Annotated in this window: 55 protein-coding genes; 37 read left to right on the top strand and 18 right to left on the bottom strand. The window is 67.3% G+C overall.

What is annotated here, in order from left to right; translation table 11 throughout:
• Positions 1-501: 501 nt before the first annotated feature.
• From mnmA to FPV16_RS18965, 4 genes are all read left to right on the top strand, one after another.
• Positions 502-1,659, top strand: coding sequence for a tRNA 2-thiouridine(34) synthase MnmA (gene mnmA, locus FPV16_RS18980; protein ID WP_227439934.1), 1,158 nt, complete (start codon positions 502-504; stop codon positions 1,657-1,659).
• Positions 1,660-1,723: 64 nt separating this feature from the next.
• On the top strand, positions 1,724-2,374 hold the full coding sequence (locus FPV16_RS18975; protein ID WP_018044448.1) for a class I SAM-dependent methyltransferase: 651 nt from the start codon (positions 1,724-1,726) through the stop codon (positions 2,372-2,374).
• A 37-nt stretch (positions 2,375-2,411) separates the two neighbouring features.
• On the top strand, positions 2,412-3,263 hold the full coding sequence (locus FPV16_RS18970; RefSeq protein WP_227439933.1) for a TVP38/TMEM64 family protein: 852 nt from the start codon (positions 2,412-2,414) through the stop codon (positions 3,261-3,263).
• Between the two features lie 110 nt (positions 3,264-3,373).
• Positions 3,374-4,858 carry a sensor histidine kinase gene (locus FPV16_RS18965; RefSeq protein ID WP_413629319.1) on the top strand — a complete coding sequence of 495 codons (1,485 nt, stop codon included), beginning with the start codon at positions 3,374-3,376 and terminating at the stop codon, positions 4,856-4,858.
• A gap of 2 nt (positions 4,859-4,860) precedes the next feature.
• On the opposite strand, the gene bioB is transcribed toward FPV16_RS18965, so the two are convergent.
• From bioB to FPV16_RS18950, 3 genes are all read right to left on the bottom strand, one after another.
• Positions 4,861-5,880, bottom strand: coding sequence for a biotin synthase BioB (gene bioB, locus FPV16_RS18960; protein WP_227439932.1), 1,020 nt, complete (start codon positions 5,878-5,880; stop codon positions 4,861-4,863).
• 91 nt (positions 5,881-5,971) lie between these two features.
• Positions 5,972-6,964, bottom strand: a complete 993-nt coding sequence (locus tag FPV16_RS18955) for a DUF808 domain-containing protein (protein ID WP_227439931.1) — start codon at positions 6,962-6,964, stop codon at positions 5,972-5,974.
• A 110-nt stretch (positions 6,965-7,074) separates the two neighbouring features.
• Positions 7,075-7,959, bottom strand: a complete 885-nt coding sequence (locus FPV16_RS18950; RefSeq protein ID WP_227439930.1) for a fumarylacetoacetate hydrolase family protein — start codon at positions 7,957-7,959, stop codon at positions 7,075-7,077.
• A 390-nt stretch (positions 7,960-8,349) separates the two neighbouring features.
• Here FPV16_RS18950 and FPV16_RS18945 point away from each other — a divergent pair, with 390 nt between their 5' ends.
• Positions 8,350-9,672 (top strand): OmpP1/FadL family transporter, encoded by a 1,323-nt coding sequence (locus FPV16_RS18945; protein ID WP_227439929.1) that lies wholly within the window; start codon positions 8,350-8,352, stop codon positions 9,670-9,672.
• A gap of 20 nt (positions 9,673-9,692) precedes the next feature.
• Here the strand turns inward: FPV16_RS18945 and FPV16_RS18940 are convergent, their stop codons facing one another.
• Both FPV16_RS18940 and FPV16_RS18935 read right to left on the bottom strand, forming a co-directional pair.
• Entirely contained in the window at positions 9,693-10,151 is a 459-nt protein-coding gene (locus tag FPV16_RS18940; RefSeq protein ID WP_227439928.1) for a GNAT family N-acetyltransferase, read from the bottom strand.
• Entirely contained in the window at positions 10,151-11,953 is a 1,803-nt protein-coding gene (locus tag FPV16_RS18935) for a PHA/PHB synthase family protein (RefSeq protein WP_227439927.1), read from the bottom strand. The genes FPV16_RS18940 and FPV16_RS18935 overlap by 1 nt, the downstream gene beginning before the upstream one ends.
• A 114-nt stretch (positions 11,954-12,067) precedes the next feature.
• On the opposite strand from FPV16_RS18935, the gene FPV16_RS18930 reads away from it, so the two are divergent.
• The 3 genes from FPV16_RS18930 to FPV16_RS18920 all read left to right on the top strand — a co-directional run bounded on the left by FPV16_RS18930 (position 12,068) and on the right by FPV16_RS18920 (position 14,117).
• Entirely contained in the window at positions 12,068-12,439 is a 372-nt protein-coding gene (locus FPV16_RS18930; RefSeq protein WP_227439926.1) for a hypothetical protein, read from the top strand.
• Positions 12,440-12,546: 107 nt separating this feature from the next.
• The gene (locus tag FPV16_RS18925) at positions 12,547-13,764 is read left to right on the top strand and encodes an LL-diaminopimelate aminotransferase (RefSeq protein WP_227439925.1); all 1,218 of its coding nucleotides are present in this window, start codon (positions 12,547-12,549) and stop codon (positions 13,762-13,764) included.
• A gap of 140 nt (positions 13,765-13,904) precedes the next feature.
• The gene (locus FPV16_RS18920) at positions 13,905-14,117 is read left to right on the top strand and encodes a hypothetical protein (protein WP_227439936.1); all 213 of its coding nucleotides are present in this window, start codon (positions 13,905-13,907) and stop codon (positions 14,115-14,117) included.
• Positions 14,118-14,203: 86 nt separating this feature from the next.
• Here FPV16_RS18920 and FPV16_RS18915 read toward each other — a convergent pair whose 3' ends face one another.
• Positions 14,204-14,497: a hypothetical protein gene (locus FPV16_RS18915; protein ID WP_227439924.1), complete on the bottom strand. Its 294-nt coding sequence runs from the start codon at positions 14,495-14,497 to the stop codon at positions 14,204-14,206.
• Between the two features lie 227 nt (positions 14,498-14,724).
• On the opposite strand from FPV16_RS18915, the gene FPV16_RS18910 reads away from it, so the two are divergent.
• Complete coding sequence (locus FPV16_RS18910; RefSeq protein WP_227439923.1) at positions 14,725-15,045, top strand: hypothetical protein; 321 nt, start codon at positions 14,725-14,727, stop codon at positions 15,043-15,045.
• 3 nt (positions 15,046-15,048) lie between these two features.
• On the opposite strand, the gene FPV16_RS18905 is transcribed toward FPV16_RS18910, so the two are convergent.
• Positions 15,049-15,474, bottom strand: coding sequence for a DUF2809 domain-containing protein (locus FPV16_RS18905; RefSeq protein ID WP_227439922.1), 426 nt, complete (start codon positions 15,472-15,474; stop codon positions 15,049-15,051).
• A gap of 127 nt (positions 15,475-15,601) precedes the next feature.
• Between FPV16_RS18905 and prfB the strand changes: the two genes are divergently transcribed.
• A protein-coding gene (gene prfB / locus FPV16_RS18900) for a peptide chain release factor 2 (protein WP_227439921.1) occupies positions 15,602-16,730 on the top strand; the annotation gives its coding sequence in 2 pieces (ribosomal slippage) (positions 15,602-15,670 and positions 15,672-16,730; 1,128 coding nt in all).
• A gap of 39 nt (positions 16,731-16,769) precedes the next feature.
• On the opposite strand, the gene FPV16_RS18895 is transcribed toward prfB, so the two are convergent.
• Both FPV16_RS18895 and FPV16_RS18890 read right to left on the bottom strand, forming a co-directional pair.
• Positions 16,770-18,005: a M23 family metallopeptidase gene (locus tag FPV16_RS18895; RefSeq protein WP_227439920.1), complete on the bottom strand. Its 1,236-nt coding sequence runs from the start codon at positions 18,003-18,005 to the stop codon at positions 16,770-16,772.
• A 135-nt stretch (positions 18,006-18,140) separates the two neighbouring features.
• Positions 18,141-18,608 (bottom strand): peroxiredoxin, encoded by a 468-nt coding sequence (locus FPV16_RS18890; protein WP_227439919.1) that lies wholly within the window; start codon positions 18,606-18,608, stop codon positions 18,141-18,143.
• Positions 18,609-18,777: 169 nt separating this feature from the next.
• On the opposite strand from FPV16_RS18890, the gene FPV16_RS18885 reads away from it, so the two are divergent.
• On the top strand, positions 18,778-22,233 hold the full coding sequence (locus FPV16_RS18885; protein WP_227439918.1) for a DUF3971 domain-containing protein: 3,456 nt from the start codon (positions 18,778-18,780) through the stop codon (positions 22,231-22,233).
• A 339-nt stretch (positions 22,234-22,572) separates the two neighbouring features.
• Here the strand turns inward: FPV16_RS18885 and tyrS are convergent, their stop codons facing one another.
• Positions 22,573-23,862, bottom strand: a complete 1,290-nt coding sequence (gene tyrS / locus FPV16_RS18880; RefSeq protein ID WP_227439917.1) for a tyrosine--tRNA ligase — start codon at positions 23,860-23,862, stop codon at positions 22,573-22,575.
• 123 nt (positions 23,863-23,985) lie between these two features.
• Between tyrS and FPV16_RS18875 the strand changes: the two genes are divergently transcribed.
• Genes FPV16_RS18875 through ribB form a run of 3 tightly spaced genes read left to right on the top strand, consistent with a single transcriptional unit; the run spans position 23,986 to position 27,403 of the window.
• Positions 23,986-25,125, top strand: a complete 1,140-nt coding sequence (locus FPV16_RS18875) for an anhydro-N-acetylmuramic acid kinase (protein WP_227439916.1) — start codon at positions 23,986-23,988, stop codon at positions 25,123-25,125.
• A 49-nt stretch (positions 25,126-25,174) separates the two neighbouring features.
• A complete protein-coding gene (gene aroC, locus FPV16_RS18870) occupies positions 25,175-26,278 on the top strand; it encodes a chorismate synthase (protein WP_227439915.1) in 1,104 nt (367 codons plus the stop codon).
• A 48-nt stretch (positions 26,279-26,326) separates the two neighbouring features.
• The gene (gene ribB / locus FPV16_RS18865) at positions 26,327-27,403 is read left to right on the top strand and encodes a 3,4-dihydroxy-2-butanone-4-phosphate synthase (protein ID WP_227439914.1); all 1,077 of its coding nucleotides are present in this window, start codon (positions 26,327-26,329) and stop codon (positions 27,401-27,403) included.
• Positions 27,404-27,410: 7 nt separating this feature from the next.
• Here the strand turns inward: ribB and FPV16_RS18860 are convergent, their stop codons facing one another.
• Complete coding sequence (locus FPV16_RS18860; protein WP_227439913.1) at positions 27,411-28,346, bottom strand: histone deacetylase family protein; 936 nt, start codon at positions 28,344-28,346, stop codon at positions 27,411-27,413.
• A gap of 184 nt (positions 28,347-28,530) precedes the next feature.
• Here FPV16_RS18860 and FPV16_RS18855 point away from each other — a divergent pair, with 184 nt between their 5' ends.
• The 4 genes from FPV16_RS18855 to FPV16_RS18840 all read left to right on the top strand — a co-directional run bounded on the left by FPV16_RS18855 (position 28,531) and on the right by FPV16_RS18840 (position 32,751).
• Entirely contained in the window at positions 28,531-29,229 is a 699-nt protein-coding gene (locus tag FPV16_RS18855) for a L,D-transpeptidase (RefSeq protein WP_227439912.1), read from the top strand.
• A gap of 205 nt (positions 29,230-29,434) precedes the next feature.
• Complete coding sequence (locus FPV16_RS18850; RefSeq protein WP_227439911.1) at positions 29,435-29,887, top strand: hypothetical protein; 453 nt, start codon at positions 29,435-29,437, stop codon at positions 29,885-29,887.
• A gap of 249 nt (positions 29,888-30,136) precedes the next feature.
• The gene (locus FPV16_RS18845) at positions 30,137-32,140 is read left to right on the top strand and encodes an acetyl/propionyl/methylcrotonyl-CoA carboxylase subunit alpha (protein ID WP_227439910.1); all 2,004 of its coding nucleotides are present in this window, start codon (positions 30,137-30,139) and stop codon (positions 32,138-32,140) included.
• Positions 32,141-32,319: 179 nt separating this feature from the next.
• Complete coding sequence (locus FPV16_RS18840; RefSeq protein WP_227439909.1) at positions 32,320-32,751, top strand: gamma-glutamylcyclotransferase family protein; 432 nt, start codon at positions 32,320-32,322, stop codon at positions 32,749-32,751.
• An 88-nt stretch (positions 32,752-32,839) separates the two neighbouring features.
• On the opposite strand, the gene FPV16_RS18835 is transcribed toward FPV16_RS18840, so the two are convergent.
• Positions 32,840-33,931 (bottom strand): DUF4272 domain-containing protein, encoded by a 1,092-nt coding sequence (locus FPV16_RS18835; protein WP_227439908.1) that lies wholly within the window; start codon positions 33,929-33,931, stop codon positions 32,840-32,842.
• 261 nt (positions 33,932-34,192) lie between these two features.
• Between FPV16_RS18835 and FPV16_RS18830 the strand changes: the two genes are divergently transcribed.
• The 3 genes from FPV16_RS18830 to FPV16_RS18820 all read left to right on the top strand — a co-directional run bounded on the left by FPV16_RS18830 (position 34,193) and on the right by FPV16_RS18820 (position 35,707).
• The gene (locus FPV16_RS18830; RefSeq protein ID WP_227439907.1) at positions 34,193-34,507 is read left to right on the top strand and encodes an acylphosphatase; all 315 of its coding nucleotides are present in this window, start codon (positions 34,193-34,195) and stop codon (positions 34,505-34,507) included.
• A 169-nt stretch (positions 34,508-34,676) separates the two neighbouring features.
• Positions 34,677-35,414, top strand: a complete 738-nt coding sequence (locus FPV16_RS18825) for a DUF599 domain-containing protein (protein ID WP_227439906.1) — start codon at positions 34,677-34,679, stop codon at positions 35,412-35,414.
• Positions 35,411-35,707 (top strand): DUF3253 domain-containing protein, encoded by a 297-nt coding sequence (locus FPV16_RS18820; RefSeq protein ID WP_227439905.1) that lies wholly within the window; start codon positions 35,411-35,413, stop codon positions 35,705-35,707. Before FPV16_RS18825 ends, FPV16_RS18820 begins: the two co-directional genes overlap by 4 nt.
• Before the next feature lie 21 nt (positions 35,708-35,728).
• On the opposite strand, the gene FPV16_RS18815 is transcribed toward FPV16_RS18820, so the two are convergent.
• The 3 genes from FPV16_RS18815 to epmA are packed head-to-tail and all read right to left on the bottom strand — an operon-like array spanning position 35,729 to position 38,746.
• Positions 35,729-36,541, bottom strand: coding sequence for a YdcF family protein (locus tag FPV16_RS18815; protein WP_227439904.1), 813 nt, complete (start codon positions 36,539-36,541; stop codon positions 35,729-35,731).
• Positions 36,542-36,590: 49 nt separating this feature from the next.
• The gene (locus FPV16_RS18810; RefSeq protein ID WP_227439903.1) at positions 36,591-37,676 is read right to left on the bottom strand and encodes a lysine-2,3-aminomutase-like protein; all 1,086 of its coding nucleotides are present in this window, start codon (positions 37,674-37,676) and stop codon (positions 36,591-36,593) included.
• Positions 37,673-38,746, bottom strand: a complete 1,074-nt coding sequence (gene epmA / locus FPV16_RS18805; protein ID WP_227439902.1) for an EF-P lysine aminoacylase EpmA — start codon at positions 38,744-38,746, stop codon at positions 37,673-37,675. Before epmA ends, FPV16_RS18810 begins: the two co-directional genes overlap by 4 nt.
• A 160-nt stretch (positions 38,747-38,906) precedes the next feature.
• Here epmA and efp point away from each other — a divergent pair, with 160 nt between their 5' ends.
• Positions 38,907-39,473: an elongation factor P gene (gene efp, locus FPV16_RS18800; protein ID WP_027172877.1), complete on the top strand. Its 567-nt coding sequence runs from the start codon at positions 38,907-38,909 to the stop codon at positions 39,471-39,473.
• 87 nt (positions 39,474-39,560) lie between these two features.
• Here the strand turns inward: efp and FPV16_RS18795 are convergent, their stop codons facing one another.
• Entirely contained in the window at positions 39,561-40,598 is a 1,038-nt protein-coding gene (locus FPV16_RS18795) for a heparan-alpha-glucosaminide N-acetyltransferase (RefSeq protein WP_227439901.1), read from the bottom strand.
• 443 nt (positions 40,599-41,041) lie between these two features.
• On the opposite strand from FPV16_RS18795, the gene FPV16_RS18790 reads away from it, so the two are divergent.
• The 9 genes from FPV16_RS18790 to FPV16_RS18750 all read left to right on the top strand — a co-directional run bounded on the left by FPV16_RS18790 (position 41,042) and on the right by FPV16_RS18750 (position 47,110).
• Positions 41,042-41,659, top strand: coding sequence for a cold-shock protein (locus tag FPV16_RS18790; RefSeq protein WP_227439900.1), 618 nt, complete (start codon positions 41,042-41,044; stop codon positions 41,657-41,659).
• A gap of 12 nt (positions 41,660-41,671) precedes the next feature.
• Entirely contained in the window at positions 41,672-42,157 is a 486-nt protein-coding gene (locus FPV16_RS18785) for a DUF192 domain-containing protein (protein WP_227439899.1), read from the top strand.
• 157 nt (positions 42,158-42,314) lie between these two features.
• The gene (locus FPV16_RS18780) at positions 42,315-42,776 is read left to right on the top strand and encodes a hypothetical protein (protein WP_227439898.1); all 462 of its coding nucleotides are present in this window, start codon (positions 42,315-42,317) and stop codon (positions 42,774-42,776) included.
• Between the two features lie 70 nt (positions 42,777-42,846).
• The gene (locus FPV16_RS18775; protein WP_227439897.1) at positions 42,847-43,746 is read left to right on the top strand and encodes a dienelactone hydrolase family protein; all 900 of its coding nucleotides are present in this window, start codon (positions 42,847-42,849) and stop codon (positions 43,744-43,746) included.
• Positions 43,747-43,982: 236 nt separating this feature from the next.
• A complete protein-coding gene (locus FPV16_RS18770) occupies positions 43,983-44,417 on the top strand; it encodes a response regulator (protein WP_026176030.1) in 435 nt (144 codons plus the stop codon).
• Positions 44,418-44,527: 110 nt separating this feature from the next.
• Positions 44,528-44,737, top strand: a complete 210-nt coding sequence (locus tag FPV16_RS18765; protein ID WP_227439896.1) for a hypothetical protein — start codon at positions 44,528-44,530, stop codon at positions 44,735-44,737.
• 158 nt (positions 44,738-44,895) lie between these two features.
• On the top strand, positions 44,896-46,077 hold the full coding sequence (locus FPV16_RS18760) for a chlorophyllase/cutinase-like alpha/beta fold protein (protein WP_227439895.1): 1,182 nt from the start codon (positions 44,896-44,898) through the stop codon (positions 46,075-46,077).
• 113 nt (positions 46,078-46,190) lie between these two features.
• Positions 46,191-46,802 (top strand): glutathione S-transferase family protein, encoded by a 612-nt coding sequence (locus FPV16_RS18755; RefSeq protein WP_227439894.1) that lies wholly within the window; start codon positions 46,191-46,193, stop codon positions 46,800-46,802.
• 74 nt (positions 46,803-46,876) lie between these two features.
• The gene (locus FPV16_RS18750; RefSeq protein ID WP_227439893.1) at positions 46,877-47,110 is read left to right on the top strand and encodes a hypothetical protein; all 234 of its coding nucleotides are present in this window, start codon (positions 46,877-46,879) and stop codon (positions 47,108-47,110) included.
• 37 nt (positions 47,111-47,147) lie between these two features.
• Here the strand turns inward: FPV16_RS18750 and FPV16_RS18745 are convergent, their stop codons facing one another.
• Together FPV16_RS18745 and FPV16_RS18740 are read right to left on the bottom strand one after the other, a co-directional pair.
• On the bottom strand, positions 47,148-48,026 hold the full coding sequence (locus FPV16_RS18745) for a MipA/OmpV family protein (RefSeq protein WP_413629320.1): 879 nt from the start codon (positions 48,024-48,026) through the stop codon (positions 47,148-47,150).
• A gap of 130 nt (positions 48,027-48,156) precedes the next feature.
• Complete coding sequence (locus tag FPV16_RS18740) at positions 48,157-49,338, bottom strand: amidinotransferase (RefSeq protein WP_227439891.1); 1,182 nt, start codon at positions 49,336-49,338, stop codon at positions 48,157-48,159.
• Positions 49,339-49,550: 212 nt separating this feature from the next.
• Here FPV16_RS18740 and FPV16_RS18735 point away from each other — a divergent pair, with 212 nt between their 5' ends.
• From FPV16_RS18735 to hpnK, 6 genes are all read left to right on the top strand, one after another.
• The gene (locus FPV16_RS18735; RefSeq protein WP_227439890.1) at positions 49,551-50,702 is read left to right on the top strand and encodes a lysylphosphatidylglycerol synthase domain-containing protein; all 1,152 of its coding nucleotides are present in this window, start codon (positions 49,551-49,553) and stop codon (positions 50,700-50,702) included.
• A complete protein-coding gene (locus tag FPV16_RS18730; RefSeq protein WP_227439889.1) occupies positions 50,693-51,316 on the top strand; it encodes a phospholipid-binding protein MlaC in 624 nt (207 codons plus the stop codon). The genes FPV16_RS18735 and FPV16_RS18730 overlap by 10 nt, the downstream gene beginning before the upstream one ends.
• 106 nt (positions 51,317-51,422) lie before the next feature.
• Entirely contained in the window at positions 51,423-52,637 is a 1,215-nt protein-coding gene (gene hpnI, locus FPV16_RS18725; RefSeq protein WP_227439888.1) for a bacteriohopanetetrol glucosamine biosynthesis glycosyltransferase HpnI, read from the top strand.
• Positions 52,638-52,695: 58 nt separating this feature from the next.
• Positions 52,696-54,129 (top strand): hopanoid biosynthesis associated radical SAM protein HpnJ, encoded by a 1,434-nt coding sequence (hpnJ, locus tag FPV16_RS18720; protein ID WP_027172891.1) that lies wholly within the window; start codon positions 52,696-52,698, stop codon positions 54,127-54,129.
• A gap of 116 nt (positions 54,130-54,245) precedes the next feature.
• Entirely contained in the window at positions 54,246-54,374 is a 129-nt protein-coding gene (locus FPV16_RS26145; protein WP_264483930.1) for a hypothetical protein, read from the top strand.
• A 2-nt stretch (positions 54,375-54,376) separates the two neighbouring features.
• Positions 54,377-55,225 carry a hopanoid biosynthesis-associated protein HpnK gene (gene hpnK, locus FPV16_RS18715; RefSeq protein ID WP_227439887.1) on the top strand — a complete coding sequence of 283 codons (849 nt, stop codon included), beginning with the start codon at positions 54,377-54,379 and terminating at the stop codon, positions 55,223-55,225.
• The last annotated feature ends 160 nt before the right edge of the window (positions 55,226-55,385 follow it).

Below are 55,385 nucleotides of genomic sequence, written 5' to 3'. Positions count from 1 at the left end.
CCGGCCCAGCGGTATCGCCTTTCGACGACGGCGACGATGGGATCGTCGTCGGGCCCAGGCGGATCGAATCCGAGATCGGCGAAGCCAGTGAGGCCGGCATTGGGGACGGCGCCGGGGCCGGCTCGCCCGCGGGGATGCTGAAACGTTCGAGGCCCGCCACATCGGTGGCGGGACGCGCGGCGACCGCGCTCGCGAACCGCACCGCCGGGTCTCCGTTGATCGACGTGGTGGCCATTCGGCGCAATCTCCTCGCCCCCCACCGCGCAAGCTCCGAGCCACGAAGCACGACCGGCAAACCGTTGTTTCGACAGGCAGAATTTTTTCCGCCCACAACTCGACCCGGTGCGACCCGGCGAAATCGTCCCTGGCCAGGCAGGATTTGCCGGGTCCGGGGCATCGGCATGCGAGACCTGCCCCCGGCCGGCCTGGAAGTTCCACCTCAGGATCGCTATAGACTCCGCATGTGCGGGCGCTGCTGCCTGCCCGCGAACCCGTGACGTGATGAATTCCCTCGACCTTCCCAAGGCCCCGCACGAGACCCGTGTCGTCGTCGCCATGTCCGGCGGCGTGGATTCCTCCGTGGTGGCCGGGCTGCTCAGCCAACAGGGCTACGACGTCGTCGGGATCACGCTGCAGCTCTACGATCATGGCGCGGCGGTGCACCGCAAGGGTGCCTGTTGCGCCGGCCAGGACATCCACGATGCGCGCCGCGTCGCCGAAACCCTCGGCATCCCGCATTATGTCCTCGATTACGAAGACCGCTTCCGAGAATCGGTGATCGACCGGTTCGCCGAGAGCTATCTGGCCGGCGAGACGCCGATCCCTTGCGTCGAGTGCAACCGCTCGATCAAGTTCCGGGACCTCCTCGCCACCGCCCGCGACCTCGATGCCGACGTGCTCGCCACCGGCCATTACGTGGCGAGCCGGCCCGTGGAGACCGGAGGCCGGGGCCTCTACCGCGCCCTCGATCCGGCCCGTGACCAGAGCTACTTCCTCTACGCCACCACGGCCGAGCAGCTCGATTTCCTGCGTTTCCCCTTGGGCGAACTGCCCAAGGACGAGACCCGTCGCCTCGCCCGCGAGCTCGGCCTCGCCATCGCCGAGAAGGCCGACAGCCAGGACATCTGCTTCGTGCCCCAGGGGCGCTACGCCGACGTCATCGCCAAGCTGCGGCCGGATGCGGCGCGTGCCGGCGAGATCGTCGCCCTCGACGGCCGTGTGCTCGGCCGGCATGAGGGCATCATCCATTACACGGTCGGGCAGCGGAAGGGCCTTCGCCTCGCCGCCGGTGAGCCGCTCTACGTGATCCGCCTGGAGCCGGCCACCGCCCGCGTGGTGGTCGGCCCGCGTTCCGCCCTGGCCACCAGCCGCATCCACCTCGACGATCTGAACTGGCTCGGGATCGTGCCGCCCGGCGGGGTCGTCGACATGCCGGTGGCCGTGCGCGTCCGCTCGACCCGCGAACCGCGTGCCGCGCATCTGACGCTCGATTCCGGTGGAGCAGCCGCCGAGATCGTGCTGGCCACACCGGAGGACGGCGTCTCCCCGGGCCAGGCCTGCGTCATCTACGCCGATGACGGCCCGCGTGCGCGCGTACTCGGCGGCGGCACCATTCGCCGCATCGACGCGTTGGCAGCGGGAGCGGCGCAAGCGGCCTGAAACCAGCCCCCGGCTCCACCGCCCGAGACGTCACCCCTTCCCATCCGCAGGACTTAGAGACGACATGCTGAGCGAGCCGCAGGCCGGTCCGAGCACGGCCCTGATGCGCAAGGCCTATGCCCGCTGGGCACCGGTCTACGATGTCGTCTACGACAAGCTCACCGAGCCTGCCGCGCGCGACGCGGTGATGGCCGCCACCGCATGCGGGCCGCGTATCCTGGAAGCCGGCGTCGGCACCGGGTTGTCCCTCGGCTATTATCCGGCGGGCAGCTTCGTCTGCGGCGTCGACCTGTCCGAGGACATGCTGAAGCGTGCCCGCGCCAAGGTGCTCCGCCGCCGGCTGACCCATGTCCGTGGCCTCCAGGTGATGGATGTGTGCCGGCTCGGCTATGCCGATGCCAGCTTCGACGCGGTGGTCGCGCAGTTCCTCATCACCCTGGTGCCCGACCCCGAAGCCGCGTTGTCGGAATTCCTCCGCGTGGTGCGGCCGGGCGGCGAGATCGTCCTCGCCAACCATTTCGGCCAGACCAAGGGCGCGGTCGCCAAGGTCGAAGAGATCGTGGCACCGCTCTGCACCAAGATCGGCTGGTCCTCGGCCTTCAAGTCGACGCGAATCGAGGCCTGGGCGCGGCGCAACGGCGTCGAGTTCATCGGCGTCTCGCCGACCTTCCCCGGTGGTTTCTTCAAGATCCTGAGGATGCGGAAGCCCGGCTGAACCCGGCGCGGCACACCGGCACCGGGGAACCGTCGCCATGACACGCCCGTCGAATGGCTCCCTGCGTCGTACACTGCGATGGCTGCCCATCCTCGCCCTGGTAGCCATCTCGCTCGGAATCCTCATCTCCGGCGCCTCGCATCTTCTCAGCCTCGACCGACTGCTCGCCTATCGCGCATGGCTGATCGAGGCGGTGGCCGAGGATCGCGTGCGCGCCATGGGCATCGCCTGCCTGGTCTATATCGGCTGCGTGATCGTCTCCGTGCCGGCCTCGCTGGTCCTGACGATCCTCTCGGGCTTCCTGTTCGGGGCCACCACCGGCGCGGGGATCGCCCTCGTCTCGGCGACGACGGGGGCGGCCATCGTCTTCTGCATCGGCCGCGGACCGGTGTCGGAGCTTCTCCTGAATCGCGCCGGGCCACGCCTCGGCCGCCTCGCAGCGGGGTTCCGCGACGATGCCTTCGGCTACATCCTCGTCCTGAGGCTCCTGCCGATCTTTCCGTTCTGGATGACGAACCTCGCCCCGGCGGCCTTCGGCGTTCCCCTGCGCACCTTCGTGCTGGCCACCTTTCTCGGTCTGGCCCCCGGCGCCTTCGCGTATGCGGCAGCCGGATCGGTGATCGAGGATGTCGTCGCGGCCAACGAGGCGGCCAAGGCAGCGTGTCTGGCGAGCGGCGGCGGCGCCTGTGACGAGGCCCTGTCCCTGCGGTCTCTCGTCACCGTCAAGACCCTCGCTGGCCTCGGCGGCCTCGCCGCCTTCGCGTTGCTCTCCATCGGACTGAGGCGCCGGTTCGCCCGCAAGCGGAGCATCACGCCGCAGATCCCTGTGGTCGAGCACTCGACGGCGCCGCGGCCGGAGCGTAACCGTGATGTAAAGTCATCGCATTAAGACGTATAATCGAACGCCGAGAGATCGGAATGACCGCCGCGGGAGGCACTGCGCCGGAGAAACCGGGACGAGCCAAGAAGCCCGGGATGAGGGATGATCGGGGACCCGTGATGGACGCGACGCCACGCGCCGGCATGGAACTACCTGTCCCCGTCGAGGCGGAGGCGCGGGCGGGAATCGGCCGTCATCTCGGCCTGTCGGGCCGGCTGTTCCTCGTGACCATCGCCTTCGTCGCCCTGGTCGAGATCCTGATCTACGTGCCGACCGTGGCGAACTACCGGCGCATGTGGCTGTCGGACCGTATCGCCGCCGCCCAGATCGCCGCCCTCGTCCTCGAAGCCTCGCCCGATCAGCACGTCTCGGAGGACCTCGCGCGGCATCTCCTCAAGGGGGTCGGCGCCAGCGCCATTGCGGTGCGCGGCGACGGAACACGCCGCCTCCTCGCCGTGGATACGATCCCCTCGGAGGTCGCCGGCCTCGTCGACCTGCGCTCCCATGACTGGATCGCCTCCATCGGGGGGGCATGGCGCACCGTCTTCTCCGAGAGCAGCGGCCCGATCCGGGTCATCGGCCATGGCCGGGACGGGTTCGACCTCGTGGAGATCCTCCTCGACGAGGCTCCCCTGCGCGAGGCGCTGATCGATTTCGCCGACCGGCTGCTGCTCTCGTCGCTGGCGATCGCCGCGGCGGTGGCCGGCCTCGTCTTCCTGATGCTGCAACGGATCATCGTGCGGCCGGTCCGGCGCCTGGCTCGCAACATCACGGAGTTCGCCGACGATCCCCAGGGCAGCGACCGCATCATCACGCCGTCGCGCCGGACCGACGAGATCGGTCACGCGGAGGTGGCGCTCGCCCGCATGGAGACGGCGCTGGCCGGCGAGCTGCGCCAGAAGCGCCGCCTCGCCGAACTCGGCCTGTCGGTGAGCAAGATCAACCACGAACTGCGCAACCTCCTGACCACGGCGCAGCTCCTCGGCGACCGGCTGGAATCCGTGGCCGACCCAGCGGTGGAGCGCATCGCCCCCCGCCTGCTCGCCACCCTTGGCCGGGCGATCCGCTTCTGCGAGGAGACGCTGGCGTATGGCCGGGCGAGCGAGGCCGTGCCGCAACGGCGGAAGGTCGAGCTCGGGCCGATCCTGGCCGAGCAATCCGACCTGTCCAGGCTCGACGGCGCGTCACGGGTGACGATTCGTGTCGCTTGCGACGAGGATATCGAAGTGGAGGTCGATCCCGACCAATTCTCGCGGGCGCTCACCAACATCGTGCGCAACGCCGTTCAGGCCATCGGCTCGGACAAGGCCCGCTTGCTCGATCCGGTGGTCGAGATCGAGGCCACGCGCCACGGCCGGCCCGGAGCGGGCGGGGTGACGATCCTGATCGCGGATAACGGGCCGGGGCTTCCCGAACGGGCGAGGGCGAACCTGTTCTCGCCGTTCGAGGGCTCGATGCGCGCGGGGGGAACGGGGCTCGGGCTTCCGATCGCCGCCGAATTGATCCAGCTTCAGGGCGGCTCTCTCACCCTCGATCCGACAGGGGAGGGGGAGGGCGCCCGCTTCCGGATCGTGATCCCGGATCGTGCGCCCTCCTCGCTCTGAATTTATTCGGCGGCCGCCAGGGTGAGCCCCGGCACGGTGATGCCGATGTCGCGGAGCAGCTCCGCATCAGCATCGGTCTCGTTGTTGGCCGTGGTGAGCAGGCGCTCGCCGTAGAAGATCGAGTTTGCACCGGCCATAAAGCACAGGATCTGCGCTTCGCGGGTGAGACCCTTGCGGCCGGCGCTGAGACGCACGCGCGCCTTCGGCATCACGATGCGGGCGGTGGCGCACATCCGGACGAGATCGAGCGGGTCCACGGGAGGCCGGTCCTCGAGGGGGGTACCCTCCACGGCCACCAATGCGTTGATTGGCACGCTCTCGGGATGGGGAGCGTGGTTGGCGAGCACCTGGAGCATCGCCGCCCGGTCCTTCACCCCCTCGCCCATCCCGACGATGCCGCCGCAGCAGACGCCGATCCCGGCATCGCGCACGTTCTGAAGCGTGTTGAGGCGATCCTCGTAGGTCCGCGTCGAGATGATGTCGCCGTAGAAATCCGGGCCGGTATCGAGGTTGTGGTTGTAGGAGGTCAGCCCAGCCTCGGCGAGGCGGCCCGCCTGGGACGGGGTAAGCATGCCGAGCGTGACGCAGGCCTCCATCCCGAGCCCGCGGACGCCGCGCACCATCGAGAGGACCGCGTCGAATTCCGGCCCGTCCTTGGGCTGGCGCCAAGCGGCGCCCATGCAGAAACGGTGGGCGCCCGCGGCTTTCGCGGCGGCGGCCTCCTTCAGCACCTTGTCCACGGGCATCAGGCGCTCACGCGGCAGGCCGGTGCCCTTGTGATGCGCCGATTGCGGGCAATAGGCACAATCCTCGGGACAGGCGCCGGTCTTGATCGACAGCAGGGCGGCGCGCTGGATGTCGGCCGGGTCGTTATGCGCGCGGTGAACCTGTGCCGCCCGGAACACGAGGTCGAGAAGCGGCAGGTCGTGGATCGCTTGGATCTCCGCCACGGTCCAATCGTGCCGGATCGCGGGGATTTCGGTGGCGGGGAAGGGGGCGAGGGAGGCCACGGTCTCAGTCATGGCCCCATGAGGCGAATCTTCGCCGGAAAATCAAGCCGGGCCGGCCGCATGCCCCGATGCTTTTCCCATCAGGCCGGCCAGGATCGACCCCTCACGCCGTCTTGCCGCGCAAGCCCGACAGGCCCGACCAGACGGGCGCGATGAGGTAGCTCGTGATCGGAATCAGCGCACCGCCGACCACGAGACCGACGAGCCCGGAGCCGATGGCGGTGACGATCCATTCGACGATGGCCCCGATCGGCGGAACCAGCTTCGCGCTGGCGGCCGCGGCTTCGTGGATCGCGTGGGCGATCTGGGGCAGGCCGTATCCTTCGAGGCCGTGGACGAGAATACCGCCGCCGACCCAGATCATCGCGGCGGTGCCGACCACGGCGAGAAGCTGCAGGAAGACCGGCATGCCCTTGACCAAAGCACGGCCGAAACCGCGGATCGCGCTGCCGAACACGGACGCCGAGGTGTTCTTCGCCATCGCGACCCCGGCATCGTCCGCCTTCACGATGAGCGCAACGCCGCCGTAGACGAAGACCGTGATGCCGATGGCGACGACCGCCAGCACGATCGCCTTGGTCCAGATGCTGCCTTCCGGAAGCGAGGCCAGGGAGATCGCCATGATCTCGGCCGACAGGATGAAGTCCGTCTTGATCGCGCTGGAAACCTTGCGCGCCTCCAGAGCCGCGCCGTCCCCGGCATCGGCATCGAGCTTGGCCTCGTGCGCATGGGCCTTGTGTGGGAACAGCGCCTCGTAGACCTTCTCGGTGCCCTCGTAACAGAGATAGGCCCCGCCGAGCATCAGCAGCGGAGTGATGGCCCAGGGGGCGAAGGCCTGCAGCAGCAGGGCCGCCGGCAGTAGGAACAGCATCTTGTTGCGCAGCGAACCGATGGCGATCTTGGCCACGATCGGCAATTCGCGCTCGGCCGCGAAGCCGACGACGTAGCGCGGCGTCACGGCGGCATCGTCGATGACGACGCCTGCCGCCTTCGCTCCGGCCTTGGCGGCTTGCCCGGCGACGTCGTCGAGGGACGCGGCCGCCACCTTGGCCAGTCCCGCGATGTCGTCGAGGAGGGCGATCAGTCCGATGCTCAAGGTTAGGTCCTTCCAACTGCCATGGGCCGAGCCGTGCGACGCAGTCTACCGGCCAAGCTGCCTCTAGCAGAGGAGACGAACGAGGGGGGATTTCGATCCCCCCTCGCGTTTCAATGAGTCGGTTCGCCGGCCGCCACCTTCGCGGTCCAGTCGTCGAAGGCGACGATCTCCTGCCGCTGCTCGCCGAGCCCGGTGATGCCGAGGGTCACCACGTCTCCGTTCTTGAGGAAGCGGGGGGGCTTCTTCGCCATCCCGACACCGGGGGGCGTGCCCGTGGTGATGATGTCACCTGGCTCCAGCATCATGAAATGCGAGAGATAAGCGACGATCTGCGCGACGTCGAAGATCATCGTCGATGTCGATCCCGACTGCATCCGCTCGCCATTCACGTCGAGCCACAGGTCGAGGGCCGACGGGTCGGGAATCTCGTCCAGGGTCACCAGCCACGGCCCGAGGGGACCGAAAGTCGGGCAGCCCTTGCCCTTGGTCCATGTCCCGCCGCGCTCCAACTGAAACTCGCGCTCGGAGACGTCGTTGCAGAGGCACAGGCCCGCCACATAGGACAGGGCCTCGTTGGCATGGACGTAGGATGCGCGCGCGCCGATGACGATGGCGAGTTCCACCTCCCAATCCGTCTTGGCCGACCCCTTCGGCAGAATGACGCGGTCGTTGGGGCCAGAGATGCAGGACGGCGCCTTGTTGAAGACGATGGGCTCGGACGGGATGTCGGCGCCGATCTCCGCCGCGTGATCGGAATAGTTCAATCCGATCGCGATGAAGTTGCGGGTGCCGCCGACGCACGGCCCGAGCCGCGTCTCGGCGGGCAGGAGCGGCAGCGTCTCGGGATCGATGGAGCGCAGGCGCTCCAATGACGTCGTGGCGAGGGCCGCGCCGGAAATATCGCGCAGGATGCCCGACAGATCGCGCAACCCGCCCTTCGCATCGATCAAGCCGGGCTTCTCGTCGCCCACATCTCCGTAACGCACCAGTTTCATCGGTTCTCGCTCCGTTTCGATCAGTTCGCTGGCGAAGACATCGGTCCCTCCACCGCCCCTGGCAAGGTGTCGAGGCCGGACGGAGGCATGTTGCATAATTCATACATGGCCCGAGGAATGCAGCGGAACACGCATTTTCGTGCCGATTATACCATATGTAAATCGGACAGTTTAGATGTGAACCACTCCCTCCGATGCCTTCCAGCGACTCAGCCCAACAAGATGATCCGATATATTACCAAAGTATGTCCCGGATTACGAAACGATTAAGACTTCACCACACATGGATTGCATAGACCGACCAAGAACGGCACTCTTCTGCTCAAGATGCGAGCCGGGGATCACGCCGCGGTAAATCCGAGCATCGCAAGCAAGGGTCGGGAACGGGACATGGCCATGACGATTCGCAACGCGGCTCTGGCGGGATTCTCCGCCGCTGTCCTGGCCCTGACGGCGGGTGACGCCTTCGCCGGCGCGTTCGGCATCCGCGAACAGAGCACCCTCGCGCAAGGTCAGGCTTTCGCGGGCGCCGCGTCCGGCTCCGGCGGCGTCTCGTCGATGTTCTGGAACCCGGCCACGATCACCATGAGCCCCGGCTGGGTCAGCGAGCAGAATCTCAGCTTCATCAACCTCTCCTCCAAGATCACCCCCACGGACGGCACCTCCCCGCTATTCGCGCCGCTGGGCGGCAGCGGCGACATCGGCCAGGGTGCCGTGATCCCGGCCGGCGCCACCTCCTACCAGCTCACCGACCGGCTCTGGATCGGCCTCCGGACCGGCGCACCGTTCGGCCTCGTGACCAAACCCCGCGATGACTGGGCCGGCGAAGTCTATGGACGGTCGAGCCGCATCTTCTCGCTCTCGTTCAACCCGACTATCGGCTTCAAGGTCAACGAGTGGCTCTCGATCGCCGCGGGGCCGAACATCGAGTATTTCCGGCTGACCCTCCGCCAGGCCTTCCCGCTCTCGTTCAGCCCGCTCATCGCCCCCAACGCGTCGCTCAAGGGAGAATCCTGGGGCATCGGATTCACGGCGGGCGTGCTCATCACCCCCTGGGCCGGCATGGCGTTGGGCGTCGGCTATCGCTCCTCCGTGCATCACGACATCGAAGGCGCCTTCATCTTGCCGGGACCGGCGGCCTTCCTGAGCCAGCAGGTCACCGCCAACCTCAACACCCCGGAGAAGCTGAGTGTCGGCCTGACCCAGGCCGTCAGTCCGGTCGCCCGTGTCCATCTCGGTTTCGAGTGGGACAACTGGTCGAGGCTCGGCGATGTCGGCATCGTCGGCCGCACCACCGGCGGCATCGCGACCACGCTGCCCCTGAACTACAAGGACGGCTACACCTATTCCGTCGGCGGCGAGTACGATTGGTCGCCCGTCCTGACCGTCCGGGCCGGCCTCGCCTACGAGCAATCTCCCATCGACTTCTCGAACCGCTCGGTTCGGCTGCCCGACAGCGACCGCTTCAACGTCTCGCTCGGCGGCAGCTATCGCTGGAGCGAGACGCTGACCTTGAACATCGCCTATTCCCACCTCTTCCTGGTGGGCGATTCGAAGCTTTTGGCCGGGCCGGGCCGCGACTACAATTTTCGCAATATCTCCCTCGCCGCCGATACGAGCGGCAGCGCGGATATTGTCTCGGTGGGCTTCCGCTACGTCTTCGGCGCCCCGGCCGCGCCGATCGCTCCCGCGCCGCTGGTGCGGAAGTTCTGAGCCGTCGGCGGACCGCCCGTTCAGGGTGGGGTGAGGCGCTTCACAAAGAAGATGCGGTCGTGTCCCGGTGGATAGTCCCGGATGCGGCCGCATTCCGCAAAACCGAGACCCCGGTAGAAGTCCGGCGCCTGGAACGTCCAGGTATCGAGCCAGATGCCGGACAGGCCACGCTTCTCGGCTTCTGCTTCGGCCATGGCCATGACTTGCCGACCGAGACCGTTGCCGCGCGCACTACCAACGGCCAGCAATTCGACGAACAGAAAACCATAGCCGGTGCGGCCCCATAGGCCTCCGACGATCTCATCCTTGGCATTCCGCACGGTGATGGCCAGAAGCCCCCAATCACCCGGCCCGGCCGCCCCGTCGTTGTGAGCGACCAGGGGCGCGAGGATCCCCTCTCGGATGACGCCATCGGGATCCGGTTCCATCCGCAGCGTCCAGCCAGCGCCTTGATCCGACAGGGACGTGGTCACGTCCATCACGCCTTCATGCGGACATAGGTTCCGGGCGCCGGACCGAGGGAGGCGAGGCCGCCTTCTCCCGGAATCCGCGCGGGCACGCGGGCGGGGGCCTGCTTCTCGAGCCAATCGAACCAGTAGGGCCACCACGACCCCTTGTGCTCGGTGGCCGCGGAGATCCAATCCTCCAGACGCCCCTTGGCCGTCCCACCGGTCCAGAACCCGTATTTCGGCTTGGAGGGCGGGTTGACCACGCCGGCGATGTGACCGGATCCGGCCAGCACGTAGTCGACCTTGCCGCCGAATTTCGACGACCCTTCGAACACCGAGATGGCGGGCGCGATGTGATCCTCGCGGGTGGCGAGGTTGAAGATCGGCACCTTCACCTTTTTCAGGTCGAGACGCACGTTGCCGAGGATCATGCGCCCTTGAGCGAGGGTGTTATCGAGGTAGCAGTTGCGGAGGTAGAAGGAATGGTTGGCCGCCGGCATGCGCGTGGCGTCGGCATTCCAGTAGAGCAGGTCGAAGGCCGAGGGCGTCTGCCCCTTCACGTAGTTGTTGACCACGTAGGACCAGATCAGGTCGTTGGGGCGCAGCATGTTGAAGGCGGTCGCCATGCCGGAGCCTTCGAGGTAGCCGCGCTTCTTCATGCGGGCCTCGATGCCGCGAATCTGCTCCTCGTCGGCGAAGACCTTGAGGTCGCCGGCATGGGTGAAATCCACCTGCGTCGTCAGGAAGGTGGCGCTGTTGATGCGCTTGTTGCCCGTGGCCGCCTGCATCGCCAAGGTCACCGCCAGCAGAGTTCCACCGACGCAATATCCGGCCGCGGCGACCTCTCTCTCACCGGTGGCAACACCGATCGCGTCGATGGCCGCCTCGATGCCCTCGCGCATGTAGCTCTCGAAATCCTTGTCGGCATGCCGCTCGTCGGGATTGACCCACGAGATGCAGAACACCGTCAGGCCCCGGGACACCATCCAGCCGATTAGGCTCTTCGACGGGTTGAGATCGAGGATGTAGAACTTGTTGATCCAGGGCGGCACGATCAGGAACGGGCGCTTGAGCACCGTCTCGGTGGTCGGCGAATACTGAATGAGCTCCATCAGGTCGTTGCGGAACACCACTTCGCCGGGCGAGACCGCGACGTTGACGCCGACCTCGAAGCCGGACGGGTCGGTCTGGCGGACCCGCAACTGGCCCTTCCCGGCCTCGATGTCCTCCGCAAGCATCTTCATGCCGCGCACGAGGTTGGCGCCGTTCTCTTGGAGCGTGTGCCGAATCAGCTCGGGGTTGGTCATCACGAAATTGGAGGGCGAGAGCGCGCCCACGATCTGGCGCAGGTAGAACTGCGCCTTGTGCCGCGTATGCTCGTCGATCCCCTCGGCCTCGTCGACGAGTTCTTCCGCCCAGCGGGAGGTGATGAGGTAGCTCTGCTTGATGAAGTCGAAGATCGGGTTGGTGGACCATTCCGCGTGTTTGAAGCGGTTGTCCTTCGCCTCGGGCAAAGCCACCGGCGACGCTTCCTCGCCCTGGAGCCGATGCCAGGTCGAGCCCCAGAGGGTGATGAACGATTCGCTGAGCTTCTTCTGGGCTTCGAGGGTCTTCTGCGGATCGACCATCCAGCGCTCGACGACGGTACCGAGGGTCTTGACGACGTCGTTGACTTCTTCCGGGGGCTTGGCCAGTTCCGGATCGAGCGGATCGGCCTCGCTGATCGGCTTCATGTAGGCGCTGGCGGTGCGGCTGAACTCCTCGATCAGCAACGTCGCGTTGCGCGACAAGGCGTCGATGTCGGGAAGCGGTGTCGTCCTGTCGGTCGTCACGCGTTGATTTCCCCTCTATTCCGCGGGACGGCCCGGCCGAACCGTCCTCGTTCTCGACAAATTAACGCGGCACCTCGACTTTCCGCCAGGGCGCGGCTTACGTTTCGGGTCATTATGTCAGAGCCTTCATCACGGAATCACAGGCGGTGCGGCTTCGTCCCCCGTCTGGCCCTCGTCCTCGGCGGCCTTCTCGCCGCGGGAGGATGCTCCGGCGACCTCAACGCCATGCGCGGCGCCTATACGCTCGCCGGGGGGGGGCCGAAGGACGTAAAGGCACCCGACTTCGTGGTCGAATCGCGCCAGCCCGACGCCGAGTACCTGCCGGTGGGTGTCGCGGCGCCGGCCAGACCCATCCGAGCCCGCACCGCCGAGGGGACCAAGGACCTCGAGAACGATCTGATGGGTGCGCGCGGGCGCAACGAAGCCAAGGGCCGTGCCGCCGAGAGTGCCGCCCGCACCACCGGCCAGATACAGCCTGCACAATAACGGTCGGCTCCTGACCACCGAAATGGTAGACAGGCCGACCACGTCAGAGTGATGACAGTTTTGAACGCGCGAATCATGCGATTGGCGCATCGGATCCCGTGAAGCCCATGACCGATTTTCACCGCATCAAGCGCCTGCCGCCTTACGTCTTCGAGCAGGTCAACCGGATCAAGGCCCAGGCCCGGGCCAACGGTGCCGACATCATCGATCTCGGCATGGGCAATCCCGACCTCGATGCCCCGCGCCACGTCATCGCCAAACTGGTGGAGACGGCCGGCCGTCCGCGCACGGACCGCTACTCGTCCTCGAAGGGCATCGCGGGACTGCGTCGCGCCCAGGCGAACTACTACAAGCGCCGCTTCGGCGTGAGCCTGAACCCCGACACGCAGGTGGTGGCGACGCTCGGCTCCAAGGAGGGCTTCGCCAACATGGCGCAGGCGATCACTGCGCCGGGCGACGTGGTGCTGGTGCCGAACCCGAGCTACCCGATCCACGCCTTCGGCTTCCTGATGGCGGGCGGCGTCATCCGCTCCGTGCCGGCCGAGCCGACGCCGGCCTTCTTCCCCGCCGTCGAGAAGGCGATGCAGCACTCGATCCCCAAGCCCGTTGCGATCGTGGTGTGCTATCCCTCGAACCCCACGGCCTATGTGGCGAGCCTCGATTTCTACCGGGACCTCGTCGCGTTCGCGAAACGCCACGAGATCATCATCCTGTCGGATCTCGCCTATGCCGAGGTCTATTTCGACGGCGAGCCGCCGCCCTCGGTGCTGGAAGTGCCTGGCGCCATCGATTGCACGGTGGAGTTCACGTCGCTCTCGAAGACGTTTTCCATGGCCGGCTGGCGCATGGGCTTCGCGGTGGGCAACGAGCGCCTGCTCGCCGCCCTCACGCGGGTGAAATCCTACCTCGATTACGGGGCGTTCACGCCGATCCAGGTGGCGGCCACCGCCGCCCTCAACGGACCCGAGGATTGCATCGTCGAGATGCGCTCGATCTACAAGAAGCGCCGCGACGCGCTGATCGAGTCGTTCGACAAGACCGGCTGGAAGATCCCGAGCCCGTCGGCCTCGATGTTCGCCTGGGTGCCGATCCCGGAGAAGTATCAGGGCCTCGGCAGCCTCGAATTCTCGAAACTCCTTCTCGAGAAGTCGGACGTGGCGGTGGCGCCGGGCATCGGCTTTGGCGAACACGGCGACAATTACGTCCGCATCGCGCTGGTCGAGAACGAGCAGCGCATCCGCCAGGCGGCGCGCAACATCCGGCGCTTCTTCGAAACGTCGGATCGCACGCTCCACAACGTCGTGCCGCTCACCAAAGCGAGTTGAGGCGCGTCACAGGCGATGTTGCGGGGGGGAGACAGGTCGCGCCAAAGCGGCCTTCAACCCTCTCCTGTGCCTCGCATGTGCTTGTCACGTACCGCGTTGCTGCGCAGGGTCGCGCCATGTCGCCAGTCACCGAGGATCGTATGCGCGGATTGACCCTGACCGTCGCGCTGCTGCTGGCCGGATCGGCCGGTGCCTGCGCGCCGAACCCGATCGTCGCGCGCGACCCCGTTCCCGCGCCGGAGCCGGGTCTCAGCTATGTCTGCGATTCGCAGCCCCTTATCCTGAACGCGATCCGCACCAATTGCGTGCCGGTGGAACGCGAGCCCCAGGTCGTCCTGCGCGCCAAGGGTTGAGCTGCCCGGACACAGCGTCCCATCCACGGAAAAAGGCCGGAGCATCGCTCCGGCCTTTTCTTATTCTCGGGCGATGGGCCCTTCTCTTAGCGAACAGCCGGTGCCGGCGAGACGGGCCGCGACGCTGCGCTCGGATCGTTGGTGGTCATTCCGGGAGTGGAGGGCATGGCGTTGCCCGGTGCCGTGCGGGCACCCGGCGCGGTCGCGGTGCCGGTGGTGGCGGGGCCGGCCTCCATGCTGTCCCCCTTGCCGACCACACCCGACTTCGAACCGGCGGCGTTCGTGCCATGGCTCTCGGGCATTCCGGTCTGTGCGAAGGCGGCACCGGACAGGGCTACGACCAGTGCGGCGGCGGCGGTGGAGATCTTGATGGCGGTCATGGTGGGCTCCTTGCTGGATGCGCTTGTCGGTTGCGCTTGCGGGTTCAACGCGGGGAATCCAGGCTGGTTGCCGGTTTGAACGGGAGGCATCTCCCGCGTGCGAGACCGGCCGGGTTCGAAAAAGTTGCGTCTTGGCGCGGCGAGGACACGGACAGGCAACCTCTCATCGGGCATGGTAGGGGCATGAGCGGCCGCGGCCGCATGTGAACACCGCGACGGAGCGACCCGTGCAGCATCTCTCGACCTTCGCCGCCGCAGGCCTGATCGGCCTCGGCCTGTCCCTCGCCTCCGGCGCCGTCGCTCAGACGTCCTATACGGCGGCGAACGGCCCCTACATCCTGCCCACGGACCGGGCGACGGGCCGTCCCGTCCCCGACGATGCGCGCGCGATTCCCGTGCCGAGCGTCATGAATGGCGGCGGGTTCGGTGTCAGCGGCAACAGCTATTTCGAGGATTCGCCGACGGAAGGTCCCCTGAACGGACGCAAGCGGCCACACGAATTCGTCCTGGCCCCGGCGCGCGTCGCGCCCCCCGCCTACGGCCGCTGACCCCTATTCCCCCTTCGCCCGTTGGCCGGCCCACCGATCCACGAGGGCGGATGCAGCTAGGCCTGCGGCATAGGCGACGAGGTTCCAGGGCGAGAAGATCCGCCCGAGCAGCAGCGCGCCGGGAAGCGTCAGCCTGAACGCGTCGAACCACGGCGTATGGATGAGGCGGGAGAACTCCACCAGCAGGGCGATCGCCCCGGCGACGAGGAGGATCGTCCGCCCGCTCCGGTGAGGCAGCAGCACGGCCACCAAGCCGTAGACCATCGCACCCCACAGGACCGAGCCGCCGTATTTGACGATCCCCGTCGGCAGCCCGAGGGGAACCAAGCGCAGGCTCAGCCCCGCGACGATGATCGCGAGGCTCGTCGCGAGACAGCCCCCTCGCGACCGAATGCGGCCGGTGGGTCGGGAGGTGGTGGCTGGCGTCATGCGGGTGAACGTCCCGGACCTGAGGGAAGAGGAAGACGGACGCCGCCGTTTACACCGGGCGGGCGTCTCGGTATCACCCGCGCTCACACGCCGAGCCCGATACCTCCACCACGAGCCGAAACACCAGATGCGCGCCGAGATCGAACAACTCTCGGATGCCGCCAAGCAGTCGATCGGACTGCTGAGGAGGCATCTTTGACTGGGATACCGTCGAGAAACGCCTCGCGGAGCTGAACGCAGCCTCCGAGGATCCCAACCTGTGGTACGACGCCGAGGCCGCGCAGAAGGTCATGCGCGAACGCGGCGCCCTCGAAGATGCCGCCGGCGCGATCAAGAAGCTTAGCCAGGATCTCGATGACGCCGCGACGCTCATCGAGCTCGGTGAGATGGAAGGCGATCAGGACACCATTCTCGAAGGTGAGAACGGCATTCGCGCCGTCGAGAAGGAGGCCGCGCGCCGCCAGATCGAGACTCTCCTGTCCGGCGAGGCCGACGGGCTCGACACCTATGTCGAAGTCCATGCGGGAGCCGGCGGCACCGAGAGCCAGGACTGGGCCAACATGCTCCAGCGCATGTATGGCCGTTGGGCCGAGCGCCGGAAGTACAAGGTCGAGATCGTCGAGTGGTCGGATGGCGACGAGGCCGGGATCAAGGGCGCGACGCTCATGGTCAAGGGCCACAACGCCTATGGCTGGCTCAAGACCGAATCCGGCGTCCACCGTCTCGTGCGGATCTCGCCCTACGATTCGAGCGCACGGCGGCATACCAGTTTCGCCAGCGTCCGGGTCTATCCGGTGATCGACGACCGCATCGTCATCGAGATCAAGGAATCGGACTGCCGCATCGACACCTATCGCTCGTCGGGCGCAGGCGGTCAGCACGTGAACACGACCGATTCGGCGGTGCGCATCACCCACAACCCGACAGGAATCGTGGTGGCGTGCCAGCAGGAGCGATCCCAGCACAAAAACCGGGCCACCGCCTGGAACATGCTGCGCGCCCGGATGTACGAGGCCGAGCTCAAGAAGCGCGAAGAGAAGGCCAATGCCGAGAACGCGGCCAAGACCGATATCGGCTGGGGCCACCAGATTCGGTCCTACGTGCTGCAGCCCTACCAGTTGGTGAAGGACCTGCGCACGGGCACCCAGTCGACCGATCCCGACGAAGTGCTGGACGGCGCGCTCGATCCCTTCATGGAAGCGTCTCTGGCCCAGCGCGTCTATGGCGGCGCCGGCGAGGTCGAGGACATCGAATAGTCCTCGATGACGGCCGGATCGCGCCGGAGGGCGAGATCCCTACCGAGCGTCTAGGAACTGCGCGTCCGATCCGCTGAGGACGCGCAGGAAGCGCTGCGGGTCCACGGGCTCGCCGTCGATGCGGGTCTCGTAATGCAGATGGCTTCCCGTCGAGCGTCCGCTGGACCCGACGCGGCCGATGGAAGCCCCGGCATCGACCCATTGTCCGGCGCCCACCGCGATGGACGAGAGATGGGCGTAGCGGGTGGCGAGCCCGTTGCCGTGATCGACCTCGACCATGTTGCCGTAGCCGCCGTTGTAATCGGCCACCGTCACCCGGCCGGCTGCCGTGGCGCGAGCGCTTTCCCCGAACTCGGCCTTCATGTCGAGACCGGTATGCAGGGCAAGCCCGCGCGTGAACGGATCGAGGCGAGGGCCGAACCCGCTCGACAGGCTGTAATCCCCAGACAGGGGCCGCCGCAGGGGGAGGGCGGAGGCGATCCGTCGAAGGCGCTCCTCCTCGCCCAGGGCGCGCTGGACCTGTCCCACCGCGATGCCGAACGGGTCGGTGGCGAGCGGCACAAGCGGCCCGCCGATCCCCGCCTCGCGCTGGCGCTCGAAACGCTGCGGGTCGAGGCCGACCCGGATGACGATGTCGCGCAGGCGCTGGGAGCCACGGATCGCGCGCACGCCCAACCCGTCGAGGGTCCGGATCTGGTGCGCGCCCAGACGATCGAGACGCTGGTCCAGCCCCGCCAGAACCTGCTCGGTCTCTCGCAGGGATTGCCGGCCGGGCGCGCCGTCGCGTGAGCGCAGTTCGAAGGCGTCAGGCGTCGGAAACGGTTTTGGAGTCGACTTGGTCTGGGTCTTGACCTGAGACTTGGTGATCGGATCGGTCACCGGGCTCGCGTAACCGAGCGCCCCGGTTTCGGCGGGATCGTCCGCCGCGATCCGGTCGGCCGTCGCGGCAAGGCGCCCCGCTTCGCCCTCGAGGAGCGAAAGCTGGGCCTGTCGCTTCTCCATCGCGGCCTGACGCTGGGACAGATCGGCCAGCCGCGCAGCCAAACCCTCGCGCGTGGCGAGATGCTCCATCATCGCCCGGTCGAGCTGCAGCCGGAGGGCTCCGATCCGCTCCTCGTAGGCATATTGCAGGGCGGTCTGCTGGGATACGAAGCGGGCCAGGATCTCGTCGTGGAACACGAGGTACCATGTGGCGGCACCGGCCCAGAGCGTGGCGATCGCGAGGCCACAGACGAGGGCCGGAACGAGACGCCGTCCGGCGTTTGGTAGGCGCATCCCTCCGATGATGGGAAACGAGAGACGCATCCGGGCCAACCCCACTCCAACTCCCGCCATTGGAGGGGATCAGGGTTAACGAAGCGCAAAATCTGGCACGCGAGACTCCAAGGCGAGGCGCGCCCGGCGGCGGTGTCAGGCCAGAGCGCGCGCCGCCGCGAGAACCTCCTCTGCATGGCCGGGCACCTTCACCTTCGCCCAGATGCGGGCGATGCGGCCCTCACGGTCGATGAGCACGGTGGTGCGCTCCACCCCCATGTACTTGCGGCCGTACATACTCTTCTCCACCCAGACGCCGTAGGCTTCGAGCATCGCCTTGCTCTCGTCGGAGGCGAGGGGGAACGTCAGATCGTACTTCGCCCGAAACTTGTCGTGGCTCTTCACCGTATCCGGGGAGACGCCCACCACCACGGTATCCGCCTCCCCGAAGGCGGCGCCGAGGGCGTTGAAGCCTTGCGCCTCCAGGGTGCAACCGCTGGTATCGTCCTTCGGGTAGAAGTAGAGTGCGACCTTGCGACCCTCGAACCCGCCGAGGCTGATTTCTTCCCCGCCCGCGCCCGGTAATGTGAAGGCGGGAGCGTGATCTCCGGTGTCGAGAGGCATGGTGCCTTCCTTTCGGCCGATTGATAGTGTGCCACAGGTGGCGTTGATCGAGGGGCGTACGTAACCCCTCGGCTGAGGACCGAAAGATTGCCGGGTCAAGGCAACCCCGAATTCCGGACACCCGCTCGATAGCGTGAGCGGCCCGTCCGATCCAGCGGCTCAAGGATCGATGAATCAGGACACGGCCACAGGTTTGCGACGGGGCAGGTCGCCCCGGCGGCGGCGGCCGCTGCTATGGTGCACGCTCGTTGTCTTGGTCGCCCTGACGCTCGCCGTTTCCGGCGCGTTCTGGCGTCTCACCAACGGTCCCTTGCGCATCGACGGCATGTCCGAACGCGTGGCCTCGGCCATCGCGGGCAGTATCGGCCCCGGCTGGCGGGTGGATCTGCGCGACAGCACCGTCGAACTCGATTCCGAGAACTCCCTGGCGCTTCAGGTCGCCGGGCTCGACATTCGCAACCCGGACGGCGCCCTCGTCCTGCGTGCTCCGATGGCGGTGGTGAGCGTCGATACCTGGGGCCTGCTGCGGCTTTCGGTCCAGCCGAGGGCCATCGAGTTCCGCGACCTGCAGATGACCGCCCTCGTCCACCGGGACGGGTCCATCGCCTTCGCCGGTTCCGATCCGGCCCGTGCCGCGGCGGAACCCCACACCCTGCCGAGCGTCGACAGCGCCCGGGGAACCTCGTCGCCGATCTCGGCCGCCATTGCCTCGATCTTCGGCATCGTCCTCGATCCCGCCGGTGTGGTCGGAGCCCTCGACCGGGCGCGGATCACCAATGGCCGCCTGACCCTGATCGATGACGACGCGCGCCAGCGCGGCGTGTTCGAACATGTGAACGGTCTGTTCCGGCGCGACGCGGTGCGGGATTCCCGCGTGTTCGAACTGCGCATCGACGGCCCCCACGGGGAATGGCGCTTCGGCGGCGACTTGCACGAGGGCGGCGACGGAAAGCGCAACGGCATCATCACCCTGGACGACCTGCCGGTCACCGATCTGCTCCTCCTCTCGGGCCAATCGAAACTGCCGATCGAGACCGACCTGAAGGTGTCGGCCAAGGCGGAGGTCGGCCTCGACAACGGCCGGATCGAGACCCTGAAAGCGACGGTCAAGACCAGCGACGGCAATTTCCTCATCGAGGAGAAGGACTTCAACCCGGTCACCATCGAGAGCCTGACCGCCTCGGTGAGCTGGGACGAGGCAAGGCGGGTCCTGAACCTCGACAGCATCGATTATCTGGGGGCCGGCAACGCGGTGCGTCTCGCCGGTGTCTGGACCGCGAGTCCGGCGGGCGGGCCGACGGCCTGGACCCTGGCCCTCGCGGGCAAGGACGCGATCCTGCGCGGCGCCGCCAGGACGGACAAACCGGTCAAGCTCGACGCCCTCTCGGCCCATGTCACGGGACGCGACGGCGGCCTGTCCATCGACGAGTTCACCGTCGCCGGTGCCGGGGGAGCCACAGGGCGGGTCACCGGTACCGTGGATACCGGTGCGGATGAGGGCGGCCTGACCCTGAACATCACCGCGGCTCATACCGACGGGCGCATGGCTCTGCGCCTTTGGCCGGAGCATATCGCTCCTCCCGCCCGCGAGTATCTGGTGGACAACCTCCAGGGCGGCCTCGTGGACAAGGTCGACATCACCGTCGACATGAGCGGCAGCGAGCTCGCCGCCGCCACGCGCGGCGAGCCGATGCCGGACAGCGCTATCCATATCGACTTCGCCGTCTCCAATGCGACGCTGGCGGTGAGCGACGGCGCTCCACCCTTGAGCCGCGGCCGTGTGACGGGGACCATCACCGGCCTCACCACGAACATCCGTGGCGTCACCGCCGACGTCCGGATGCCGGACGACCGGACGCTGTTCATTACGGACGGATCCTTCGTGATCCCGAAGATCACGCCGGACACCGTCATCGCCCAGATCGGCCTCAAACTCGGCGGCGGGGCGGATGCTCTCGTCGCCCTGCTTCAGACCAAGATGTTCAAGAACCTCACCGGGGTCGAGATCGACCCGGCCTCGGTCAAGGGGAATGCCGACCTGCGGATCGACTTTCCGCTGAACCTCAAGCGCATCCCCGACCTGCCCGACCTGCCCGTGAGCCTCACCGGAACCCTGAGCGACCTCGCCGTCGAGAAGGCCTTCGGCAAGGAGAAGCTGGAGAACGGCCGCTTCACCGTCGCCTACGAGCGCGGCGGCTTCACCCTCAAGGGCGACGGGCGGGTGCTCGGCTCGCCGCTGACCCTCGACCTGCGCCAGCCGAAGGCGGGTGCGCCGGGCGAGGTCAACGCGACGCTCCTCCTCGACGAGGCCCTGCGGGCAAGGCGAGGCCTGCCGGTGGCGCCGCAACTCGCCGGACCGATCCCGCTCAAGATCAACCTCGCCATCGGCAAGGGGAGCCCGGCGCGCTCGCCGATCCGCATGGAGGCGGACCTGACCCGAACCTCCATCGACGGCCTGATCCCCGGCTTCGTCAAACCCGCCGGCAAGCCGGGTCGCGTGGGCTTCGTCATGACCGAGGTCAGCCCCGGCGGAGCCATGGACCTGCGCGACATCGTCCTCGACGCCGGCAGCGCCAGCGCGCGCGGCACGGCGGCGATCAACGGGGACGGACAGTTCGACCGGGCCGACCTCTCGAGCTTCAAGCTCTCGCCCGGCGACGACATGCGCATCCAGATCGACCGCAGCGGCAACCTCTACAAGGTGGGTGTGAAGGGGGCCGTGGCCGATGCGCGACCCTTCCTGAAATCCCTCGGAGGACCGGAGGGCAAGGCAGCAAAAGAGAGCGGCCGCGACCCATCCAAGGAGATCGAGGCCGATATCAGCCTAGGCATCATCACCGGTTTCAACGGCGAGGCGCTGACGGGCGCCAGTGCGAAGCTCTCGATGAAGGGCAAGGATTTCCGCTCGGGACGCCTCCAGGGCCGCTTCAACGGAGCCGGGTTCTCGGCGGTGGTGTCCCGCTCGGGGCGCAGCGATCCCTCGATCAACATCGAGACCACCGATGCCGGCGCGACCCTGCGCTTCGTCGACATCTACAAGCGCATGTATGGCGGGCGGCTCGTCCTCGGCAGCACCCTCGGGGACGGACCGCAGACCGGCGTGGTCCAGATCCGCGACTTCATGCTGCGCAACGAGCCGGCCCTGTCGAGCATCATGGCGCAGGGTCCGGCGACCAGCGAGGTCGTCGATGCCAAGGGCCGCAAGCAGATCATCCAGAACGCCGGCAACGACGTGAGCTTCGACCGCCTGCGGGCGAACTTCACCCGCACCGGCAGCCGCGTCGATTTCACCGACGCCGCCATCTCCAACGCCGCCATGGGTTTCACCATGAGCGGCTTCCTCGACACCGCGAAGGAACGCGCCGACATCAACGGCACCTTCGTTCCGCTCTACGGGCTGAACAACGTCGTCTCGCGGCTGCCGCTGTTCGGGCAGCTTCTCGGAGGGGGCAACAACGAGGGTCTGTTCGCCCTGAATTTCCGGGTCTCGGGCCGCTTGTCGAAGCCGGATGTGAGCGTGAACCCGCTCTCCGTCCTGGCGCCCGGCATCCTGCGCCGGCTGTTCAGCGCCGGCGGCAATGACGGCCTGCCCGGCGCGACCTCCGCCGGAGAGACCGAACGCTGAGGTGCCGGCAACTTCCTCCCTCTGCGGGCTACTGGATTCACACAGCTGCTCGACGTCTGTTCTCTCTATCCAAGAGGGTTCGGCGTGAGGCGCGACGTACTCCCTCTCCTTCCAGGAGAGGGGACCCGAGCGGCCTATTAGATGTGTGAATGCCGTAGCTCTGCGGGGGAGTGTGCCTGCGGAGCAGGCGGGAGAGGGGGCGATCTCTCCGAACAACGCACGGCCCCTCATCCGACCCGCTTCGCGGGCCACCTTCCCCCGCAGAGGGGGGAAGGAGACGCGCCACGCTTTTTCGAAACCCGTGATCGAGCCCCCGATCGTGATTCTACCCCCGTCGCCTCACCCGACCCTGAGAAGGACGTGCTTCTTGCGGCCGAAGGACAGCTTCACCACGCCATCCTGGCTGAGGTCGGCCAGCGTCAGCACCGCTTTCTCGTCGGTGATCTGCACGTCGTTGACGCGCAGGCCGCCGCTCTTGATCTGGCGCCGCGCCTCGCTGGTGGAGGGAACGAGCTTGGCGTAGTCCGGGCCGAAGGCCGAGAGCACGCCGAGACCGGCCTCCAGAAGCTCGCGCGCGACGGTGACGCTCGGCAGGTCCTGTGCCACGGCGCCTTCGACGAAGGTCTTGCGCGCGGTCTCGGAGGCCGCGTCGGCAGCCTCGCGTCCGTGCATGAGGGCCGTCGCCTCGGTGGCAAGCACCTTCTTCGCCTCGTTGATCTCGGCACCCTGCAGCGCCTGGAGCCGGGCGATCTCGTCCATCGGCAGCAGGGTGAACAGCTTGAGGAAGCGCGCCACGTCGGCATCCTCGGTGTTGCGCCAGAACTGCCAGTAATCGTAGGGGCTCAGCATCCCGGCATCGAGCCAGACCGCGCCGGCCGCCGTCTTGCCCATCTTCGCGCCCGACGCCGTAGTGAGCAGCGGACAGGTCAGCCCGTAGAGCTGCGGCGTGCCCATCCTTCGGCCGAGATCGATGCCGTTGACGATGTTGCCCCACTGGTCCGACCCGCCCATCTGCAGCACGCAGCCGTAGCGGCGGTTGAGCTCGACGAAGTCGTAGGATTGCAGGATCATGTAGTTGAACTCGAGGAACGACAGTTCCTGGTCGCGCTCCAGCCGCATCCGCACGCTGTCCATCGACATCATGCGGTTGACCGAGAAATGCCGGCCGATGTCGCGCAGCATCTCGATGTAGTTGAGCTTGGTCAGCCATTCGGCATTGTCGACCATGGTCGCGCCGTTCCCGCCGCCCCCGAAGGTCAGGAACCGCGAAAACGTCTTCTGGATCCCGGCCTTGTTCTCCTCGATCTGCTCCAGCGTCAGGATCTTTCGCGACTCGTCGCGCCCCGACGGGTCGCCGACGCGGGTGGTGCCGCCGCCCATCAGGGTGATCGGCGTGCCCCCCGTCGCCTGGAGCCAATGCAGCATCATGATCGACAGGAGATGCCCCACATGGAGCGAGGCCGCCGTGCAATCGTAGCCGACATAGGTCGTCAGGCGGCCTTCGAGCGCCGCCGCGTCGATCCCGGCGAGGTCGGAGCCCTGATGGATGTAGCCGCGCTCGGACAGCACCCGCAGGAAGTCGGATTTCGGCGCGAAGGGCTCAACGGAGGTCGGCGTGACGGAGGACATGCGGGGTTCCGGATTCGACTGGTCGCGGCGCGGGACAGGAGAAACGCCGGCGTGATAGCAGCAGGTCAAGTGATGCGCGGCTCTTAGCAGGGCTCACCGCGGAAGGCACGGGGCGTAAACGGCATGACCATGATGCGGGCGATCGGCCTGATGAGCGGCACCTCCCTCGACGGAGTCGACGTCGCCCTGATCGAGACCGACGGCGAGGACGTGAAGGTGGTCCGCAGCCATAACGGCTATCTCGAACCCCTCGGCCCCACCGGCTATCGCGGCTACACCGACGAGGATCGCGAGCTGCTCCGCCGGGCGCTGTCCGATTCCGAGGCCGTCGTCGCGCGCGAGGACCGGCCCGGCTGCCTGCCCGAGGCGGAGGCCTTCGTCACCGCCGCCCATGCGGAGGCGGTGGAGGCCTTCCTTGCCGCCAACGGCCTGAGCGCCGCCGATATCGACGTGATCGGTTTCCACGGCCAGACCGTGGTCCATCGCCCCGACCAGCGCATGAGCGTGCAGATCGGCGACGGCGCCGCGCTGAGCCGCCGTCTCGGCATCCCCGTCGTGTCGGACCTGCGCCATGCCGACATCGCCGCGGGCGGGCAGGGCGCGCCCCTGGTGCCGGTCTTCCACAAGGCGCTCGCCAAGGCCGCCGGGTTCGAGGGGGCGCTGGGCATCCTCAACATCGGCGGGGTCGCCAACGCCACCCTCATCGCCTCGAACGGCGACGTGATCGCCTTCGATACCGGGCCCGGCAACGCCCTCATCGACGACTGGATGCGCGAGCGCACCGGCCGGCCCCTGGACGATGGCGGACGCACGGCGGCGCGGGGACGGCCGGACGAGCCGCTCCTCGCCTGGCTCCTGACCCATCCGTTCTTCTTCCGCCGGCCGCCAAAATCGCTGGACCGCAACTGGTTCTCGCACAAGCTCGCCGGCCAGCTCTCCACCGAGGACGGGGCGGCGACGCTCACCGCCTTCACCGCCCGCGCCGTGGCACGCGCCCTCGACCACGCGCCGGAGATCCCCACGCGCTGGATCGTGGCCGGCGGCGGCGCCCGCAACGGCGAGCTGGTGCGGCTCCTGAACTATCACCTGCGGGCCGAGATCACGACGGCGGACGCCATCGGCTGGTCCTCGGCCTATCTCGAAGCCCAGGCCTTCGCGCATCTCGCCGTGCGCTCGCTGAAGGGCCTGCCGATCACCTTCCCGTCGACCACGGGCGTGCGGGAAGCGATGACCGGCGGGGTGCTGGCGCGGCCGGACGCCTGAGCCCGGTGCTTTGCCCTCAGGCGAATCCCGCGCTAGAGCGTCCCACACCATGTCGCACAACACTTTCGGCCATCTCTTCCGCGTGACCACCTTCGGCGAGAGCCACGGGGTGGCCCTCGGCTGCGTGGTGGATGGATGCCCGCCCGGGATTGCCATCGAGGCGGCGGACATCCAGGCGGAGCTCGACCGGCGCAAGCCCGGGCAGTCGCGCTTCACCACCCAGCGCCGGGAGCCCGATCAGGTCCGCATCCTGTCGGGCGTCTTCGCCGACGACCGCACCGGCGGCGTCCAGCTCACCACCGGCACGCCGATCGCCCTGGAGATCGAAAACACCGACCAGCGCTCGAAGGATTACTCCGAGATCCGCGACAGCTACCGTCCGGGCCACGCCGACTACGCCTACGACGCCAAATACGGCATCCGCGATTATCGCGGGGGCGGGCGCTCCTCGGCCCGCGAGACCGCCGCCCGCGTGGCGGCCGGGGCCATCGCGCGGCGGGTCCTGCCGACCGACATCGTCATCCGGGCCGCCCTGGTACAGATGGGACCGCATGCGATCGACCGGTCGCGGTGGGATTGGGAGGAAGTGGCGCGCAACCCGTTCTTCTGCCCGGATGCCGAGACGGCCAAGTTCTACGAAGAGTATCTCGACGGTATCCGCAAGGACGGCTCGTCCATCGGCGCCGTCATCGAAGTCGTCGCCGAAGGCGTGCCGCCGGGCCTCGGAGCCCCGATCTACGGCAAGCTCGACGCGGATCTCGCCGCCGCGATGATGTCGATCAACGCGGTGAAGGGCGTCGAGATCGGCGACGGCTTCGCCTCGGCGGCGTTGCGCGGCGAGGAGAATGCCGACGAGATGCGCTCCGGCAATGCCGGCGCGCCGACCTTCCTCGCCAACCATGCGGGCGGCGTCCTCGGCGGCATCTCCACCGGCCAGCCGCTGATCTGCCGTTTCGCGGTGAAACCGACCTCCTCGATCCTAACGCCGCGCATGAGCGTGACGACCAACAACCGCGACGTCGACCTCGTCACCAAGGGCCGCCACGACCCCTGCGTCGGCATCCGCGCCGTCCCCGTCGCCGAGGCGATGATGGCGTGCGTGCTCGCCGATCACTATCTGCGTCACCGGGGGCAGGTCGGGACGCGGGGGTGACCCGGCGAACTGCAGCCCATCCGCTCAGAGACTTTCAAGAGACATCCCGTGCCCCATACCCACGTCACGCAGGCCATCGAGGCCTATGCCCGCGGCGAGATCGTCGTCGTCACCGATGACGACGATCGCGAGAACGAGGGCGACCTTGTCGTCGCGGCCTCCCTCTGCACGCCCGAGAAGATGGCCTTCATCGTCCGCAACACCTGCGGCATCGTCTGCGCGCCCCTGACCCGCGCCGAGGCGCGGCGCCTGCGCCTCGACCCGATGGTAGCCTCCAACGATGCGCCGCTGGGCACCGCGTTCACCGTCACGGTGGATGTGAAGCACGGGCTGACCACCGGCATCTCGGCCGAGCAGCGCTGCAACACGGTGCGGGCGCTGGCCAACGGCAATATGGGCGAATCCGATTTCGTTCGTCCCGGCCACGTCTTCCCGCTCATCGCCAAGGATGGCGGCGTCCTCATGCGCTCCGGCCACACGGAAGCGGCGGTCGACCTGTGCAAGCTCGCCGGGCTGCCGCCGGTGGGCGTCATCTGCGAACTCGCCAACGATGACGGCACGGTGATGAAGGGGCCGCAGATCACGGCCTTTTCGGAATTGCACAACCTCAAGCGTGTCTCGGTGGCCGATCTCATCGCCTACCGCCAGGCCCGCGAGAAGCTGGTGGAGCGGGTCGGGACCTTCCCGGTCAAGAGCGAGTTCGGCGACCTCACCGGCTTCGCCTACACGACCCCGTTCGAGACGGTTCAGCAATTCGCCTTCGTCCACGGCGATGTCGGCGACGGGCGCGACGTGCTGGTCCGCCTGCATCGCTCCAACGTGGTGGCCGACGTGATCGGCGGCGGCAAGTCGATCGACTGCGTCCTGCGGCGCTTCGCCAAGGAGGGGCGCGGCGTCCTCGTCTACCTGCGCGACGGGACCGCCGGCGTACCGCTCTCCTCCTATGCGGAGGAGGGGGCGGAGGCCCAGCGCGTGCGGCAATGGCGCGAAGTCGGCCTCGGCGCACAGATCCTGCGTGATCTCGGCATCGTCTCGATCCGCAACCTCTCGACCTCGTCGCGCTCCTATGTGGGGCTGTCGGGCTTCGGCATCGATCTGCTGGGCGAGGTGCCGTTGGAGGGGTGAGTCCTTCTCACCGGCCCATCAGCGCATCCATATGGGCGGTGACGGAACGGGCGAGGCCGTCCAGGCTGTAGCCGCCCTCCAGCACCGAGACGATCCGGCCGCCGGCATGCTTGTCGGCGATCTCCATGAGCTTTCGCGTCGCCCAGCCGAAATCGGCCTCGTCGAGTTCGACGCTGGCCAGCGGATCGAGGCGGTGGGCGTCGAACCCCGCCGAGATCACGATCAGATCGGGGGCGAAGGTAGAGAGGCGGGAGAGAACCCCCTTCTCGAACTTCTCGCGGAAGATCCCGCTATCGTCGCCGGCGCGCAGGGGCACGTTGACGATCGTGTCGTGGGTACCGCGCTCGCCCACCGCGCCCGTGCCGGGAAACAGCGGCATCTCGTGAGTCGAGGCGTACATCACCGCCGCATCGTCCCAGAAGATGTCCTGCGAGCCGTTGCCATGGTGGACGTCCCAATCCACCAGCGCGACGCGGCTGGCTCCGTGGCGTTGTCTGGCGTGGCGGACGGCGATGGCGGCGGAGTTGAACAGGCAGAAACCCATCGCCTGCATGCGCTCGGCATGGTGCCCCGGCGGCCGCATGGCGACGAAGGCGTTGGAGCAGGCCCCGCTCATCACCGCATCCACGGCATGGACCGCGCCGCCGACACCGCGCAGGGCCGCGTCGAGGGTACCGGGCGACATCAGCGTGTCCGAATCGATCTGGACGTAGCCCGACCGCGGGGAGGCGGCGATGATCGCTTCCACATAGGGAACGGGATGGGCGAGGGCGACCGTCTCCGTCTCCGCACGCGGCGCCGATTCGCGCAGCAGACCGGAGAAGCGCTCTTTCTCCAGAGCGGCCTCCACGGCCCGGATCCGGTCCGATCGCTCCGGATGCCCCTCGGGCATCTGGTGATCCAGAGCGGAGGGGTGGCTTACGTACAGGGTCGTCACGCTCATCCCTCCGAACGATCTTCGTCGTCCCACCCAACCCGACTGTGCTTTGAGCACAACATACGATGCAAATGCGCCACGGTTCGGGGCAGCGAGATTACGCGCGGGCAAGTCTGCGAGTTAGATGGCGACATAATCCATCAACCACATTCTTCGAAGCCCTACGGCCTCGAGACAGGCACAATATCCCATGTCGTCCATGCCTTGGTCTTCCATGCCCTGGTCGTCCAGCCCGTCCCGTTGGAACGCCCTCCGCCGCTCACTCAGCGGCGCGACAATCCTGTCCGCCCTCGCTCTCGGCGCTTGCAACACCCAGACGGCGACCGCACCGCTCAGCCCGCCGACCGCGCATACGGCTTTGACCCAGCCCGCCGCCCTCACCGGGGAGGCCCGCGACAAGGAATGGCTGAAACAGGCGCCGCAGGGCGCGGTCGATCCGAAGATCGCCCGCACCACCGTCGACTACAAGACGAACGAGCCGCCCGGCACGGTCATCGTGGTGACGAAGGAGCGCCGCCTCTATTACGTTCTGCCGGACGGCAAGGCGATGCGCTACCCCGTGGCCGTGGGTCATGCGGGCATGGCCTGGGCCGGCACCGCGAATGTCGATCGCAAGGGCGAGTGGCCGGATTGGAACCCGCCGCCGGAGATGATCGCCCGCCGGCCGGAACTGCCCAAGCGCCTTGAGGGCGGCCCCACCAGCCCGATCGGAGCCCGCGCGCTCTACCTCGCCGAGGGCAAGAAGGACACGCTGTTCCGGATCCACGGCACCAACGAGCCGGAGAAGATCGGCCAGGCCGTGTCCTCGGGCTGCATCCGCATGCTCAATGCCGATGTCGTGGATCTCTACGAGCGCGTTCCGATCGGCGCCAAGGTCGTGGTCCGCTGAGGCGGGGGTCGGCCCTCGGCTCCGCCGCCGACGCGGTGGAGCCGAGGTCAAATGATACGATTCGGAAAGGCTCATTCGTGAGCAGGCTTTAACCTGAACGTTGATTCAGATTTGGCCGTTAACTTCTTGAATGGGTGCCTCCTGCATAGTCATCGACATGCAGAAACACAGACCGGCGCAAATAAAGCCGGGGAGGCACCAACCAATGATCAACCATTCGCTTCAGCTTTTCTGCAACCGTGTCGTCGCCGCCGGCTGCATCAGCGCCGCGGACGTCGAGATCCTCGGCCGCGACATCCTCCCCGACGGCATCTTGCATGCGGACGAAGCCGACATGCTCATCGCCCTCGACCGGGCTGTGCCGCGGAGCGACGCCTCCTATGCCGATCTGGTCAGCGCCGCGGTGGTGAACTTCGCCGTCTGGGGCGAGCGCCCCACCGGCTACGTCGATATCGAGATCGCCCGCTGGCTCGTCGGCTCCCTGCGCAGCGATGCCGGACCGACCCCGCTCGCTGCCCGCATCGCCTTCGAGATCGTGCGGGAGGCCGAGACCAGCCACGAGATCCTCGTGGCCTTCGCCATCGGCAGCGCACACCGGCGCGTCCATGTGGAGGATTCCGCCTCGGCCCCTGTCGCCGAACTGCTCGACGCGGCCTGAAATGGGTCTTTCGGAACGGGTCCGCCGGGCCGACGCCGAGCAGGATCGGGCAAGGAGGAACGGCGCAGACGCTGCTCCGCTATAGGGCCTCCATCTCCCGTGATTTTGAATACACAGACGCCCCGGCGCAACGCATGAACAATCCTTCATTGGCCCAGCTTTGCGAAGCCGCACAACTGCTTTAACGGGAACGAGCTTGAGCGCGACGGCGCTCGTCACCTTTCCTGCTTCACCAGAGTGCCTGGACCGATGTTCGAGAAAATCCTGATTGCGAACCGCGGCGAGATTGCGTGCCGCATCATCAAGACCGCGCGCAGGATGGGTATCAAGACGGTCGCCGTCTATTCCGATGCCGACAGGGACGCCGTGCACGTGGCGATGGCCGACGAGGCGGTGCATATCGGCCCCGCTCCGGCCGCGCAGTCCTACCTGATCATCGACAAGATCATCGAGGCCTGCAAGCAGACCGGCGCCCAGGCGGTCCATCCGGGCTACGGCTTCCTCTCCGAGCGCGAGGCGTTCCCCAAGGCGCTGGAAGCCGCAGGCATCGTCTTCATCGGCCCCAATCCCGGCGCCATCGCCGCCATGGGCGACAAGATCGAATCGAAGAAGGCCGCGTCGGCCGCCAACGTCTCCACCGTGCCGGGCTTCCTCGGCGTCATCGAGAACCCCGAACACGCCGTGACCATCGCCGACGAGATCGGCTATCCGGTGATGATCAAGGCTTCCGCCGGCGGCGGCGGCAAGGGCATGCGCATCGCCTACTCGTCCGATGAGGTCGCCGAGGGCTTCGCCCGCGCCAAGTCCGAGGCCGCGTCCTCGTTCGGCGACGACCGCGTGTTCGTGGAGAAGTTCATCACTGATCCGCGCCACATCGAGATCCAGGTGATCGGCGACAAGCACGGCAACGTCATCTATCTCGGCGAGCGCGAATGCTCGATCCAGCGCCGCAACCAGAAGGTCATCGAGGAGGCGCCGTCGCCGCTCCTCGACGAGGCGACCCGGAAGAAGATGGGCGAGCAGGCCGTGGCTCTCGCCAAGGCCGTCTCATATGATTCCGCCGGCACCGTCGAGTTCGTCGCCGGCCAGGACAAGTCGTTCTACTTCCTCGAGATGAACACCCGTCTCCAGGTCGAGCATCCGGTCACCGAGATGATCACCGGCCTCGACCTCGTGGAGATGATGATCCGCTCGGCCTATGGCGAGGCGCTGCCGCTGACCCAGGATCAGGTGAAGCTCAACGGCTGGGCGGTGGAGAGCCGCGTCTATGCCGAGGATCCGACCCGCAACTTCCTGCCCTCCATCGGCCGCCTGACCACCTACCAGCCGCCGGAGGAGGGGCCGTTCGGCAACGCCATTGTCCGCAACGATACCGGCGTGGAAGAGGGCGGTGAGATCGCGATCCACTACGATCCGATGATCGCCAAGCTGGTCACCTGGGCGCCCACCCGCGCCGAGGCCATCGAATCGCAGGGCGAGGCGCTGGATTCCTTTGCCATCGACGGCATCCGCCACAACATCCCGTTCCTGTCGGCCCTGATGGCGCATCCGCGCTGGCGCTCGGGCAACATCTCCACCGGCTTCATCGCCGAGGAGTTCCCGGAGGGCTTCACGGCGCCTGAGCCGGCGGGCGAGATCGCCCAGCGCATGGCGGCGGCGGCGGCGGCCATCGACCACAAGCTCAACACCCGCAAGCGCGGCATCTCCGGCCAGATGCGCGATCCGGCCCTGCTCCATTTCGAGCGCGATCGCGTCGTGATCCTCGCCGGCCAATCCTACCCGGTGACGGTGGACGATCTCGGCGACCAGCTCATCGTCACGGCCGAGGACGGCAAGACCTGGACGGTGGAGAGCGACTGGCGCCCGGGCGAGCCGGTCTGGTCGGGCGAGATCGGCGGCACCCGCGTCGCCATCCAGGTCCGCGGCCTCCTCAACGGCGTGGCGCTCCAGCACGGCGGCGCGGCGGCCGAGGCACGGGTCTTCACCCGGCGCGAGGCGGAACTCGCCGCCCTGATGCCGGTCAAGGAGAATGCCGGCTCCGGCAAGCAGGTGCTCTGCCCGATGCCAGGCCTGGTGAAGGCCATCCTGGTGAAGGAAGGCCAGGAGGTGAAGAACGGCGAACCCCTCGCCATCGTCGAGGCGATGAAGATGGAGAACGTCCTGCGCGCCGAGCGCGACGGCACGATCTCCAAGATCGCGGCGAAGGAAGGCGACAGCCTCGCCGTGGACGCGGTCATCATCGAGTTCGCCTGAGCGCTGTGTCGGCCGGACCGGCGGGGTGGGCATCGTCTCACCCCGCCGGTTCGGGGGCTTGACGCATCCCTCGGCCGGACCAATCCGGGCTCCGCTGCAACTCCACCGTTCCGGGCCGGCGCATGGGAGAAGGAGCGCCCCGGACGCTCGGCAACTCCCATCCGGTCATCCACCAGCCCATGCCTCTCTACTTCTCCTACGGCGCCAACATGGATGCCGCCGCGATGGCGGCGCGCTGCCCCGGCTCGATCTGCCTCGGCACGGCCCGGCTGAACCGGCACCGCTTCATCATCATGCGGGAAGGCTATGCCTCGGTGGTACGGGCACCCGCATCCACCGTCTGGGGCGTCTTGTGGGATCTGGCGCTGGCCGACGTTCCGGCCCTCGACCGCTACGAGGGGGTCGCCGGGCGTCTCTACACCAAGGCCTACCAGCCGGTGACGACCTCGACCGGGGTGAAACGCGCCCTGATCTATCTCGGATGCAGTGCGGTTTCGGGCGCCCCGAGACCCGATTATCTTCAGCCGGTCCTGGCAGCCGCCGAAGCCGCGGCGCTCCCGCCCGCCTACATCGCGGAGATGCGCCGCTGGCTGCGGGCGTCACGCGGCTGAGGAGAGCCTCTACCAAGCCGCTGCCGTGGCGGACGATCCGCCCGTCGCGAAGCGGATCATCTCAAGACGCACGGGGCGCCGGCTTCCATCACGTCGGGGTGTCGATGTCGTCCCACGCGGTCTCGTGGCCGTTCTGAAACCCGGTGAGCCAATTCAGGGCGACATGGCGTTCCGCGACGACGTCGCCGTTGAGGCGCTCGAGGCGGTGATCCTTCTGCCGGGCCTGCCGCACGATCCAATGCTCCCGCCACGCGCGGTCGAGGGCGTCGAGGATCTCTCCGGCCGGCCGAAGACGCAAACCGGCGGACGCGTTCGGGTCGTTGGCGAGATGCGCGACGGACTGCCAGAGGGCGTCCACATCGATCAGCCGATCGCTGTCTGCAAGACGGGCGGGCTCGACGCCGAGAGCCCAGAACAGGGTGTTCGCCGCCTCGTAGCGCCACGTCATCGCGAAGGCATGCTCAGCCGCGACGGCTCGGACCTGACCCGTCTCGCGGGGCGTCAAGGCATCGAAGCCGACCGAATTGCAGGCCGGCTGCCCCGCTTCTGGCGGCTCCCCGCCGGTGCCGTGCGCCTGGCCGTGGGCGGCGACATACAGCAGAGCGAGGGCGCGCTGCAGCACGTCTTCCGGCCGTCGCAGGACGAGTTCGCTCTCCCCGATCGCGGGCGGCATGCTGGCCGGCGGCGTCAACTCCATCCCTTCCAGGCGGTCGAGGGTCCGCGCGCGGCGCGCGACCGCGTCGGGCGGATAGGGCAGGGTGGCCGCCGGGTCGGACTCTCCCTCGGCCGAGATGACGACCTTCCTGTCGGGCGCCCGCACGGATCCGTCCGGGAGGAACAGGACCGCATTGGCAGCGTTCGCCCAGGCCTCCACGTCGGGTAGATCAACGGTCACCACCTCGAAACTGGCATGGTTGCGGACTCGCTGCAGGTGACGCCAGAGATGGTAGCGGGCGGCCGTCATCCGGCCGTCGCCGCGTCCCATCACGTAGCCGATGAATCCTTCGAGATGCGGCGCGAGTTCGGGATCGGTCAGATCGCGCCGTCCGAACAGTTCATGCGGAAAGTCGAGGGATGGCAGATCGCGGACGGTGGCATAGGCATTGACGATGAGCGACTCCGCCGAGGCCGCCTCGGACTGCTCCCGGCTCCGCCCGAACAGCCGCCTCAGAATGTCCATCGTCACTCCTATCGAGTCGTCGCTCCGACCCCGACATCGCCGAGAGGAACCGGAACCCTCGCATCGCTGCGACTGCCCCATGACGCAGGCCGGATCACTCGCGTGCGTCGCCGACCCTTTTGCCCACCGCGATGCCGTCGATCGCGGACCCGGCGGGAGGTGCTCCGCTGAGGTCCTGCATCCATAATGTCCGGAATGAGACGATCGCAATGACATTTGCATATTGAGCCGCGCCTGGCTTCCAGTCACGAAACCACCCCAGTGTCGGCGCGCGAGCCTGAGAGGAACCTTCCCCTGGATACGATCAGAACCGTCGACGTGGTGATCCGAGGCCGGGTGCAGGGCGTCGGCTACCGGTACTGGACCTCGCACGAAGCGGAACGTCGCGGCCTGAACGGGCATGTCCGCAACCGGGCGGATGGCAGCGTGGAAGCCAGGTTCAGCGGACCGTCCGATGCCGTCGCCGCCATGATCGAGGCCTGCCGGCTGGGTCCCGCCGGTGCCGTCGTGTCCTCGGTCGAGGCGGTCGAGGCGGCCCATCCTCCCGATGCGGGATTTCGCATCCTGCGAGCCTGATCTCTCTCCGCCGTCGTCCGTGACAGCAGATTACCCCGATCCTTCACCGTCAGAGATTCGTTTCCCACGGATCGGGCCGATGCCCTATGGTCCGCACCGCAGGCGGAACGTCGCCGGACCGGTGAGACCGGGTTCCGGTCGGCCACATTCCGGGAAGCGATCCGAGCCCATGCAGCACCCGTTCACCCTCTCCGATTTCTCGCCGCTCGACATTGCCGGCCTCCTCTACTTCGTCACCGCCTGGGCCGGCTACGGCATTGCCGTGGCGCGGATGCGCGGGCGGCGCACGAGTCTGAGCCAGATCATGAACCGCCAGCGGGAGGAATGGTCGCGCCAGCTCACCGTCCGCGACAACCGGGTGGTCGACACCACGATCAACGCCTCCCTCCAGAACGGGACGGCGTTCTTCGCCTCGACCTCGCTGATCGCGCTCGGCGGCGTGCTGACCCTGTCCCGCTCCGGCGACGACGTGCTCACCCTGTTCGGCGCGCTGCCCTTCGGCGCCATCGCCACCCGCGTCACCTGGGAGATCAAGGTGGCGGGCCTCGCCATGGTCTTCGTCTACGCGTTCTTCAAATTCGCCTGGGCCTACCGCCTGTTCAATTACGGTGCGATCCTCATCGGCGCGGTGCCTCCCAAGGGCACAGGCGCCGCGAAAGCCGACATGGACCGCGCCGCCCGCCGAGCCGCCGCCATGAACATCGCCGCCGGCAGCCATTTCGCGAAAGGGCAGCGCGCCTTCCTCTTCGCATTGGCCTATCTCGGCTGGTTCGTGAATGCCTGGTTCCTGATCATCGCCACCACGGCCGTCATCTGTGTCATGTGGCGCCGGCAATTCACCTCCGATATCCGCGCCATCCTCCTCAACGAGGACGACGAGGCCAGCCTGCAGGACACCGAGTCATGAGCACAGAGCGCAAATCCGTGAGCGAGGAGGAGATCGGCGAATCGATCCTCCGCCTCGTCACCGAGCGGGGCGAAGGCAAGACCGTCTGCCCCTCGGAAGTCGCGCGTCATCTCGGCGGGCCGCACCCTGACGCTTGGAGCCCACTGATGCAGCCGGTCCGGCGCATGGCCGTGCGCCTCACCAAGGAGGGCCGCATCGCCATCCTGCGCAAGGGCAAGCCCGTGGCCGACCCGGACAACTTTCGGGGGATCTACCGCCTCGGAATGCCCGTCCCGGCCGCCGGGGAAGCCTGAACCCTCGTCGCCGCGAAGGGGTCAGGCGGAGGTCGCGGGCGGTGCCGGCAGCACCGCATCGGTGTAGCCGGCGAGCCGGTAGACGATCAGCCCGATCCATTCCTTGACCACGAGATCGAGGACCAGTAGCCCGTCCGACGCGAAGCTCTTGAACTTCCATGCGTCGCTCCATCCCACCGTGCGGTAATCGACGGGATAGGCCGTCACGTCGAAACCGGCCTGGCGGAAGCAGCCGATGGCGCGCGGCATGTGCCAGGCGGAGGTGACGAGGAGCCAGCGTTCGCCCGCCAAAGGCTTGACCAGATCGGCCGAGAAACGCGCGTTCTCATGGGTGTTGCGCGACCGGTCCTCCAGGATCAGCCGCGTGCGCGGCAGCCCCAGCGTATCGGCGAAGCGGCTGACGATCTCGGCCTCCGATGTTCCGTCGGTGCCGAGCAATCCGCTGCCCCCGGAGAAGAGGAGCCGGGCTTGCGGGTAGCGGCGCGCGAGATCCGCGAAGGCGATCTGGCGCTCGCCGGCATCGTTCACCGAGAGCTGGCCGCGCGCCAGCGTCGTCTGGGTCTCGACCGCGCCACCGAGCACGATCACGCCCGTGACCGGTGCGCCGTCATCCGCGAAGCGCGGAAAGCGGTTTTCGAGGGGCAGGGCGATCCAGGCGGAGAGAGGCAGGAGACCGCCGAGGAAGAGTCCGGCGAAGCCGAGGAGGGCCAGCCCGCGCCCGAGGCGCGGCGTCCAGCCGCCGAACATCAGGACGCAGCCGACGAGCCCGATCAGGATGAAGAAGTTCGACGGCGTGATCACGAAATAGATCAGTTTCGAGAGCGGAAAGAACATGTCTGGACCCTGAAGCCTCGTATCTGCCGGACGATTCCGCGTGTGGGGGTCAATTCCGGTCCGGCCTGTCCGCATCCGCCGGGTAGGGGTGCTCCCGCCCCTGCGGGTCGGTGACCCGCCAGCCGGATCCATCCGCTCCGAGATAGGACGGCCCCACCGGCACCTTGCCGTGGCCGCCCGGGATGTCGAGGACGTAGAGCGGCTGGGCGAGGCCGGACAGGCGCCCGCGCAGGCGCCCCATCAGATCGCGCCCCGCCGCCAATCCGGTGCGCAGGTGGCCGGTGCCGGGCGCGAGATCGCCGTGATGGAGATAGTAGGGCTTCACCCGGTTCTCGACGAAGCTCCGCATCAGGCTCGCGAGGGTCTCCGGGTCGTCGTTGATTCCGGCGAGCAGCACCGTCTGGCTCACCATTGGGATGCCGGCATCGACGAGCCGGGCGATGGCGGCTCGCGCGTCCGGCGTGAACTCGCGCGGATGATTGGCATGGAGTGCGACAAAGACCGCGCCGCCGAAGCGCTTCAGGGCCGCGACGAGATCGTCGTCCACTCGGGCGGGCTCGACCACCGGCACGCGGGTATGGATGCGCAGCACCTTGACGTGCGGGATGGCGGCAAGCGCCTCGGCGATCTGCCCGAGCCGACGGACCGAGAGCGCGAACGGGTCGCCGCCGGTGAGGATCACCTCCCAGATCTCCGGCCGGTCGGCGATGTAGGCGAAAGCGGCGGAAAGTTCGTCCTCTCCCAGCGTGCCGAGCCCGTCCGGCCCCACCACCTCGCGGCGGAAGCAGAAACGGCAATAGACCGGGCAGACATGGAGCGGCTTCAGCAACACCCGGTCGGGATAACGATGGACGAGCCCCGGCAGCGGCGAATGCGCCGCATCGCCGATCGGGTCCGAATCTTCCTCGGGGCGCGTCACCAGTTCCTCCGCGCGGGGCAGGAACTGGCGGGCGATGGGATCGGAGGGATCGGTGGGGTCGATCAGTTCGCCCATGTCCGGCGTCACCGCAACCGCGTAGCGCGCTGCCACCGCCTGCAGGGCCGGAAGGTCGGAGACCGGGACGAGCCCGGCCTCGGCGAGCTGCGCGGGGTTTCGCAGGGAGCGGGGAAGAGAACGGGGAAGCGGCCTGTTCACGCGCCGCCTCCCATCCCCGCCGGCGTCTCCGCCACGGGCGTCCAGATCACGTCGTCGATCCGCGGCGCACCCACCGCGAGCATGACCAGCCTGTCGAGGCCCAGCGCGATGCCGCTCGCCTCCGGCATGATGGCGAGGGCCGCGAGGAAATCCTCGTCGATCGGGTAGGTCTCGCCGTAGATCCGCGCCTTCTCCGCCATCTCGATCTCGAACCGGCGCCGCTGCTCGTGCGGATCGGTGAGTTCGCCGAAGGCGTTGGCGAGTTCGACGCCGCAGGCGTAAAGCTCGAACCGCTCTGCGACCCGGGGGTCGCGGGCACTGGGGCGGGCTAAAGCCGCCTCGCTGACGGGATATTCGTAGAGCAGGGTTGGACGCCCGTCGCCGAGCTTCGGCTCGATCAGGGCGACGAGGACGCGGCTGAACAGGTCGGCCCAGGAATCGTCTTCCGCCACCCGCAGGCCGCAGGCGGCCACCGCTGCGGCGAGACCGTCCCTGTCCGTGCCGCCGCCGGGCTCGATCGTCGCCAGGAGGTCGATGCCGGCATGGCGCTCGAACGCCTCGGCGAGGGTGAGGCGCTCGAAGGCCGCGAAGGGATCGGATTCCCGGCCGCGAAAGCAGAAGGAGCGGACCTTCGCCTCGTCGGCCGCCAGCGCCAGGATGTCGGCGCAGTCCCGCATCAGCACCTCGTAGTCCTCGCCGGCCCGGTACCATTCGAGCATGGTGAATTCCGGATGGTGCAAGGGGCCGCGCTCGCGGTTGCGGAACACCCGCGCCACGCTGAATAGCCGCGTCTCACCCGCCGCCAGCAGCTTCTTGCAGGCGAATTCCGGCGAGGTGTGGAGATAGAGCGGGGAGGCGGCTCCATCATGGGCGATGGCCGAGGTGGCGAAGGCCGAGAGATGGGCCTCGTTACCCGGCGAGACCTGGAGGGCGGCGGCTTCGACCTCGACGAAGTCGCGATCCGCGAAATGCTTGCGCAGGGCCGCGACGATGCGGTTTCGCGCAAAAAGGGCCGGGCGGCGGTCGGCATGGCGGTGCGGTGCCCACCAGGGCGAGGAAGAACCGGTCACGCTCGCGCGTCCCGTAGCCGGCACGTCAAATGCGCGTGCCGGCGCCGTGCTGCTGGCAACAGGCCGCCGGATAGGTTAGTGGCGGGGCACAGATGTCGCTCCCGTGGGCCGAATCCACGCCGGGGCATCGCATATATTGTCTCGAACAGGATCTGACCCCGTGAAGGTGATCGCCTCTACGCTCCGCAAGGGCAACGTCGTCGACAAGGACGGCAAGCTCTACGTCATCCTGACGGTGGAGAACATCCACCCCGGCAAGGGCACGCCCGTGACGCAGCTCGACATGCGCCGCATCACCGACGGGGTGAAGGTGTCCGAGCGCTACCGCACCACCGAATCAGTGGAACGCGCCTTCGTCGAGGACCGTGAGCACACCTTCCTGTACGAGGATGGTGAGGGCTACCACTTCATGAACCCAGAGAACTACGATCAAGTCGCGGTGCCCAAGGACGTCGTCGGCAGCGCCGCGCCCTACCTGCAGGAGGGCATGAAGGTGATGCTGGCCTCGCATAACGACGTGCCGCTCACGATCGAACTGCCCCAGCGCGTCACTCTCGAGATCACCGAGACCGAGCCGGCGATGAAGGGCCAGACGGCCTCCTCCTCCTACAAGCCGGCGATCCTGTCCAACGGCGTGCGCACCGCCGTGCCGCCGCACGTTGCAGTGGGCACCCGCGTGGTCATCCTGACGGAAGACGGCTCCTACGTGGAACGCGCCAAGGATTGAGGATCGAGGATCCTCGAGGCTCATATTTATCGAAAGTTTGGGCACCCGCTTCCCTCGTGAGGCGGGTGCCGTTCGTTCAAGGCGGTCCTACGGTGAAACAACCGGACCATCGGCCGTGTCGTAGCAGGATTGGGACAGAGCCTGGGCCTTCGCCCGCTCCTCCACATTGAAACTCCGCCCCTTGATCGCCCATAGATTCTCGCGCTGGAGGGCCTCGGCAACGCAGCGGGCGGCCACCCGACATGTCTGCGCATTGCCCCCGGTCGCCTCGCACTGCGTGCGGTAATCCTGACGGAAAGCGACGAGACCGGCCTTCGGATGTGGACCGGTCACGGTCACGACGCCCGTCAGCAGGGCGAGCAGAAGCGGCTGGTGCACGAGATACACCGCGAGGCTGTGGCGTCCGGCCAGGGCCAGCCCCCGCGAGACGAGCGAGCCCGGCCGCCATTGCGACAGTCCACTGCGCAGGAAGGCCGGCAGCCCGAGCCTTGCCAGCGCGAGCCCTAGGAGAACCAGCCCGAACCAGGGAAACAGCGGCACGTAATCGTTGGTGCGCGGCGGCAGCATGCCGAGGCCGAGGAAACTCAGGATCGGATCGTCGAAGACGGCGAGATGATAATCCGGGTTCGCCATCACGGCCGGCGCGGCCAGCACGACGATGCCGACTACCAGAGCCGCCACCGGCGACACCCGCAGGAACGGCACGGCGAGCACGCTCGATACGGCGATGCAGTGCAGGATGCCGAAGAAGATGTAGCTGTCCGGGAAGGCGTAGAGCGTCGCGGCCGTGATCAGGAGGGCGGCGATGCCGATCCGCGCGAGCCGCAGGAGGAACGCGCGGGGCCGGAGGCCATCCCGATTCATCAGGACGAGGCCGATGCCGACGAGCACCAGGAACGAGCCGGCGATGAGATGGGCCGCGACCTTGCCCAGGGGCGCCAGGGCGTAGTTCTCCGGCGTGAGCGCCAGATATCCGAGATCCCAGGTGGTGTGATAGGCGGCCATCGCCACGAGGGCGACGCCGCGTGCCGCATCGATGAGATCGAACCGCCGTGGCTGGCCGAACCGGGCGGCGGATGGTGGCGCTTCGGCACCCGTGTCGGGGCTCGCCGTGGAAGCGCTCATGCGTGCGGCCTCGAATGGGGGTGCCGTTCGGGCCGGTGCGAGGAGCGCGGGCGGGGCGAGGGCCCGACCCCGGAAAGGAAGGTCTGGATCATCCGCGTTGGCTATCGCCGGTCATGAGCTCGACGCAAGGGCACCGCCATCGTTGGATCGCCCGTTCGCTCCGGTGCGGTGAGGAAATGCAGGGCCTCTGCCGAACGTGACGGCGACCGATCGTGATCGGCCGGAACACGGTCCGGTCCTCGGCATGAAGAGATTACCGCACGAGCACGGGAGCAGAGTCAGCCCCGATGGCACGTCCCGGACGGTTTGTTGCGCCCCAGCCGATATGCTGAAGAATGTATCAATCGCCGCAGTCGATGTCGGTCAAACGGGCTTCCGCCGGGTTGCGACTTTGTTAATCTGTGGTGCGGATCGCGACGCGTGATTCGGTGTGGGTTGCTTACATGTCGGACGATGTCGGATCAGGCCCGCATGGGCTCCATGGCTCGGGAGACTCGGCCAACGGGCGCGGCACCGATCTCGCCGACGGAGAGGTGTTGCGCCCCCTCGACCTCGTCGAGGTTTCGGGACGCATCAAGTGGTTCGACGTCTCGAAGGGGTTCGGCTTCATCCTGCCGGACGATGGCTCCGCCGACGTGCTGGTTCACATCACCTGCCTTCGCCGCGATGGGCATCAGGCGGCGAGCGAGGGCGCACGGATCGTAGTGGAAGCCACCGAGCGCCCGCGGGGCTGGCAGGCCTTCCGGGTGATCTCCCTCGACCAGTCAACGGCGACGCACCCTTCCGAACTTCCCATGCCCCGCACCCATGTGAGCGTGACGGCGACGAGCGGCCTTGAGACGGCCGTGGTGAAGTGGTTCAACCGCCTGCGCGGGTTCGGATTCCTCAGCCGTGGCGACGGCTCTCCCGACATCTTCGTCCATATGGAGACGTTGCGTCGCTACGGAATCGCCGAACTGAAGCCCGGCGAGACCGTTCTCGTGCGATATGGCGACGGTTCGAAGGGCAAGATGGCGGCCGAGGTTCGGCTTCTGGACGGCGCGCTGCCTGCCTCCCACTGACGGAATGACCACGTGACACCGTTCCACGACCTTCGCTCGCTCGCGCCTCTGCGCGCGCTCCTGATCCTGGTCGCGATCCTGGCCGGTCTCGGCGCCGCCACGGCTCAGGAGGTCGCGGCGACGGAGCCTCTAGAGATTACCGGCAGGGGCGCCCGGCACAGTTTCTCCGTCGAGGTGATGCGCGACGACGAATCGCGCTCGCGCGGCCTGATGTTCCGCCGCTCAATGCCGCCCGAACACGGCATGCTGTTCGACTTTCAGAAGGTCGAACGTGTCGCCATGTGGATGAAGAACACCTACCTGCCCCTCGACATGCTCTTCATCAGGCCCGACGGAAGCATCGCCCGGGTTGCTACGAATACCGAGCCCTTGTCGACCAAGGTCATCCTATCGGGCGAACCGGTGCTGGCGGTGCTGGAACTCAATGCCGGCACGACGGCGAAGCTCGGCATCAAAGCGGGGGACCGGGTCGAGCATACGATGTTCGGCTCGCGCTGAACGCAGCGAATCGACCTTACTCGACCGCAGACCCGACGCGAACGCAGCGTGAACAAGCGTCTTGACGCCCGTTCCGTTTCCTACCAATGTTCCCTCATTGTTCCAACGGAGAGCGAGCTTGCGTCAGCTTGCTCCTCCACGATGGCAGGGGAACCGGATGATCGACCTCGAGGCTTCAGGCGACGATGTGGTCCTGTTCGAGAATGCCGATTGGCGCGTGATCGCGGATGGTCTGGAGCATCGCGAGACCGGATATTTCATCGCGCGCGACGGTCTGGGGCGGCGCTCCGAGACCGGTCTTTGGGAATGGCCGCTCCATCTCGCGGAGAAGAGCTGGTGCTCCCTACGCCCGTTCCGTGAGGCGTTCCTGGCAGCCGCCGATCTGTTCGACGTGGCGCGCGACGAGGCGCTGGCCCAATCCTTCGTCACCGGCTTCGGTCTCCGGATGGGGCAGGGCGGTCAGCCCGGCGGCGACGGTTTCACCAAGCTGGCGGAACTGGTGCGTCCGAAATCCATCACCCGCCGGCGGCCCGCCGCGACGGATAACCGTCCGTCCCCGCATCGCAATGGTGCCGGTCGGAAGGACGACGCCGAGATGCCGCGCGCGGCCCTGTCCTAACGTGACCTCTCCCGGTGACGCCCTAGTTCCCTGAAGACGCGTCGTACGGCGCCGGGCAGGAGAGCATCCCATGGACGATCACGGGACGGACAAGGACCAGCGGAGCACGGGCCTGGGCGGCCTCGACGGGCTCGTGGTCCCGCCCTTCTCGCGGCGGGGCTTCGTCATGACGAGCCTCATCGCCGGGTTCACCCTGGCCGAGGCGAATGCACAGGCGCAGGTGGTCACGACGGATTCGGCCGGTCTCGTTGCCGGCGAAATCAAGATTCCGGCGGCCGACGGGCCGATGCCGGGTTACCGGGCGATGCCCGAGGGAGCGGGTCCGTTTCCCCTGATTCTCGTCATCGAAGAGATCTTCGGGGTTCACGAATACATCAAGGACGTCTGCCGCCGTCTGGCCAAGGTCGGCTATTGCGCGGTCGCGCCCGAACTCTACGCGCGGCAGGGCGATCTCTCGACGATGACGGACGTGAAGGCGATCGTCCGCGACGTCATCCTGAAGACCCCGGACGCCCAGTGGATCGCGGATCTCGACGCCGCGGCATCCTGGGCCGTCGCCGACTCGAAGGCCGATGCGGAGCGGATCGGCACGATGGGATGGTGTCGGGGAGGTCGCGGGGCGTGGCTCTACGCGGCGCACAGACGCGACCTGAAGGCAGCGGTGGCCTGGTACGGGCCCCTTGGCGGCGACCGCACGGAGCTTCAGCCCAAAACGGCGGGGGACGTGGCGACCGATCTCCATGCACCGCTCCTCGCGATCTACGGCGGCGCCGATACGGGCATCCCCGTGGCCAGTGTCGAGGACGCCCGCGACCGGGCGAACGCCGCGGGGCGCAGTGTCGAGCTCGTCGTCTTCCCGGAGGCGCCGCACGGGTTTCACGCCGATTACCGGCCGAGCTATCGCAGGGACAGCGCCGAGCAGGGTTGGGCTCGCGCTCTGGCGTTCCTCAAAAGCCACGGGGTCGGGTAAATCGTACGGCAGTCCGCAGGTGCGAAGAATGGCTCAGCGGGGCGACCCGGCATCTCCCGCGAGGGCGTTCCCTCTGCTAGAATTGAGAAACCGGCACCTTGATCATGATTCCGCGGCAAAAACCCGTCGAAATTCATGATCCGAGCGCTGGATCGACACATTGACGGGCAGGACTACATAGCGTTGCTGAGCTGGCGGCCGATGCGGCCGCCAGCCCTGAAGAGCGTTCCGGACCCATGAGTGCTGTGAATCCATCGGGCGCGAAACCAGTGATCCTCGTCGTCGAGGACGAGCCCGACGAGCGATTTCTCGCGGCCGCCTTACTGGAAGAGACCGGCTTCAGCGTCATCGAGGCGGAGACCGCCGAGAGAGCCTTGGCGATCTTGAACGAGAAGGATGGCGCAGTGAGCGTCGTCTTCTCCGATGTGCGCACACCTGGACCCATCGGCGGTTTCGAGCTCGCCCGGATCATCGGCGTCACCTGGCCCCGTGTGCGGGTTCTGCTGACCTCCGGCGATGCTGGGGATCAGCCGAGCGACCTGCGGGTTTCCGCGACCTTCATCCCGAAGCCGTGGCGGGCGTCGGATATTCTGGCCTGGGTCGAGGAGGCGTCAGGCCGCACGCCCGAGCAAGGTCCCGGCATCGACAGGATCGGCGGCAATACCCCCTGATGGTGTTCGGCCCATAACCAAAATTATCCTAGTTTAAGAGGAAACTTCTTCGGCTCCAGCCGTTGGTCCATCAGTCCATGATCGATGGAACCCGGTTATACGAGCTTCGAATGAGCACCGCCGCTGCTATGACCATGGCCAATATCAGTCGATCCGGCCAATCGTATACGGTCTACTCGGAGTCGAGGATGATGCAGAAGGTCGGCGACAATCTGCGCACGCTCTACAGCGAGGTCATCGACCCTTCCATGCCGGAGGAACTGCTTCGCTTGGCGACGCTCGTCGATGACAGACGCAAGGCCGGTGCGGCATCGCGATAGGGCGGTGGTGCTCTTGTCGTGATCCGGATCGCACCATTGGTGCGGCCTGAATGACGCAATCGGTCAGGACTTGGCGGAAGACCGGGATCGCCTCGCTTTCATCGATCGAAACCTGATATTCCGGACGCGCCCCTCCGGATCGATCTGACGAGCCCGTCATGCGTTTGAAAGCCTGCCTCGTTCTCGGCGCGTCGCTCGTCGTCGCGTCGTTGTGCGAACCGGTCCTCGGCGCGACGCCGCCCAATCAGCCCGCCGAAGGCCCGGGCGGGGTCGGAGACCGCTCCGTTGCCATCGTGAAACGGGCGCTCGGGCGACCTAGTGCGGCAAGCTTCATCTTTCATGCGGCTGGCGTGGCTCCCGCGGAAGGGCGACCCGTCGTGGTGTTCCTCCACGCCTGGGGTTCGCCCAACCCGCAGCCTTATGGGGCATGGATCGATCACCTCGCCAGAGCCGGGTATCTCGTCGTGTTTCCACGCTTCCAAGAGGTCAACCGGACGCGGCCGGCCGATGCCACCGGCAATGCCGAGAAGCTGGTGAAGGCCGCCCTCGCGGACCTCGAGACCGACCCCGATGCCAAGCCCGACCTGAAGCGCGTCGCCCTCATCGGCCACCTCGCGGGCGCGCCGATCGCGGCCAACCTCGCGGCCGATGCCGAGGATGCGGGCCTGCCGGTGCCTCGCCTCGTCTTCGCGATCATGCCGGGCGGGATCGCAAGCGATGCCAAATCCAGGGGCGTCGTATTGCGCGACCTGTCGAAGATCGCGCCCGAAACCCTAGTCATCACCGTCATCGGCGATCGGGATGCCCGCGCCGCCGACCTTGCCGCCAGGCGCCTCCTGCGCGAGGCGAGTGCCGTGGCACCCGAGCGCAAGCTGTTCGTCCGCGCACTCTCCGACGATCACGGGTTCCCTTCGCTCACGGCGACATTGACCTCGCCGGGCGCCGTGGACACCGCCTATGACGGCGGTGCGATCAAGCTCCCGCCGGAGCCCCCGAAGGACCCGAAGCAGCCGCCCGCCCCGTTCAAATGGTCGGCCGATATGTCGTTGACGGGTGAACAGACGACGCTGCTGGCGCAACTCAACAATTCCCGCGCGGACAGTCTCGACTATCTCGCCTACTGGAAGACGTTCGATCTGGCCGCGGCCGCGGCGTTCGGCGGGGATCCGACGAGTCTCAAGGCCAACCCACGCTTCAGCGACATGGAGCGCTGGAGCGACGGATGGCCGGTGAAACGTCTCGCCGTGGAAACACCACGACCCGCCCGGGTGGCTGCGCCGGTGGCCCCGGCCCCTGCCTCCGTCGCACAACCGAAGCCGAAGCCCGCACGCCGGCCCTGATCTCGGTACCGTCGAGCACGATCGTGAGGTCGCCGGGGCTTGCCTTCGCGGCGGCTTTTGCCGAAAGCGGGCTGGCACCCCTCATACCGACGATCCGAGCCCGGAAGGTCCCGATGAAGCTGTTCCATTCGCACTTCTCGCCCTTCGCGCGGAAGGTCATGGCCTCCGCTCATGTCCTGGGCATCGTCGACCGGATCGAATTGCTGCCGAGCGCCGCGCATCCGGTGAAGCGTGATGGCACCATCCTCGCCCATCACCCAATGGCGCAGGTGCCGACCCTCCTCGACGACGAGGGCCATGCCTTGGCCGACAGCCGGGTGATCTGCGAATATCTCGATGCCCGCGCCGGGGGAGGGCTGTTCCCCCCGGCCGGCCCCGCCCGCTGGGCGGCGCTCAATGAGCAATCCATCGCCGACGCCATTCTCGATGCGGCCCTGCTGATCCGCTACGAACTCACGGCCCGCGACGCCTCCGAACGCTCGGTCGCCTGGATGGACGGCCAGGAGGCCAAGATCCGGAGCGCACTGGCGGCCCTCGACGATCAGGCGGGAGGCTTCGCGGACCGGGTCGATATCGGGACGATCAGCATCGCCTGCGCCCTCGGATATCTCGATCTGCGCTTCACCGAGCTCGGCTGGAAGCGGGAGCATCCAGATCTGGCGGCCTGGTTCACGAGCTTTGCCGCCCACCCCGCCATGGAGGCGACGAAGCTGCCGGCGGCCTGAACCGGAGATCGGTCGTCGGAAAAGGCTGGCGCGCGCCTTGCTAGTTCGAAATCCGGTTCTCCGGAGGTCGTGCCATGCCCGATTTCGTCGCCGCCCTGATCACCGCCGCCGCCTTCTGCGCCGGGCTCATCCTGCTCAATGTCCTGACGCGCTGGGCGATCCAGGCACAGATCGCACCGGCAGACCTCGCCGAGAACGGGTTGCTGCAATACGGGCTCGCCATCGCCCTCGCCGGATTCATATGGCGACGGGCCCTCGCGACGCCGCCGGTCCCGGGCGGACGAGTCCGGACCCGTGTCGCCGGGTGAAACAGCGGCCCGAACAGCCCGTGTCGGACGTTGGTCCCTAGAACCAGGGCTGCGTGGTGAAGCTGTAATTCACCTTCACGCCGAATGTGTACTGGTTCTGCGATCCGAACTGGCGGCGTACCAGCGGGCTGTCGGCAGATGAACCGACGATGCGGTTGTAGCCGACATATCCCGTCGCAGCCCACCGCTCGTCGAACGTGTAGGTCGCAGCGCCCAATGCGCCCACCGTGACATAGCTGTCGGGCCGGAACGGGGTCAGCGTCCCGTTGAGGGCCGCCTCGAACGGCTGAACGCCGAAATAGCGCCGGGCGAAGCTGGCATCGCCGAAGTTGAAGCGCGGGCCCACCGAGACCTGCCAGCGGTCGAAGGGCTGGATCACGTCCGCGCCGAGGGAGCCAACGAAGCCGTGATGCCCGAAGATCCCATGGCGCAGCTCCGCTCGGCCGCGCAGCCACGGCGTCGGGTAATATTCGACGAAGACACCCGGCTCGATCGCGAATCGGGCATCCCGGAGACCGAACAGGTCACGCCGGTTATCGCCGTAATAGCGGCCGGGAACATATTCCGCCGTCAGACCGGCATTGAAGAGCGGCGAATCGTAGAGCGAGAAGCTGATCCCGTCATCGGGCGACGAGAAGCGGCGCGGCGTACCGGCCTTGGCGATGCTGATCGACGGGTAGCCGATGGCGGTATACTCGCTCGACCCCGGAAAGCTCGGCGTCGCCTGCACCGTCGCCGTCACCGTCACGACCCAGAGGTTCTCGTCGAGGGCGAGGAAGGTCGGTGGCCGCTGAATCTCCATGAGATCGGCCGCTCCAGCAGTACCCGCCGCCATCAGCGAGCCCGCGAGTGCCAGGGCCGGAAAGGCGGCAAGCCGCGTCCTTCGAGCAGGGCGCGAGGATGAGTTGAGAAACATCGTGTCCATGACCGACGTCATAGACACGATTCCCTAACGCATCACGACAAACCCGACGTGACGATAGACCTATGTTGGCACCGCCGGAAAGACGCTTCGGCGCGACAGGCGCGCCGAAGCGATTCGCAGGCTAGAAGTAGGACTTCAACGCACCGCGCCGGCGCACATCGAGGGTCGCGCAGTGGAACGAGCCGCCGAACGGCCCGTAGGACAGGAACGGCGCCGGGATCGGATCGAAGCCCCAATCCTTCAGGGCCTTGATCAAGGTCGGCTGGCTCGCATCGACGACGATCTTCTTTTCGTCGATGGCGAGCACGTTGATCGAGGTCCACGGCGAGCACATCGAGATCTTGCTCATGAAGCCCTCCACCGGGTCGGGGCGGGGCGCGATCAGCACGTCCCACTTCTTCAGCACGGCCGGGAGCTTCTCGACGTCGATATAGTCCGGGTTCACCAGCACCTTGCCCGGCGCCAGCGGCATGAAGGACGAGTCGATATGCATCGGCTGCGGGCAGCGGCTCTCGATTTCGTGGATACGGAAACCCGAGCCGAGATGGCGGCGCAGCCATTCGATGCCCATGAGGTTGGTCACGTTGGAGCGGGTGACGAAGAGGTCGCGGCCGCAGCGGACGAAATCGGCTGCGTCGAAGACCGGCTCGAACTCGTTGACCGTGAACTGCATCGGCTCGCCGGCCTTCAGGTTCGGCACGCGATAATCGTAATTGTAGAGCTCGTCCGTCAATTGCGGCCGGGGCGCCGAGGTCCAGCGCGCACCGTTACGAAAATATTCCTTGAACAGCGAGCGGTAGGCGTCGCCCTCGAAATAGCGCGAGCGCCAGCACATCGGGCTCTCGATGATCTCGTCGCCGATGACGAGGTAGGGGTCGCGCGGGCAGGCGACGCAGAAGCCGCGGGATGACCAGCGCGGTGCGTTGTACTTGCGCGAGAAGTCCACCGTATCGGGACGGCGCACCTTCACGCCCTCGCCGGCGAGGATCGTGATGAAGTTGTCGAGCTCGGCCTGGGCCAGCTTCTTCATGAACTTCGGATAGCGGAAACCCGCGGCGAACCGATAGAACGGCTGCGCGGCGCGCGGCAGGTTGAAGATCACCGTGAGGTGGTGGGAGGGGATGGTCGCGCCGTCGAGGCTGCCGACGATGACCTCCTCCAGAGGGTCCCACTCGTTCCATGCCATGACCGGCGATTTCGGGGCGGGGGTGCCGCGATAGGGAGCCGAGCTGGTGTCGTAAGCATCGATCTGCGCGTCGGCGAGCACGGCATCCCCGGCCGTGGTGAAAGCTTCGCGGTCCATCATTCGTCCCTTGGTCGCGCCTTTGATGCGGCTGTTTCTTCGAGGCTCACGCCCCATCGCCGCTTTGGCCCGCACTGTGTCTATCGGGTGATAGACAACGAAATCCAAAGCTGCAACTTCCGATGATGCCAACGTTTTCCGGAAGGTTTTTCGTCCGGAGGGTCGGTGAATTTCTCTAAAAAATCGTCCGCGCCGACGGTCGAAGGGGGATCATGAAGCGTCTGACGACATTGGCCCTCATCGTCGGCCTCTGCACGGTTGCAGGCCTGTTCTTGTCATCGGGACTGGATGACGTCGGCGCCGCGGTGGTGAGCGCCGGCTGGGGCGCCGCCATCGTCGTGGTGGTCCGCGCCGTCGCGGTGGGCTGGGCCGGCCTCGGCTGGTTCGCCGTGTTCCCGCGGGCCGGACGCCCGAGCCTGTGGGACTGCGTCTCCCTGCGCTTCGTCCGCGAGGGCATCAACACGCTCCTTCCCGTGGCCCAGGTCGGCGGCGACTTCGTCGGCGCGCGGCTCCTGGCTCAGCGCGGCGTGACGGGTGGCCTTGCCGGCGCCAGCATGTTCGTCGACCTGATGACGCAGGCCGTCACCCAGTTCCTCTTCACGGTCGGCGGCGTCGCCCTCCTCGCCTGGCTGCATGGCGACGGTCCGGTGGTGCGCACCGTCGCCGGCGGTCTCGCCATCGCCGCGCCGGCCCTCGGCGCCTTCTTCCTGATCCAGCGCCGCAGTGGTCACCGGGTCATCCAGGCCATGCTGAACCGCTTCGCCGCCGCCCGCGAATGGCGGGCCCTGGGCGCGGTCGACGTGCTCTACGACGGCCTGCGCAGACTTTATTCCTCGCCCAAGCGGGTCATCGGCGCCATGGGCGTGCACCTGATCGGCTGGATCATCGGCGCGGCCGAGGTCTACGTGGCCCTGCATTTCATGGGCTATCCGGTGACCGTGGCCGAAGCCATCGTCATCGAGAGTCTGGCCCAGGCGGTCCGCGGCGCCGCCTTCGCGGTGCCCGGGGCGCTTGGCGCCCAGGAAGGCGGCCTCATCGCTCTCTGCGCGATCTTCGACATTCCCGCCGAGGCCGCCCTGGCGCTGTCCCTGGTGAAGCGTCTGGCCGATCTCATGGTCGGCGTGCCCGGTCTGGTGGCCTGGCACTTCATGGAAGGCAAGACGGACGCACCGGACACGGAAGACCGAACGTCTCCGGACCCGGTATCGGTGGAGCCGGGGATATCGAAGGCCGGAGGCGACATCGCCCGGGCGGTGAGCCTGGACGCCCTGCCGGTATCGCGGGTGCCCGCCAATCTCGTGGGAAACCACACCGTGTTGCGGTCGATGGAGAGCGATATGGGGACGCTGCGGAAATGCGCGTGAGCGGCTTCGCATCGGGGCTCGCCGCCTCGACCCTCCTCGCCGTTACCCTCCTGTCGGGAACGGCCGTCCGCGCCGCCGAGGATGCCGCGGTGCAGACCGTGCGCGGGCTCTATGCGAGCTTCGAGGGCGCGCTCAAGGCGCCCGAGGCCGACGTGAAGAGCCGCGCGCTCGTCATCGGCCCGGTCCTCGACCAGAGCATGGACTTTGCCACCATGGCGCGGGTCGCCGTGGGCGGGAAGTGGAAGGGCTTCACGCCCGAGCAGCAGGGCGCGCTGACGGAAGCCTTCAAACAGTATTTCACCGCAACCTATGCCACCCGCCTGTCCCAGGCCGCCGGCGGCAAGTTCGACGTCAAGCCCGAGAGCGAGGCGCGCGGACAGAACCGCGTGGTCCAGACCGAGGTCGCCAATGCGGAGGGCGACGCCTCGCAGATCGATTACCTCGTCGGCTCGGGCAACCGGATCCAGGACGTCTACCTCAACGGCAACGTCAGCGAGATCGCCGCCATGCGTGGCAGCTTCGCCGATCCGCTGAAGGGCGGCGGCGCGGACAGCCTGCTGAAATTCCTTCGCGACCGGACGGCGGCGATGCTCGCCGCCAAACCAAAGCCTTAGACACAGGCCAGACGCCCCTCGCCGGGCCTGGCCCAGCGATCCCACCCGTGCGGTCTCCCCGACCCTGCGGCATCCTCATCCAAACCGTTACCGAGCTTCGCCCATCATGGACTTCACCTTGACGGATCTGCCTTCGGCGAGCCTGAGCTGGCTCTCGCTCGTGTTCCAGCTCATGGCCCTGGCCGGCTGCCTCTACGGGTTGACGGCTGCCTTCCTGGCGGGCCGTTACGCACGCCGCCCCGTCCCGGTCATGGCGGCGAACGCCGCGCGTCCCTCGGTGACCATCCTGAAGCCGCTTTGCGGCATGGAACCCAATCTCTACGAGAACCTCGAAACCTTCGTCCGTCAGGATTACGCCGGACCGGTCCAGGTGGTGTTCGGCGTCCAGAACGCCACGGATCCGGCGATCGCCGTGGTGCGCCGCCTGACCGAGGCCTATCCGGCCCTCAGGCTCGATCTCGTCATCGATGCGCGCCAGCACGGTTCGAACCGCAAGGTCTCCAACCTCATCAACATGTCGGCCCAGATCGCCCACGACGTGATCGTGCTGGCCGACAGCGACATGGTGGCGAGGCCCGACTACCTCGAACGGATCGTCGCCGAGCTCGGGCAGCCAGGCGTGAACGGCGTCACCTGCCTCTATCATGGCGTGCCGGCCCATCGCGGAATCTGGGCCCATCTCTCGGCGCTGGCCATCGACGTGCAGTTCCTGCCCAACGTGGTGATGGGCACCTCGCTCGGCCTCGCCAAGCCCTGCTTTGGCTCCACCATCGCGTTCACCGCCACCTCGCTCGCCGAGATGGGTGGCTTCGAAGCCTTCCGCGACGATCTCGCCGACGATTACGCCGTGGGCGAGGCCCTGCGCGCCAAGGGCGGCCTCGTGGCGATCCCGACCTTCACCATCGGGCATACCTGCGTCGACACCGATCTCGCCGGCCTGTGGAAGCACGAGCTGCGCTGGAACCGGACCATCCGCAACGTCGATCCGGCCGGTTATGCCGGCTCCATCGTCACCCACGCCTTCCCGCTGGCCCTCATTGGCGCCCTGATCCCCGGCGCCGATACGAGCGGCCTCGTGGTTGCGGCGCTGGCGCTCGCCTGCCGCATCATCCTCTGCGTCCGCCTGGAGCGCGCCTTCGGCCTCGCTCCGCACCCCTACTGGCTGTTGCCGATTCGCGACATCCTCTCCTTCATGAACTTCTCCTGGAGCTTCGTCTCGGGGGCGGTGACATGGAAAGGTCACGATTATCGGGTGGTTGCAGATGGCACACTGATCCCCGAGCGAAGCCTCGGCCACGATGCTGGTGCATCCTCGCTCTGATCTTCGCTTTTAGCGTCCCGTCCGCCCTTTTTCCTTTCTCGCTGAGGCCTTGAACCCCATGCGCACGCTTTTCCTCCAGGCTCCCACCTTCGACGGTTTCGACGGCGGCGCGGGCTCCCGCTACCAGGCCAAGCGCGAGATCAAGTCATTCTGGTACCCGACCTGGCTGGCCCAGCCGGCGGCCCTGGTGCCGAACTCGAAGCTGATCGACGCGCCCCCGCACAACATCAAGCTCGCCGAGATCGTGGCCCAGGCCCATGATTTCGACCTCGTGGTGCTTCACACCTCGGTGCCCTCGTTCAAGTCCGACGTGAAGACCGTCGAGGCGCTCAAGGCCGCCAACCCCAAGCTCATCGCCGGGCTCATCGGCGCCAAGGTCGCGGTCGACGCGGCCGGCGCCATGGCCCAGGCCCCCTGCATCGATTTTTGTGCCCGCAACGAGTTCGACTTCACCGTCAAGGAAGTCGCCGACGGCACCCCGATGTCCGAGATCAAGGGCCTGTCCTACCGGGACGCCAACGGTGTCGTGATCCACAACGTGGACCGCGAGATCATGACCGACATGGACCAGCTTCCGTTCGTCACGAGCGTCTACAAGCGCGATCTCCAGATGGAGAAGTACTTCATCGGGTACCTGAAGCACCCCTACATCTCGTTCTATTCCGGCCGTGGCTGCAAGAGCCGCTGCACCTTCTGCCTCTGGCCCCAGACGGTGGGCGGTCACACCTACCGCACCCGCTCGGTCGCGCATGTGATCGAGGAGATCAAGTACTGCCTGAAGGAGTTCCCGCAGACGAAGGAGTTCTTCTTCGACGACGACACCTTCACCGACAACCTGCCGCGCGCCGAGGAGATCGCCCGCGAACTCGGCAAGCTCGGCGTCACCTGGTCGTGCAACGCCAAGGCGAACGTTCCGCGCGATACCCTGAAGGTGCTCAAGGAGAACGGCCTGCGCCTGCTCCTCGTCGGCTATGAATCCGGCAACCAGCAGATCCTCAACAACATCAAGAAGGGCATGCGCGTCGAGGTGGCCGAGCGGTTCACCAAGGATTGCCACGACCTCGGCATCGCCATCCACGGCACCTTCATCGTCGGCCTGCCCGGCGAAACCCGTGAGACGATCCAAGAGACGATCGCCTTCGCCAAGCGCATCAACCCGCATACGATCCAGGCATCGCTGGCAGCCCCCTATCCGGGCACCTTCCTCTACAAGCAGGCCGTGGAGAACGGCTGGCTCGACATCGCGAACGCCGAACTCGTCGACGAGAACGGCGTGCAGATCGCGCCGCTCCACTACCCGCACCTGTCGCATTCGGAGATCTTCGCGGCGGTGGAGGAGTTCTACCGGAAGTTCTATTTCCGCGCCCCGAAGATCGCCTCCATCGTCTCCGAGATGGTCCGCTCGCCCGACATGATGAAGCGCCGCCTGCGCGAGGGCGTGGAGTTCTACCGCTTCCTCAAGGAGCGCCAGGGCACCGCCAAGGCCGCCTGAACGTCCGTTTGCAGGGACACATGACGGCCGGGCTCGCTGCCCGGCCGTTTTTGTTTGCAGACCGCCCTTCGCTCCCGGGCCAATTCGGCCCGGCTGCTGAAGGACAATACGGACTCATGAACCGGCGCCTGGTCCAGGTGCTCTCGACGTCGGGCGGCGAGGGCGGAGCGACCCTGGTGCTCGGCAGCAAAGCCGTTGCCGCATGGACGCCCGGTGGCGGCGCGGCTTACCCCAACGAGGACTGAGCGTGGCCATTAAGAAACGCCTGATCGTCACCGCCGATGATTTCGGCTTGAGCCTGGCGGTCAACGAGGCGGTGGAGCAGGCCCATCGCGAGGGCATCCTCACAGCCGCCAGCCTGATGGTGGGCGCGCCCGCCGCCGCGGATGCGGTCGCTCGCGCCGGACGCCTGCCGTCCCTGCGGGTCGGCCTCCACCTCGTCCTAGTGGAGGCGTGGCCGACCCTGCCTGCCGCCGACCTGCCCGACCTCGTCGGACCGGATGGCCTCATCCGCAGCGACATGGGCCGCCTCGGGCTCGACCTCGCCGTGAAGCCATCGGCGCGCCGTCAGCTCTCGGCGGAAATCACGGCGCAGTTCGAGGCGTACAAGGCGACGGGCCTCCCCCTCGACCATGTCAACGCCCATAAGCATTTCCACGTCCATCCGCTTATCGCCGGCCGCGTCCTGGCGATCGGCCGCGGCTACGGCATGCAAGCGATCCGAGTGCCGCGCGAGCCTCGCGCCGTGCTGCGCGCCGCCGAGCCGGGGGCCAATCCAAAACCGGCCCTCGACATTGCCCCCTGGGCCGGCCTGCTCGCCGTTCGAGCCCGTCAGGCGGGCCTGCTGATCCCGGATCGCACGTTGGGGCTTGCGTGGTCCGGCGCGATGACGCCGCGGCGCGTCGCGGGGCTCCTGCGCCACCTGCCCGACGGCCTGACCGAGCTCTACACCCATCCCGCCACCGGGGGCGGCTTTCCGGGCGAGGCGCCGGGCTATGCTTATGCGGCCGAGTGCGATGCCCTGATCGCGCCGGAGACGATCGCGGCCCTGGCGGAATCCGGGGCGGTGAGGGGCGGGTTTTCGGACTTCTCTTAGTCCAGGCCTCGATGTGCCTGCCTCATCGAGACCTGCCCGCGCGACGGCGCGGCGGCGGTCGTCCGCCGGACCTCACTGATCCTGATCTATGGGTCAGGATCAGTGAGACTTGGTATCAGGCGCCCGGCTCCAACCGCCGCAGGCGCCGACGACCCAATCT

It is taken from the genome of Methylobacterium sp. W2, from assembly GCF_020662345.1.
Taxonomy (GTDB): domain Bacteria; phylum Pseudomonadota; class Alphaproteobacteria; order Rhizobiales; family Beijerinckiaceae; genus Methylobacterium.
Note: the sequence above shows the minus strand (reverse complement) of the source record. Positions and strands in the feature narration are given on the sequence as shown.

What these genes read in the sequence shown, in the direction of transcription:
- FPV16_RS18885 (WP_227439918.1), top strand. Translation starts at nt 18,778, where the DNA reads ATGAATCAGGACACGGCCACAGGTTTGCGACGGGGCAGGTCGCCCCGG.
- FPV16_RS18790 (WP_227439900.1), top strand. Translation starts at nt 41,042, where the DNA reads ATGTCGGACGATGTCGGATCAGGCCCGCATGGGCTCCATGGCTCGGGA.
- aroC (WP_227439915.1), top strand. Translation starts at nt 25,175, where the DNA reads ATGTCGCACAACACTTTCGGCCATCTCTTCCGCGTGACCACCTTCGGC.
- FPV16_RS18760 (WP_227439895.1), top strand. Translation starts at nt 44,896, where the DNA reads ATGCGTTTGAAAGCCTGCCTCGTTCTCGGCGCGTCGCTCGTCGTCGCG.
- FPV16_RS18840 (WP_227439909.1), top strand. Translation starts at nt 32,320, where the DNA reads ATGCCTCTCTACTTCTCCTACGGCGCCAACATGGATGCCGCCGCGATG.
- FPV16_RS18735 (WP_227439890.1), top strand. Translation starts at nt 49,551, where the DNA reads ATGAAGCGTCTGACGACATTGGCCCTCATCGTCGGCCTCTGCACGGTT.
- FPV16_RS18795 (WP_227439901.1), bottom strand. Translation starts at nt 40,598, where the DNA reads ATGAGCGCTTCCACGGCGAGCCCCGACACGGGTGCCGAAGCGCCACCA.
- FPV16_RS18775 (WP_227439897.1), top strand. Translation starts at nt 42,847, where the DNA reads ATGGACGATCACGGGACGGACAAGGACCAGCGGAGCACGGGCCTGGGC.
- FPV16_RS18825 (WP_227439906.1), top strand. Translation starts at nt 34,677, where the DNA reads ATGCAGCACCCGTTCACCCTCTCCGATTTCTCGCCGCTCGACATTGCC.
- FPV16_RS18875 (WP_227439916.1), top strand. Translation starts at nt 23,986, where the DNA reads ATGACCATGATGCGGGCGATCGGCCTGATGAGCGGCACCTCCCTCGAC.
- FPV16_RS18945 (WP_227439929.1), top strand. Translation starts at nt 8,350, where the DNA reads ATGGCCATGACGATTCGCAACGCGGCTCTGGCGGGATTCTCCGCCGCT.
- FPV16_RS18930 (WP_227439926.1), top strand. Translation starts at nt 12,068, where the DNA reads ATGTCAGAGCCTTCATCACGGAATCACAGGCGGTGCGGCTTCGTCCCC.
- FPV16_RS18770 (WP_026176030.1), top strand. Translation starts at nt 43,983, where the DNA reads ATGAGTGCTGTGAATCCATCGGGCGCGAAACCAGTGATCCTCGTCGTC.
- FPV16_RS18845 (WP_227439910.1), top strand. Translation starts at nt 30,137, where the DNA reads ATGTTCGAGAAAATCCTGATTGCGAACCGCGGCGAGATTGCGTGCCGC.
- FPV16_RS18855 (WP_227439912.1), top strand. Translation starts at nt 28,531, where the DNA reads ATGTCGTCCATGCCTTGGTCTTCCATGCCCTGGTCGTCCAGCCCGTCC.
- mnmA (WP_227439934.1), top strand. Translation starts at nt 502, where the DNA reads ATGAATTCCCTCGACCTTCCCAAGGCCCCGCACGAGACCCGTGTCGTC.
- FPV16_RS18750 (WP_227439893.1), top strand. Translation starts at nt 46,877, where the DNA reads ATGCCCGATTTCGTCGCCGCCCTGATCACCGCCGCCGCCTTCTGCGCC.
- FPV16_RS18815 (WP_227439904.1), bottom strand. Translation starts at nt 36,541, where the DNA reads ATGTTCTTTCCGCTCTCGAAACTGATCTATTTCGTGATCACGCCGTCG.
- FPV16_RS18740 (WP_227439891.1), bottom strand. Translation starts at nt 49,338, where the DNA reads ATGGACCGCGAAGCTTTCACCACGGCCGGGGATGCCGTGCTCGCCGAC.
- FPV16_RS18780 (WP_227439898.1), top strand. Translation starts at nt 42,315, where the DNA reads ATGATCGACCTCGAGGCTTCAGGCGACGATGTGGTCCTGTTCGAGAAT.
- FPV16_RS18820 (WP_227439905.1), top strand. Translation starts at nt 35,411, where the DNA reads ATGAGCACAGAGCGCAAATCCGTGAGCGAGGAGGAGATCGGCGAATCG.
- FPV16_RS18920 (WP_227439936.1), top strand. Translation starts at nt 13,905, where the DNA reads ATGCGCGGATTGACCCTGACCGTCGCGCTGCTGCTGGCCGGATCGGCC.
- FPV16_RS26145 (WP_264483930.1), top strand. Translation starts at nt 54,246, where the DNA reads ATGAACCGGCGCCTGGTCCAGGTGCTCTCGACGTCGGGCGGCGAGGGC.
- hpnI (WP_227439888.1), top strand. Translation starts at nt 51,423, where the DNA reads ATGGACTTCACCTTGACGGATCTGCCTTCGGCGAGCCTGAGCTGGCTC.
- FPV16_RS18965 (WP_413629319.1), top strand. Translation starts at nt 3,374, where the DNA reads ATGGACGCGACGCCACGCGCCGGCATGGAACTACCTGTCCCCGTCGAG.
- FPV16_RS18975 (WP_018044448.1), top strand. Translation starts at nt 1,724, where the DNA reads ATGCTGAGCGAGCCGCAGGCCGGTCCGAGCACGGCCCTGATGCGCAAG.
- FPV16_RS18895 (WP_227439920.1), bottom strand. Translation starts at nt 18,005, where the DNA reads ATGCGCCTACCAAACGCCGGACGGCGTCTCGTTCCGGCCCTCGTCTGT.
- FPV16_RS18755 (WP_227439894.1), top strand. Translation starts at nt 46,191, where the DNA reads ATGAAGCTGTTCCATTCGCACTTCTCGCCCTTCGCGCGGAAGGTCATG.
- FPV16_RS18765 (WP_227439896.1), top strand. Translation starts at nt 44,528, where the DNA reads ATGAGCACCGCCGCTGCTATGACCATGGCCAATATCAGTCGATCCGGC.
- FPV16_RS18905 (WP_227439922.1), bottom strand. Translation starts at nt 15,474, where the DNA reads ATGACGCCAGCCACCACCTCCCGACCCACCGGCCGCATTCGGTCGCGA.
- FPV16_RS18890 (WP_227439919.1), bottom strand. Translation starts at nt 18,608, where the DNA reads ATGCCTCTCGACACCGGAGATCACGCTCCCGCCTTCACATTACCGGGC.
- FPV16_RS18835 (WP_227439908.1), bottom strand. Translation starts at nt 33,931, where the DNA reads ATGGACATTCTGAGGCGGCTGTTCGGGCGGAGCCGGGAGCAGTCCGAG.
- hpnJ (WP_027172891.1), top strand. Translation starts at nt 52,696, where the DNA reads ATGCGCACGCTTTTCCTCCAGGCTCCCACCTTCGACGGTTTCGACGGC.
- FPV16_RS18940 (WP_227439928.1), bottom strand. Translation starts at nt 10,151, where the DNA reads ATGGACGTGACCACGTCCCTGTCGGATCAAGGCGCTGGCTGGACGCTG.
- FPV16_RS18950 (WP_227439930.1), bottom strand. Translation starts at nt 7,959, where the DNA reads ATGAAACTGGTGCGTTACGGAGATGTGGGCGACGAGAAGCCCGGCTTG.
- FPV16_RS18850 (WP_227439911.1), top strand. Translation starts at nt 29,435, where the DNA reads ATGATCAACCATTCGCTTCAGCTTTTCTGCAACCGTGTCGTCGCCGCC.
- FPV16_RS18970 (WP_227439933.1), top strand. Translation starts at nt 2,412, where the DNA reads ATGACACGCCCGTCGAATGGCTCCCTGCGTCGTACACTGCGATGGCTG.
- FPV16_RS18925 (WP_227439925.1), top strand. Translation starts at nt 12,547, where the DNA reads ATGACCGATTTTCACCGCATCAAGCGCCTGCCGCCTTACGTCTTCGAG.
- FPV16_RS18915 (WP_227439924.1), bottom strand. Translation starts at nt 14,497, where the DNA reads ATGACCGCCATCAAGATCTCCACCGCCGCCGCCGCACTGGTCGTAGCC.
- FPV16_RS18860 (WP_227439913.1), bottom strand. Translation starts at nt 28,346, where the DNA reads ATGAGCGTGACGACCCTGTACGTAAGCCACCCCTCCGCTCTGGATCAC.
- tyrS (WP_227439917.1), bottom strand. Translation starts at nt 23,862, where the DNA reads ATGTCCTCCGTCACGCCGACCTCCGTTGAGCCCTTCGCGCCGAAATCC.
- FPV16_RS18730 (WP_227439889.1), top strand. Translation starts at nt 50,693, where the DNA reads ATGCGCGTGAGCGGCTTCGCATCGGGGCTCGCCGCCTCGACCCTCCTC.
- bioB (WP_227439932.1), bottom strand. Translation starts at nt 5,880, where the DNA reads ATGACTGAGACCGTGGCCTCCCTCGCCCCCTTCCCCGCCACCGAAATC.
- FPV16_RS18745 (WP_413629320.1), bottom strand. Translation starts at nt 48,026, where the DNA reads ATGTTTCTCAACTCATCCTCGCGCCCTGCTCGAAGGACGCGGCTTGCC.